Raw genomic sequence first — 57671 nt, 5'->3', positions numbered from 1 at the left:
CTCTTCCCTGACAGGATATAGATTCAACCAAATTTTATTCTGATGATGATTCCAGAGCGGAAGTAGTTGAAATCCTGTTAAAAATAAGAACAAGAGCACAAAAAGAATTTGTCCATTGCCAAAGGTAATAAAATACAGAACAAGCATACCAATGACGGTTAAGCGAATGAATAGGCCTAAAAAATCTCCCCCACGTATGAAGGTATGGACAAAGAGATGGGTGTATACCCCTTCTGTCCGATATTTCAAGAAAGAAGAAATCCAATCGAGCCACTTTCTTCTTTTTACCTGATCGCGAAGTTTTGGAACATCTGTAAACATGTTAGCTAGACGATAAAAGGACATCATCCTTCTCTCTTCCTGCTCAATGAGAAATTCCCACTTCAGGCCTCTCTGCTTTGTCTGCGAGTAGTATACCCCATATAGAACAATAAAAATGAGAACCACTGGAATGAAAAACCATACAGCCGCCTCAGAAAATAACAGATAAAGGAACACACCATTCACCAAATAGCGCACGACCGAATCAGACTTATGTACATTGGTGTCCACGTAAAATTGAACTCTCCAACGGATGATCAAGTTCATTATTTTTACGATAGCTAATACGAGTAAAAACGGCAGAAATTTGCTATAGCTCCCATTATGCACATGGGCATACAAAGGCATCAGGACAGCAAGTCCCATAATCAGCAAATACAATTGGACAATAAAGCTTACAACCATTGATCGCTGAAAGTATCCCCCGAGCCGCTCTTCTAAAGGAAGTAAAAAAATCCGATCCGCTTCCATTAGAAATGTGTAAATCGGAGTATATGTGAGCAACAACCCAATTAAAGCAGCCATTATAATTGAAACCGGAAAGCTTTGGCTTAATGTACTAATCCATTCTTGATAGTAAAAGGCTGCAGTTCCTAATAAAAAGACAAGAACAATGACGATATGGCCATTAAAGATATAGCGTAGGTATTTGCTAAGCTCCGTATTTGTTCTTCCAAATCGCTGCTTCCATAGAACCTTTTCATCAAACATAATCTTCTTCCTTTGTTAGCTGAATATACAAATCATCGAGCGTTGCATTCGGCATAGAAAATTGTTCGCGCAATTCATCCAACGTTCCTTTCGCGCGAACTTTTCCTTCGTGCAAGATGACGAAACGGTCACAGTATCGTTCTGCAGTAGCCAGAATATGCGTGGACATTAGAATACCTGCCCCATCTTCTTTCATTTTTTTCATTAAATCGAGGAGCGATTGAATACCAAGTGGGTCAAGACCAACAAACGGTTCATCAACTATGTATAGGTTCGGTTGCACAAGGAAAGCACACATAATCATAACCTTCTGCTTCATTCCTTTTGAAAAATGAGCCGGGAACCATTTCAAACGCTTATTCATCCGGAATTCCTTTAACAGAACTTCCTTTCTCTCTTCGAATGATTTCTTATCTAAACCGTAAGCCATAGCAGTCATAGATAAATGTTCGTCTAATGTTAATTCATCATATAAAATCGGCGTTTCTGGAACAAAGGTAAATTGCTTTCGATAAGCCTCCTTGTTCTCTTGGAACGTTTGTCCATTGATACTGATTTCGCCTTTATGAGGCTCCATTAAACCGATAATATGTTTAATCGTCGTACTTTTCCCAGCACCATTTAAACCGATTAGGCCCACGATTTCATTTTGTTTGACTTCAAATGATACGTCTTTCAAGACAGGATTACGGGTGTAGCCGCCTGTCACATCTTTTATTTGTAGCAAACTCATTCTTAACAACTCCCAACAGTAGTTAGTCCCATTTTAACAAATTGTTCCTTCAAAAAATAGCGATACATATTTCTCTCTTAACCGGACATCATAATATTCGAAGGGGAAACAACCTGATGATAAAAAATCATCTTAAAAATTGAGATGGGGTGTCTATCGCAGGCAATTTCCTTTCAATATAAGCTTCCAACGTTCCTACAAGGGGATGGTTGTTTTGGACTATCAGTTCATTTAACCTAAGATCTGAATCCATTTTAATAAAAAAATGGGGTGTTTACGAAAGACTATCTCACTGCTTTATACGTTGCTGATAACTTATAAAGAATTGGGGATGGTACGCTTGAACTATAGATCGCTTTCTCATTAGATAACATTCATATCAAATGAGGTGTTTATCAAAGAAAGTAACCCGAAAGAACAATGAAGCATTTCCCCTTCAAACGACGGGCGGGATTCCTAGCGGATCCTGCCCTTCTTATTTATATTATCTTTGTGGTAAAATGTAGGAAATAAATAATGAAAGGAGCATAAATATGAGCGATTGTATTTTTTGTAAAATCGTCAATGGAGAAATTCCTTCGGCAAAAGTTTTTGAAAACGAACATGTTGTAGCATTCCTTGATATCAGTCAGGTAACAAAAGGACATACACTCGTTATTCCGAAAATACATAAAGAAAATGTCTATGAATTAACACCTGATATTGCCAAAAATCTTTTTGAGGTCGTTCCAAAGATTGCAAATGCATTAAAAGCTACATACAATCCTGTTGGGCTTAACCTACTGAACAACAACGGAGAAAAAGCAGGACAATCTGTTTTTCATTACCATATGCACTTACTTCCACGCTATGGAGAAGGTGACGGGTTTGGAGCAGTTTGGAAATCCCATCAAAGCGAATACACTCCAGAAGATTATCAAAAAATGGCTAGTGAAATACAAGCGAATCTGTAAGCTAATGGCTGAGGCTGTCCCCTTTTTTTAGGTGGACAGTCTTTCTTTTATTTTGACACAGCTCCTCCGATTGCTCTTGTCGGTCAGATCTAGTTCCTTTTTACACAACTTGGCGAACAATTTTAATTTGTCCGTCAGCTCTGGCTCTTTCCTCTTCATCTTGGCGTACAAACCGAATTTGTCGGTCAGATCCAGCCATTTCTCGCTCACCTTGGCGTACAAACCCATTTTGTCCGTCAGCTCCAGCCATTTCTCGCTCATCTTGGCGTACAAACCCATTTTGGCAGTCAGCTCTAGCCATTTCTCGCTCATCTTGGCGTACAAACCCATTTTGGCGGTCAACTACGACCAATTCTTGCTCACCTTGGCGTACTAACCCATTTTGTCCGTCAGCTCCAGCCATTTCTCAGTCATCTTGGCATGCAAATCCATTTTGTCATTCAAATCGCACCCACCTCTTATTTAGATTTCTTAGACAATTATGAAATTTATCATTTACACTCATTTTGGAATTAAGTAAAATGAATCACATATAAAAAGCGAACTAGTGGAGGTTAGACCAATGACTCGAGCACTCAATTTTAATGCGGGACCAGCTGCACTCCCAGAAGAAGTACTTCTCCAAGCCCAAAAACAATTACTGAATTTTAACGACACAGGAATGTCTGTGATGGAGCTGAGCCACCGTAGCAAAGATTATGAAGAAGTTCATAACGGTGCACAAGCTCAATTACGAAATCTTCTTCAAATTTCCAACGAGTACGAAATCCTCTTTATTCAAGGCGGAGCGAGTCTCCAGTTTTCCATGGTGCCGATGAATCTTTTAACAGAAGGAAAAGTAGGCTCTTATGTACTAACAGGCTCTTGGTCAGAAAAAGCCTTGAAAGAAGCCAAAAAAGTTGGAGCCACTTCCATCCTAGCTTCTACAAAAGAAGAAAACTACAAATCAATTCCTCAATTGAATTTAGACAACTTAGAAGCGAATGCTGCCTATCTTCATGTAACAAGTAACAATACGATTTATGGTACCCAGTGGCAAAGCTATCCAGATGTATCTGTCCCACTAATTGCCGATATGTCTAGCGATATTTTAAGCAAATCATTGAATATCAACCAGTTTGGACTGATTTATGCGGGGGCTCAAAAGAATCTTGGACCATCGGGAGTAACCGTTGTAATCGTAAAAAAGGATCTCCTACACACAACTGTTGATCATTTACCGACTATGCTTAATTATCAGACCTATAGCCAAAATAACTCGCTTTATAATACGCCACCTACATTCGCTATTTATTTGCTTAAACTTACACTCGACTGGGTGGAAAGCCAGGGTGGTATTTCAGCTATTGAACAAAAGAATAATGAAAAAGCAAAAATTCTTTATGGCGTAATAGACGAAAGCAATGGCTTCTATTCTGGTCATGCGAATCAAAATAGTCGCTCCAATATGAATGTTACATTTACCTTACCTAACGAGGAATCTACAAAAGAATTCCTTACTCTTGCAAAAGAAAATGGGTTTGTCGGACTGAATGGTCACCGCTCAGTTGGGGGATGCCGAGCTTCTATTTATAATGCTGTGCCAGTGGAACATGTCATCCAATTAGCTGAGTTCATGAAAAAATATCGCCAAAAGGGTTAATATTCCAAATTCCGAATTTAACTGTACGCCTTTTGTAAATATGCTATAATAGTACCAAGCTTTTCGCCTTAGGCAACGAGTGCACTATGGGAGAAGCAATAGAATAGACAGAATAGTCGAGGAGAGATGAGAAATGAATACAAAAAATTTGGTGGCCTTAGCCCTTCTAGTTGGGATGGGTGCTGTACTACATTTGGCCATACCAGGATTCGCCTTTGGGATGAAGCCAGATATGATGTTAGCCATGATGTTTTTAGGAATTGTTTTATTCCCTGATAGTAAGAGTGTCTTACTAATAAGCTTAGTTACTGGTGTCATTTCAGGTTTAACAACAAGCTTCCCTGGAGGACTTATTCCAAATATCATTGATAAACCGATTACTGCATTTATATTCTTTGGATTATTTTTAGCACTTAAAAAGTTTCGTTCGAATATCATCAGCATCGCTGCGTTAACAGCACTAGGTACGATTATCTCTGGAACAGTGTTCCTAGGTTCAGCATATTTGATTGTCGGCTTGCCTGGATCATTTGCAGGATTATTCGGCCTTGCAGTGTTACCTGCAACAGCTGCTAATACACTGGTCATGATTGTCCTATATCCAATCGCCTTAACGATTGTAAAAAGAACAAAACTTACAAATAATACAACATTTTCTGGTTAAGTAAAGAACCCATTTGGGTTCTTTTTTGTTATCCAAAACCGATTGAGAAAATTTTTTATTTGAAAAAGGAAACAATCCATCCTAATAGAATACATACTACCGCAATGCTAGCTAACAAAACTGCCCTCTTTTTCAACACTCTCTTCGGAGGATAGAACCCTGGTTTTTTTAAAGACAAAAAGTTATATATGGCCCCAAACAGTAGCACAACGCTTGCTGCAAATAAGCCGAATATCATTCCATCCAAACTTGCCCACACTCCTTTATAAAAAAGGTATAATACATTTATATGCTGCGAATCATTTTCCTATGAGGCAAGCAGTGTCCCGAGAATTTGTATGATGAGGTGAAAGAATGAACGGAAAATCTTTATTAACAGGTTTTATCATTGGAGGAATTGCTGCGGGCATCGCAACGATACTGACAGCCCCTACTTCAGGAAAAGAAACAAGAAAATATTTAAGTGAAAATAAAGATACATGGATCGAACAGTTATCACAACTTAAACTTGATCTAGGTGAAATCACAAAATCCATTACAACTCTTTCAACAGAGGGCAGAGAAGGGCTGACTTCCTTTATACTTGATGTAAAGACGCTTATCGAAGGATGGCAAGCAGATATTAAACCACATCAAGAACAACTGAAGAGTGAAATAGATGCCATACAGGATACCCTCCAGGAGCTTGAGCGAAAAATAGAACTACATAACTGATGAACATTTTTAAATTAATAGTAAAATCCTTCTTTTTCCTAACAATTTTTATTTAGAAAAAGAAGGATTTTTTATTTAATAAGAAGAAAACTAATATACTATAAAAATGCTTGCGAACAGATTTATGATTTAAACTTATTCATTTTGCCGAATAAAACAAACTTAATGAAAAAATTTCTAAAAATTTAGTATATTTTTTCTTTATTTATTTTTGTTTTCTTGGCATAATGATAATAAAGAAAACTAAAGCGGGTGAATTAGGGGATGACAGAAAAACAATATTCAATGAAAGAAGCAATGATTTTCAGTCAAAGAATCGCACAATTAAGTAAAGCTTTATGGAAATCGATTGAAAAGGATTGGCAGCAATGGATTAAATCTGCTGACTTAAATATTAATGAACACCATATCCTTTGGATTGCTTATCACTTAAACGGCGCATCCATTTCAGATGTCGCAAAATTTGGCGTGATGCATGTTTCTACCGCCTTCAACTTCTCAAAGAAGTTAGAAGAAAGAGGTCTCCTTAACTTTTCTAAAAAGGAAAGCGATAAACGAAACACCTACATCAAATTAACTGAAAAAGGGGAAGCTGTTTTACTTGAGTTAATGGAAACATATGATCCAGACAAAAATGCTGTTTTTACCGGAGCAATGCCATTAAAAAGCTTGTATGGTAAATTTCCAGAGATCGTTGAAATGATGGCCATAGTTCGCAATATTTATGGTGATGACTTTATGGAGATTTTCGAAAGATCCTTTGAAAATATTGAGAGAGAATTCAAGGACGAGGATGGACACTTGAAAAAGAAGGATTCTTCTAAGGAGCTCGTGTAATCCTATATATATTTCTTAAACTCTATCATTAAAGGCAAAAATAATTTTTGGCGGAGACAAGCCAGTATGACTTCTTCTGCATCTAGGTTTGGGTGAAGCGATTCTTTGAATTTCTTTAATAGAGATTCAAAATACACAAATCCCTCCGCTTGCTGTTCTTCTAGTTCTATCATTAATTCATTGCATTCCTTATAAAAATTTTCCACATCTTGTTTGTTTAATGATCGTTCGACAATTAACTTATAAAAATGATCATCGCTTTTTGAAATCATCTTCAGTAAAATGGATTGATGGTATTCAAGGCGATTCATTTTTTCTATTAAAGAATCAAGGTTCATCAATAAAAACCTCTTTCGACTAATTTAATTAAATTCAGGCATTTTCCATTGCCTTCTCCGCTATTATTTTACAAAAAACAATCAAAAATTGAAATACGATTTCCTATTGATTTTTTTATTCTTTCATCGTAAAGTATCATAAGTAAGTTAGAGAATATCACATTTTATTCCTAAATACTCCTTTTGGAGGATGATACTTTTGAATTGCTGGAAAACAGTAAACTACACAAGACAATACGGCACACATAGACTGTTTGTTATCTCTTTGATTACGATGTTGCTAACTTTTATCATACTATATATTTCGTTATCATATTTGTTTGTACCAACTACATTTTATGATAATCATTTCTTTCTCTTTATATTCTGTTTGATATTAGTTTACCCAGTCCATAAATTGTTGCATTTATTACCCATTTCGCATCTTGGGCCAAAGATTAGAAAAAGAATTGAAAGGAAATTTATCTTCTTCCCTTCCATTCAAATTACAGCACATGAGCCTATCTCAAAGCATTTATTCTTACTCGCGTTATTATTACCATTTGTAACTTTAACGGCGATATTGGTGGCATTCTGTTTCATATTGCCACATTATGTACACTATATTACGATTTTACTAGCTTATCAGACTGGTATTTCCGTTCCAGACCTTGTCCGTACTGTAAACATTCTGAAGGCACCAAAACATGCATATATTGAAGAAAACGAAGATGGTTTTGAAATATTGGTAAGCAATCAACAATAGCCCATCTAAGACATCTGTGAAGATGTCTTTAGTGTGTAGACAATAAATTATTGATAGCAGTTACCCTCAGGCTGATTGAAAACGTTTGTCTTTCAAGGCGCGAAGCCTTGGGAGGAGCGGAGTTACCATAGTAGGTAATGAGCACCGGACAAGGCGAAGTAACGAAGAAAGCGAGCGTTTGTCAACAGTCTGAAGACATCTGTGAAGATGTCTTTTTCACAGCGATGCTTAAAGTGGTACTCCTATTAAAATTTTGTTATCGTAGTAAGAAAAGAACAGTACTCACCTATAGGGAGGGATTTGGTGATCATCTCCATTTTTATTATTTTCGCTATATTTATTTTGTTTAATATTAATAAGCTAACAACTTCCCTTTGCTTGCAAAAAGAAATTCCGGAAGAAAAACAACCAAAGGTTTTTAGAACGATTAACGTATTAGTGACGATTCTTCTGATTACCTCATACGTCGAAATCCTTTTCACATAAAAGATCTTTTCGCAACCGTTGGTATGTTTGAAAAATAAACGAACAAAAAGAACATGAGACCCATCTCATGTTCTTTTTGTTTTAACATTCATTAACTTAGAACCAAGCAGCTCCAACAATGATTAATAAAATAAACAGTACTACGATTAAGGCAAAACCGCCACCATATCCGCCTCCGTGACCCATCGTAACACCCCCTTCCAAATGTGCTTGTTATATACTATTCATGAATAACCCCCACCGATTAGGCGAGTAACAAGTTAATGATGATTTCCAAAGAACTATTTCCCTATATATTCTTTGGACGTAAGCAAGAAATGGAGGGAACTCCAAGTTTTTTGCTTACACTTTATCCTATGTATTAGTCCCAATTATGGTATAGGTAGGTTGCCTATTTTTATCCATCTCCATCTTTTACCCCATCCCATATTTCTTTTGTTCTTTTTCCAATTTGTGATATAGTATAATTTGTGATTAATACATGGAGCAATTTCATAAATCAAAACGACAGACGTGTAAAAATCAATGTCTAAAATTTGTGAAATTTAACTCTCATTCATTAATGAAATTAATTTTAGGAGTTGTTTTGATGAAAAAGTGGATTCTTTCCCTTCTTTTACTTGCGGGCATCGTCACTTTAGCTGCATGTAATAACGGGGACAATTCTGAGGCAGTTGCAGAAACAAAAGCTGGAAACATTACAAAGGACGAGCTATATGAAGAAATGAAGAAGACTTACGGTGAACAAGTTCTTCAACAGCTTGTTTATGAAAAAATTCTATCTGATAAATATAAGGTAACTGATGAAGAATTAGATGCTAAGTTAAACGAAGTAAAAGAACAACTTGGTTCAAACTTCGAAATGGCTCTAGCACAATACCAAATGACTGAAGAAACATTTAAACAAAGTCTAAAATTAGACTTATTAGTAGAAAAAGCTGCGACAGCAGATATTAAAGTTACAGATGAAGAAATCAAAGAATACTACGATAACTACAAGCCACAAATCAAAGCTCGTCACATTTTAGTAGCGGATGAAGCAAAAGCAAAAGAAGTAAAGGCGAAGCTTGATGAAGGTGGAGATTTTGCTGAATTAGCAAAAGAATACTCAACGGATACGGCTTCTGCTGAAGCAGGTGGGGATCTTGGCTGGTTCGGTACAGGACAAATGGTACCAGAATTTGAAGAGGCTTCATACGCTCTTGATGTGAACGAAATTAGTGATCCTGTGAAATCTGAGCATGGCTACCACATTATCCAAGTGACTGAAAAAGAAGAGAAGAAGAGCCTAGAGGATATGAAAGCTCAAATCGAGCAAGAAATTAAAGTATCCAAAATCGATAACACAAAAATGACTGAAACATTACAAAAAGAATTAAAAGATGCTAAGGTTAAAATTAGCGATAAAGACTTAAGTGGCTTTATGCAAACTGAGGAAGCTACTGAGACAGAAGAAAAGAAATAAGAATGGAAAATGGGTCCCCTTTATTCGAGGGAACCCATTTTTTATTGCCATCAACCGAAAGATCGTCCTTCAGAGCGCTCTTCCTTCTCTTTCTTGAGTCGCTCCATATAGACCTCTCCTTCTTTTTCTATTAATTCTCTTTCCTCTTCTTTTTCTTCTCTACCAACCTTTACAGCCATAAACGCACTAATGATAATTCCCCCAACGAGCAATAAGATCCAAACAGGAATATCCATTTCTCATCCTCCATACATCAAATGTACAAGCCTTGTTTGTTAAAAATGTATGCACGTTTGGGAAAAATATGATAAGTATAGCTCTCTTCTTCTTGAGTTGATAGACACAAAAAACAAACATAAACACAAAAAATGCCTCACAATGGAGGCATTTTTTAGCGTTACTTATGGAAAGTTGGTTTATAAAATGAGCGATTATCAAGAGCAAACACTCTTTCACTGAATTCGCCTGGTTTTACTCGTTCCAGAGCACGATCAAGCATATTCATCTTCGCGTCAATATTATCAATATAATGAAGAATTTCTGCCTCTTTGATAAGTGGAGGCTTCGGACTACCCCATTCTGCTTTTCCGTGATGGGATAGCACAAGATGTTGAAGCACCAACACTTCCTCACCCGTAATACCAAGCTCGTCTGCAGCTTTGACGATTTCTGAGACCATGATGTTAATATGGCCTAAAAGGTTTCCTTCTACTGTGTAAGTCGTAGAAATCGGTCCTGACAACTCTGTAAGCTTTCCTAAATCGTGGAGAAGAACTCCGGCATATAATAAATCCTTGTCCAAGCTTGGATATAACTCAGCGATAGCTTTCGCTAAATCAAGCATGCTTACAACATGATAAGCGAGCCCCGACACAAATTCATGATGATTTTTTGTCGCCGCTGGATACTCCAAAAATGCGTCCTGGTTCTTTTTTAAGAGATGACGCGTAATACGTTGGATATTCGGATTTTTCATTTCAAAAATATATTGCGTTATTTTGCTATGCATTTCTTCCTTACTCAAAGGAGCGGTAACAAGAAAGTCTGATAGATTAACTGCATCCGCCTGCGAGGAAGGACGTATTTGTCGAAGGCGCAATTGATTTCGACCTCGATAGTTTTGAATATCTCCTATTACCTTAACAATCTTTTCATTGCTATAGTTCTTCTCATCCTCATCAGAGACATCCCATAGCTTGGCCTCTATTTCCCCACTCTGGTCCTGCAAAACAAGTGATAAAAATGGCTTTCCATTGCTAGCAGTCCCTTTTGTTGAGCTTTTAATTAATAAGAATTTTTCTACTTGCTCTCCTACATCATGCTGGAGAATCCCTTTACTCATAAGACTCCTCGCCCCTTTCTTTCAATCTATTATATCATATTGGTCGTTATCCCTTCTCCCACTTCGATCACTTCAGCTTCATGAAAATATTTCAATAAATGCTGGTGACAGGTAAAAAAGAGAATTTGATTGTCTTTTAATGTCTTTAATAATTCAATGACCTTGCTTGTACGTTTATGGTCAAAATTAACAAAGCTATCATCGATAATAATCGGAAAGGCATATTTCTTATAAATTGTGGCTGCAAGGGCTAAACGAATGGAAACATATACCTGCTCAGTTGTTGCCTGACTTAGCTCATTCGCTTCAAAAAGAATATGGTCCTTCCGTTCAATCAGAAATCCATTACTCTCTTTTTTAGGCAGGATTCGTAGATAGTTTCCTTCGGTTAAAAAGGTCAGATATTCTTCTGCTTTTTGTAGCATGCTTGGAAGACGTTCCTCTTTAAAGCGATCCACTGTTTTCGTCAGCATTTCTTTTGCCATTGACAGCTTGGCCCATTCCCTTGCCTCTAAATCGAGTTCAGACTGAAGCTGTTTATACTTGTGTAAAAGGTCTCCATATAGCCCACCTTCCTCAAGTAAGCCAATCTGATACTTCACATCGGCTAAAGCTTGGTGAGCCTTCTGACTTGCCTCTAAGCTCTGAGTTAAGGCGGCTGTTATATTTTGAAACTCTACCTGTGGGTCGTCGATGCTATTAAGTTCCTGCATCGCCTTTTTGTCTAGAGAAGACAATTCGATTTGCCTTGATAACTCCTCCACCCTAGCGGCCATCTGCGCACGTTTTTCAGCTTGTTTCCCTACTAAGCGGTATTCCTCTTCAGTTTCCACCTCAGCTGCTTGAAAAAGCATTTCCTGTTCTTGGTGAAGATGACTATATTCCTTTTCCACAAGTTCCATTTGTTCAACGAGTTCTTTAAACTTCTCTACTCTTGCTTCATATTTCTGTTGTTTAGCAAGTTCCTTTTTAAGTGACTCCCTTAACAAATATCCTTGCTCACGAACAGGAATCGCTTCATCTTGGAAAAATAACTGGTACAAACTCACAATTTCTTTTTCAATACTATCTTTTATTTCTAATTTCTTCTGGAATTGTGTCTCCATAGATTGATACTCTCTGAATGCATCCTTTAATTTCACAATTAATAGAAATGCCTCATTGATTTTCGATTGGGCAATCTCTTTTGGAATGAAAAGTTGCTTCCCTAATTCACTCAACAGTTCTCTATGAGACACAGCCTCTCGCTCCCAGTCTTCAAATGCTTGAATGACCCTGTCGTATTGCAAATTCTGTTGTTCAAGCTTTATTTGTAAAACAGCTAGCTGTTCTTGTAAGGCTGTGTCTCTACGCAACTGTTCTTCAATTAAATTTAATTCTGCAAAGGAGAAATTATTGAACTGATGCTGCAAGTTTGATTCCTTCGCTTTAAGCTCTTGAATCTCTCTTTCCACATCTTGATTCCTATTACTCTTTCTTTGATAAAGCAGAAAGAGCATGAAACCGAAACCAATTCCTCCAACCACTGCAATTAACCATTGAGTTTGAAACAATCCCCAAACTGATAGCAATAGAAAAACAACACTCAAAATAAGTGATTGATACTGATTTTGCCTTGCCTGTTTTCTTTCGTTTTTCAAGTTCATTTGCAAAAGATAGATCTTATCCTGTGTATTTCGAAGTTCTTTTTCAATGGACTCCTGATTGCTTCGCTTTAATAATTGCTGCTTCTTTGCATCTCTTTCAGCTTGCGGAAGCATGTCTTCTTTTAAAAGCTCCTTCTGGACCTCAAGTCTCTCTAGCTCTTCTTTTTCTCTTGCAAACTGCTCATCTAGTTCCGCTTTGCGTTCTTTTAAGCGCATCTGCTTTTTCTCCGCTTCAGCGATTTTTTCCTTCATAAAAATACTCGTATCAATTTGGGCCAATCGCTCTTCGTGAATCGGAAAATGGAGTCTTTCTTTTAATTCCTCGATATTGGCAGAAAGATGACTTCTTTTAGCGAACCATTCATTCTCTTCTTCCTTTATCGTCTCGTAAAGCGGAAGCCTTTCTAAAGCACGCTGAATGGCATCCGCTTTCTCAATCAGCTGTTCATTTGGATGAATCTCACTCAATTCGGCTTGAAGCTTTTCTTTTTGCTCGATTAATGATTTTCTTTGAGCCTCTAATGGCTTTAAAAGCTGCTGTACCTGCTCTAAACGCGATAAACCATCAACTGGAAAGGTAATATCAATCTGTTCCAAATCGGCCTGCAGCAGGTCTCTTTCCTTCACAATAGGCGCAAGCTTTTCCCATTCCTCTAATTGCCGAATCTTTTTCTGCAATTCAGTTACTCTCAATTGATTGTGCTCAATCTCTTGCTCTAGTAATTCTTTTTCCTGTAAAAGCCTGCCATATTGTCCATTTTGCTGCTCAGCTTTTTTTAATTCTTCATAAACAGCCTTAACTTCCTGTAACTTTTCATTGATTAAAGGCTTCTTTCCATTAGGTTTAAAAAGAATGTCTATTTCCTTTTGCAGTTCACTTTCAACAACCAGTAGTCTATCGGAACCAATCGTTCCTGTCGAAAATAAGAACTTACCCAAATCCTCATTTTTAAGATTATGTACGTTTTGAAGGCCATGGAGATTGAAAGAAAAGATCGATTGATAGAGTGATTTATCTATTTTAGAAAGTAGTTCATTTAACAGCTCGTCTCCACCAGTTGAACCATCCTCTAATAAGACAGAGACATCCCCAACAGCTCTCCCTTTTACACGTTCGATGATGACTTTCCCTCTCGCCTCAGTTTGAATCACCAATTGCCCACCATATTTTGCACCCTTTTTCGGCTCATATCGCAGTTCAATTTGCTGCTTTGTTGGAAAACCAAAGAGAATGCTATGAATGAAGGACATTATGGTCGATTTGCCTGCTTCATTTTCTCCATAAAAAACACTGAGATCCTTTAAGTTTGTTAGCACTTTATTTTCTAGCTTTCCATACCCATAAATATGGATTTCCAAAATTCTCAAATCGGCCACCTCCTTATCCATTTCGTAATAGCTTTTCTATTAAAACAGCTTCTGCCTCTTTGCTGATTTCTTCGACTTCATCCGTTAGAAGTGGCGTCAGGAATTTTCTTGCAACTGGATTCCGGTAGAGGGTGGCCAATAGGTCGTCCCATCCTTCAGTCTGTTCGAGTACATCAAATAGTTCTCCATAAAAATCCGATTCCTTTGATAACTCCTCACGCTTCCACTCCAACTTTTCTTCAACACGTATAGAGGTTGGCCAAACAAAGGACTCTTCATCTTTCTCATCATCTTGCAGAGTTTCGAGTAGTTCCTCTAGCTCTTTCATATTCACTGATAGGTTTGAAATCTGGAATGCAGTTATATTTCCTTTTCCTTCTATTCTTATGCTCTCAAGGGTATCTTTACATAGCTGGTAAAATTGGTCGAAAGAAGAAATATCACTAGCATCGATCGCAACCTCAGACCAGATGACATCACTCGTTTCCACAAACTCGAGCTTGGAGTCCGATTCATCCAACTCAACCAAATAACAACCCTTTACACCTGTTTCTTTTCGATTCCTTCCCTGGGTATTCCCAGGATAAATAACGACAGGCTCCTCTTTTAAAATGGCTCTCTTATGAATATGACCTAGTGCCCAATAATGGAATTCTTTTTCGATAAGATCATTGAGTTGAAATGGAGCATAGTTGCCATGATCCGTACTTCCTTCCATATTCCCATGAAGGATACCTATATGAAAATCAGCTCCATCTTTTCTTTCGTACTCATTGATTTTCCTCTCATACACATGTCGCTCCGGATAACTAAATCCGTAGAGATGGACAATTGCATTGTTTTTCGTTGTAAATGATTTTACTGCTACCTGTTCCCCAAACACATGAACATTGCTCGGAAGCTCAATTTGACTCCAATTCCCGCTCATATGATCATGGTTCCCATGTATCAAGAACACATCAATTTCCTTTTCGGCAAGTCTCTCCATTTCTTTGCGAAGAAAAACTTGTGCTCTCACACTGCGATTTTCATTATCAAATAAATCACCTGCTAAAACAACAAAGTCTACATGACTACTAATCGCTGCATCAATCAAACTTCTAAATGCCTGGAAGGTACTTTCCTGAAGTCTTTTAAAGATACGAGGAGGCAATGATTTCAGGCCAACCATCGGACTATCTATATGTATATCTGCACCATGAATAAATTTCACTTTTTTCATATTGATTCCTCGCATATGCTTTTTCCTACATTTTACCACAAAAGCGAATGTATGTTCTAGTGTAAAATAGGCAAAATAAAAAGCAGACCCTATAAAAGGATCTGCTTGAAAGTTCGAAAGTTAATTAAGCTTTGTTAACGTTAGCTGCTTGAGGTCCACGTGCACCTTGCTCAACGTCAAAAGTTACTGCTTGACCTTCTTCAAGAGTTTTGAAACCTTCGCCTTGGATAGCTGAGAAATGAACGAATACATCTTCTCCGCCTTCGCGCTCGATAAATCCGAAGCCCTTTTCTGCGTTAAACCATTTTACTTTACCATTTTCCATGTATGTTGCCTCCTATGTGCGTATAGCGCACAAATGTATTACTATTCTTGCTCTTCCAGGCGAAATATATAATTCTTCCCTTAATTGTGAACAAAAATAATTCTTCCTAAGAATAACAGATACAAATGGAAAAGGCAAGCAAACTTAATTTTTTCCCAGTAAATTCTTTTTTTAATGCTCTTTTCTCAAACTTTGATGCTTTTGGAGCAAAAATAATACGAAGCAAGCAATTCTGTTAATATTCATTTTCTTATAATTATTTGAGAAAAGAGCAGGTTTTTTTCAGGAAAAAAACTTGTTAACAATATAGAAAGCACATCATATCTTTTTCTACGTTAAAATCGGCCTTAAGATTTTAACAACAGGTTTTTTTCGCAAGAAAATAAACAATATAAGAGAAAACAGTTTTTGTCATTTTTCGGATTTAGTTAATTGAAGTGCTTTTTTAATATCCTTAAAGGAATTCGATTTTCCATACATAAGAACTCCACCTCTGTATACTCTTGCCCCAAAGACAGCTAAGATGATAATAGAGACGAGTAAGATGACAATTCCTAGGATTGGTTCCCATGCTGGTAAAGTCAGCATTCCAACACGCATAAACATTAACATTGGTGTAAAAAATGGAATATAGCTCGTAACCGTAACAAATGGAGTATCCGGCTGTGAAAGACCAAACATCGCAATCATAAATCCAGCCACGACCATCATTGTCATTGGCGTAATCATCTGTTGGACATCTTCAATTCGACTAACAAGCGACCCTAAAAAGGCTGCTAATGTTGCGTATAAGAAATACCCTAATATAAAGAAGACAACTGCATAAATAATCGTGGATACAGGGACATCACCAAAACCAAAGACGCTAAAGAATCCACCTTCCATTGATTCCAGATTTCTTTTAATTGAAATATACCCTACACCTAACAAAACAGCCATTTGGGTTAAGCTTAATAAGCATATACCTAAAATCTTGGCAAACATCTGCTTAATTGGAGATACACTTGATATTAAAATTTCCATGACACGAGAAGATTTTTCAGTAGCAACCTCCATCGCAATCATATTGGCATACAAAATAACAGCAAAATAAATAACAAATAATAATACATAGACAAGACCTCTTGCCTGGTTTAGCTCTTCTGCCGTTTTAGCATTTTCCTCTAAAGCAATCTGCTCCATTTCCATTGGCTCATAAAGCTTTGCAAGTTGCTCTGATGTTAAATTGATTTTACCTGCAGCCATTTGAGTTTTGATTTGCTGTAAGCCTGTTTGAATAGCAGTAACTGAGGCAGAGTCAGATATACTCATCGCTTTATATGTGGCAACTGGAAGACCCTCACTGTCAAGGGACAACACTAAGAGACCTTTGTAATCTCCATCTTCGACAGCTTTTTCTGCTTTTTCTTCACCATCTTTATATGCTTCTAATTCAATTTCTGAATTACTTGCTTTTAATTGCTGTTGAAGTGGCTCAACTAACGTACTACTTTCATCGATAACCGCAATAGTATCCTTGCCTTCTCCCTTATCGAAAAAATTAATGATATTCGTCATATTCGCTAGTCCAACTACAATTAAAACAGTAATAATTGTTGTAATAATAAACGATTTTGTCTTTAATTTACTTAAATACGTATGAAAAAAGATAATCCAAAAGTTATTCATAGGAAGCACCTACTTTCTCGATAAAGATATCATTTAAGGAAGGCTCCTCTAACACAAAACGGCGAATAAAACCTTTTCCTACAATATCTTTTAATATCCGTTCAGCTACATATTCTCCTTCGATTTGTAGGTGAACTCCCTCTGGTGTTCTCTTTACCTTCGTCACACCCGGATAATTGTCAAAACCACTTAACTCAAAATCAGCATGAATGACTAAATTTTTCTTACCAAAGGAGCGTTTAATATCCTTTAAAGAACCATGGACAACAGGACTTCCATGATGCATGATACATAAATTTTCACACATTTCCTCTACGTGCTCCATGCGGTGGCTGGAAAAAACAATCGTCGTTCCTTGCTCTTTTAGCTCGATAACAGCAGATTTTAATAGCTCCACATTGACTGGATCCAATCCACTAAACGGCTCATCCAAAATTAACAATTTTGGCTTATGTAAAACAGCTGCAATAAATTGAATCTTTTGCTGATTACCTTTTGAAAGCTCTTCTACCCTTTTATCGAGATATTCAGGAACCTTAAAGCGTTCTAACCAAATCTTCAATTCCGCTAAAGCATCCTGCTTATTCATCCCTCTTAATCGCGCAAGATAGACTAGCTGATCCCTTACCTTCAGCTTTGGATACAATCCTCTTTCCTCTGGCAAATAGCCAATTACACCACTAGTCGAGTAATCTATCGGCTTTCCATCCCATGTGATCTTACCTTTACTTGCATCTAATAATCCAAGTATCATTCTGAAGGTCGTCGTTTTTCCAGCACCATTTGCTCCTAGAAAACCAAACATTTCTTTTTCAGGAATGGTTATCGACAAATCATTTACTGCAGTAAAACTTCCAAAACGCTTCGAAACATTCTCTATCTTTAGAACCACATTCATTCCTCCTCTTCCATCATTCTATACGATCAAGAACACAAAAAGGGTTCATTTTTCTCTATTATTATTTTGCATAATTTAGATAATTATGCAAAAATAGTAATATAAGAATCTGAATTTTACGAACAAAAGGGGATTTTTTGCGAATGAAAACATATAAACTGACTGTTTTCGAACCGAATGGGGAAAAAGTAATCGACGAGACTTTCGAAGCGACTGACGACAATCAAGCAAAAGAAATTGGAGAAAAGCTACTTGAGGAAAAAGGAGCTTTGAACAAAACACATCGATGCACATCTTCTAGCGGCAAATTGATCTTATTTCACATGTAAATGACAGGAAGTGGTTCAATGCATCCCTTGTTACAGGGTATTTTAGGTGCCGTAGGAGCATGGCTCGTTTTCGGTTTGATTTTTAAGGACTTTGGGACCGATTCACTGTTCCCGCTAATAATCGGCCTCATCATTGGTTTTAATGCTGGGAAACGGTATGAAAGGGACTGAAAAAATCAGTCCCTTAAATTTGTTCAAGCATTACTTCTTTTAATACAGATAAGCCTTCGTGCAACTGTTCATCCGTAATCACTAGCGGGCTTAATATTCGAATGATATTCCCATACAAGCCAGCACTCATTAAAACTAATCCTCGCTTATGACACTCCGCTAAAATTTTTCCTGTTAACTCTTTATCTGGTTCTTTCCCTGACTTCGTCTTTACTATTTCGATTGAGGTCATCGCTCCTAATGTGCGAACCTCGCCGATAAATGGAACCTTTTCTTGAAACTCTTTGAAAAAGTTTACAACAGTTTCACCAATATGATTGGCTCGCTCTGGTAATTTTTGTTCTTCCATTATTTTTATAACCTCTAACGCAGCCACACATCCAAGAGGACTTCCTCCATATGTTCCACCAATCTCGCCAACATTTGGTGCGTCCATAATTTCAGCTCTACCTGTAACAGCGCTAATCGGGAGACCTGCCGCAATCGACTTTGACATCGACATCAAATCGGGCACTACATCAAAATGCTCCATCGCAAACATTTTTCCAGTTCGTCCGAAGCCTGTTTGGACTTCGTCAGCAATAAAGAGAATGCCATTTTCCTCACAAATCCTTTTTACCTTTTGGACAAAGGTTTTCGAAGGAATCACAAATCCCCCCTCACCTTGTACAGGCTCCATTATGACAGCAGCTACTTCCTCTGCAGGTACCTCACTTAAGAAAAATGTTTGGAACTCCCTAATGATTTGCTCGTCAACATCTTCACGTGTCATTCCTTCCGGTGCACGATAATAATATGGATAAGGCATTTTATAAGTATCTGGCGCAAATGGGCCAAACCCGTATTTATAAGGCTTTACCTTGCTCGTCAATGACATCGCCATATACGTTCTACCATGAAATCCTCGCTCAAATGATATAATCGCTTTTCTTCCTGTATACTTACGTGCTATTTTAATCGCATTTTCAACCGCCTCTGCCCCACTACTAAGGAAAAATGTTTTCTTTTTATGGGTGCCAGGAGTAATCTCATTTAATTTTTCTGCTAGTTTAATATAAGGCTCATACATCAACACATGGAAAGACGGATGCAAGTATTTATCGATTTGCTCCTTTAGTGCTGCTACAACATTAGGCGGACAATGACCAGCATTTAACGAACCGATTGCACCCGCAAAATCGATCAATGTATTTCCATCTATATCCGTCACGAGTGCGCCTTCTGCTTTTTCTATAAAGGCAGGAACCGTGTTAAACGGACCACGCGGAACATGTTCCTCTCTTCTCTTCAGTAGCTCTACCGATTTTGGACCAGGAATTGCCGTCTTTAAGTCGATGGACTTCTGTTTAATCGTCATTAGGGAACCTCCTATTCTATTTCGCACCAATCTAGTAATGTAAGTGCAATTATCTCCGCTACGATAAACACTTTATCGAGCTCAATATATTCATTTGAAAAATGAGCCATTTCCGTCACTCCAGGACCAAAGACAACAGAAGGCGTATTCCCGACATTCGTTAATAATCCACCGTCTGTCCCCCAAGGCGAAGCTTCAATAATCGGTTCCTCTTTTAAAACATCTTTATAATTTGAACTGAGTGTTTGCATAAGCTCATGTTCGATATCGATTGCACCTGGTAGCCATCTCGCTCCAAACCACTCTAATATTGGAGGATGTGTTTCAAACCAAGGATCTATTTCTTTTAACCGATCTATCCATTTTTCCATCTCCTCTTTGGCTTCATCCAATGTCTCTTCCGGTGAAACGCCCATACGGCCCTCAATTTGAACTAAATCGGCAACAGAGGATGGCCAGTCTCCTCCCGAAATTTTGCCCATATTGATTGGAAAAGGAATCGGAATATTTTCATACAGCGGATCAGTCACTCGCTCATTCCGAACTTTTTCCAACTGCAAAATATGCTCAACCACAGTCATACTTTTTTCAATCGCACTCACACCTTCATAGCGAGTTCCACCGTGCGCAGATTGACCTTTCACATGAATTCGGAACCACATCGAGCCTTGTTGCTTCGGAAAAATCTTCATATTTGTTGGTTCAGGGATAAGTGCTGCATCAGCCTTGTATCCTCTTAAAATCGTCGCTAATGTGCCTGCTCCGCCACTTTCCTCTTCTATTACACTTTGAAAAATAATGTCACCTTTTAACTGAACTCCAAGTGCTTGAATGGCTTGGATTGCTAAGAGCAGAGAAACATTGCCACCCTTCATATCCGTCGTTCCTCGCCCATACATCTTTCCGTCGATGATTTTGCCACTGTAAGGATAGGCGTCCCATTTATCTAAATCCCCTTCTGGGACAACATCGATATGCCCATTGAGGATGATCGACCGTCCTTCTCCACTTCCTTTTAAGACACCAACTACATTCGGACTGCCTGTGAACTCACTTCTAGAAGAAGCAAAATATGGACTTCTCGCCAACTCCTTTCCATCTGGTTCCCACACATCTACTTCTAGCCCCATACGTTTAAGCTCAACAATTACAAGTTCTTGAACATTTCTCTCCATCCCTTGGGTACTTCTGGCCTGGACAAGATCTCGCAAGAGCTGAATTCCTCTCTCTCGATTTTCTGCAAGCCATTGGTTAATTTGTTCCTTAATCTCAGTCAAATGCGTTCCCCTCCATTCGAATCGTTAATGGAGCTCCTGTACTTTTGACCACTTCTTCTACCGTGTAAGGCTCCATCACTTCTCTTAAAATAAATCCGTCTCCTCCAACCTCAATCACTGCCATATCGGTAATAATCAAATCCACACAGTTTTTCGCAGTCAAAGGCAACGTACATTCCTTTAAAATTTTCGGTTCTCCATTTTTATTGACATGACTCATTAACACAATGACCTTTTTCGCTTTTTCCGCAAGCTCCATCCCACCGCCAATGCCAGGTACTCGTTTGCCTGGGATGACCCAATTGGCCAAGTCCCCTTTTTCACTCACCTCAAGACCACCAAGAATCGTAATATCTAGGTAACCACCACGAATCATGCCAAAGGCTGTAGAACTGTCAAAATAAGAGGCACCCGGAAGTATCGTGACTGGAAATCCTCCAGCATTACAAAGCATTGCATCTTCTTCTCCTTTTTCAGGTGACCCTCCCATCCCAAGAATGCCATTTTCAGCGTGAAACATGACGCGAATATCCGGAGAAAGATGATTGGAAACAAGAGAAGGAATACCAATACCTAAATTCACAATCATGCCATCCTTGATTTCTTTGGCAGCCCGACTTGCAATACGATTTCGAATATCTACTCCCATGCCCATTTCCAGTCCACCCCCTTGCTTTGAACAATGAAATCGACGTAAATTCCAGGTGTGATGATTGACTCTGGGTCGAGTTCTCCAACCTCTACAATTTCTTCCGCTTCAGCAATCGTAATTTTTCCAGCAGTTGCAACCACAGGGTTTGTATTTCGAGCACTTTTGTCATAAATGAGATTTCCATAGTTGTCGGCTTTTTTTGCATGAACAATGGCTACATCTGCTTGGAGAGGCGTTTCAACCAAGAACTCTTTTCCACCAACCAGCACCTTTTGCTTTCCTTTTTCAATCATGCTTCCTAACCCGATATCAGAAAGAATCCCTCCAAGGCCAGCTCCACCAGCGCGAATTCTTTCAGCTAGTATCCCTTGAGGGCAGAATTCAACCTCCAGCTTGCCTTCAACCATTAGCTTTCCAGCGATCGGATTAGAACCAATATGGGTCGTAATGAGCTTCTTCGCTCGTTCACGACTAACAATTTTTCCAATGCCGATTTCAGGAAAGCCTGCGTCATTTCCAATTAAGATGAGGTCCTTCACGCCTTTTTCCAGAATTCCATTTATTAATGTCGGGGGATTCCCAACACCGCCAAAACCACCATACATTAAGACACATTCATCTGTAATATAAGAAAGAACTTTTTCAAGTGAGGCTACCTTCGTCATGCTGCACCTCCTTGTTTTTTTGAATATCTGTTATCGTTTCTTTAAAAAGCTCGACTAACTGATCGATCTCTTCTTTTTTAATCGTTAATGGAGGAGCAATAATGACGGCATCTCCGTCTCCACCCTCCACTCCTGCTGAAGCCGGATAGATTAATAGACCTTTATCTCTTGCCGCCAATACAATCAAATTGGTTAAATCGAGGTTTTTAGGAAAAGGGGTTTTGCTCAAACGATCGGAAACAAATTCTACCCCAACCATCAAGCCCTTTCCGCGAACGTCGCCAATAATCGAAAAATACTCAGCCAATTTTTGAAGCTCAGCAAGTAAATAAGCCCCTTTTTCTTCTGCTTCATTTACTAAATTATGCTTTTCAATATACTCTAGAACAGCGAGGGAAACTGCAGCAGACTGAGGATTAGCGCTATAGGTGTGACCGCTCATAACAATCTTGGATCCTTGTAAAATAGGAGCCAGTACCTTCTCACTTGCAAGAGTAGCCGCAATCGGTGTATAGCCAGCACTCATCCCTTTTCCAAGGGCGATAATATCAGGCACGACACCCCAATGCTCCATAGCGAGGGTCTTTCCAGTTCTCCCAATTCCAGTCATAACCTCATCAGCTATAAAAAGGATTTCGTTCTCTTCACAAATCTCTTTGATTCGCTCATAATACCCGTCTGGTGGAACGATCACTGCTCCAGCTGCCCCAATAATTGGTTCAGCAATAAAAGCAGCGATATGATCGGAACCAATTCTTTGAATGGCAGCGTCCAGTTCTGACGCGCATTTGAGCTGACAGCTTGGATAGGTAAGATTAAATGGACATCGGTAGCAATAAGGTGCTGGAATGGTTGGTAGGTCATCTAATAAGGAAACAAAGCGACGTCTTCTTTCTGAATGGCCTGATAAGGATAGAGCCCCCATCGTAATGCCATGGTAACTAGTCCATCTGGAGATTACTTTATTTTTCGTTGGTCTGCCTTGCTCCTGCCAATGCTGAATCGCGATTTTCATTGCCGTTTCCGTCGCTTCAGAACCGCTATTTACGAAAAAAGAGCTGTAATGACCATCTTTAATAAAATCAATTTCGCTCAACTTTCGTGCCAGGTCCTCGGCTTCCTTTGTTGTAAATTGGGAACGGTAAACGAAGGAAATCCTTTCGGCCTGCTTAGTCATTGCTTCAATGATTTCAGGAACAGCATGACCAATACTGGCTGTTACAGCCCCTGAAGAACCATCAAGATAGGCTTTTCCGTTTTCATCATAAATATAGATACCCTTTCCGTATACAGCAGTTGGATAGTGACTTGCTAACATCGGCTTAATCAAATAGGAGTGTTCCACGCCGCTCCCCCCTGAATGTGTATTGTTATGTTTATCTTATGGGAGGGAAAAGATAATTTGAATACGACAAATCCATGTAAAATATCAATCTTTTATTATACAATGTGTATAAATAGCCCTTATTAGGAGGGAATACAATGAGCATTACAGTCCATGAAGCTATAAATTTACCAGTCATGAAATCTACCAAGCTCTTAGCAGGAACTACTGGACTTCATAATCAAATTAATTGGGTGACAATCGTCGAGGTGATCGAGGATATCAATCGTTTTCAGGATGGAGAGTTTTTGATCACCACAGGTTACGGGCTCAACGAAAACAGCTTACACTTTCAAAAACTTCTCACGCTGAAAAGGCTCTCTGGTATTGCCATTTATAGCGGTTTTTATTTAAAAGAAATCCCCCAAATCTTCTTAGAGCTTGCCAACAAACATCACTTACCTCTCATCGAGCTACCAACAGAACTTAACTTTTCAACAGTCACCAAAAGCATTCTTCAGGAAATTTTACATAAACAAATGGAGACGACGTTTCTAGAAGATCTAATCAACAACTACGTTCATTCCTCTGCCATTCTTCACGAACGAGGAAAAAAATTAGGAATTAATCTTTCACTAAATCAAGTAGTGCTGCAAATAAAACTAGATAATGAGTTTAGTCAGGAACATTTAGACCTTCTCTACCACCATTTTTTCCGAATGATGGAGCAAAAAGAGCGTCAATTTTTGCTTCGAACTGGATTAGATGGATTGACTCTTCTTACAGAAGTACATTCTGAAAAGAGAAAAAGTTTGAAACAGGACAGCCTAGATTTGGCGGAGGAATTTTTGCAAACATGGAAGGAAAAGCAGCCTCAAATTTCGATCTTAATTGGAGTGGGAAAATCATATGACACTCCTAACCAATTAAGTGAAAGTGCAAAAGAAGCGAAATACGCAGTTGATCTCGCAAGCCTTTTATCATCAAAAAAGGAAATTATCCACTATGATGATTTGGCCACCTTTCATTTATTACTTCAAATGAAGGAATTGGGCATTAGTCTCAAGCAGTTTTACGAGGAGCAAATTGGAGAACTACTCACGAATAATAAGGGCATTGATTACATTCAGACTTTAGAGGTTTATTTTCAGCAAAATCTAAATCTCCAAACGACTGCAGCGAAACTCTTTATTCATCGTCACACGCTAAAATATCGATTACAGCAAATCGAAAATCGTTTCGGCTTAAACATTCGCTCTGTAGACGAAAGATTGAAGTTACAATTGGCTATTGCCGCTTATAAGCTAGAGAAATATTTTAATAGTTAATACAAAAAGGTCCGTATTCTCCTCGAATACGGACCTTCTTAAACTTATTTCCCAATATATTTAGGCTTTCTCTTTTCTAAAAAGGCAGCGATGCCTTCTTTATGATCCTTCGTTTGTCTCATCGCAAACTGCCCATGCTTTTCAAGCTCAAGAAGTTTCAAAAGCTGTGGACGATTCTTTTCAGCATAAATCTTTTTTGTCTTTATCATTGCTTTCACTGGCTTCCCTAACCACTCTTCTATCTTCGCCTGGAGGGATTCCTTGTAATTCTCAGATACCTCATGAATCAACTTCATATTCACAGCCTCTTCGGCTGACAACACTTTACCTTCCCAGATAAGCTGCTTGGCACGGTCTTCTCCAAGCCGTTTTTCCAGGAAGAAGTGGGCTCCACCATCTGGAATCAGACCAATTCCGATAAAATTCATTGCTAGTTTACTATTTTTATCTGCAAGTATGTAGTCTGTTGCGAGCGCAATACTTAACCCCAATCCCGCTGCAGCACCTGAAATCGCACTAATCGTTAGCATTGGCAAGTTATGAAGTGTGACCATCAGCTCACTTATACTATCCATAACTACATAGAAATCGTTTTCATTTGCATTCTCACTCAGCATTGTCTTAATGTCTCCACCTGAAGAAAACGCACGCTCATTCCCTGTCAGGACAACAATATCAATTTCATCAGAATTGCTTATCTCCTTAAGACAACAACTTAGCTCTTTAATCATTTCTACATTAATCGAATTCAAGCTTTCTGGGCGATTCAATTGAATCGTGGCAACTCGTCCATCTACGTCGACTTTCACTGTATTTGTCAGGAATTCAATTGTCATATTCATTCCCCTCCCCTTTGTCTTCAACTCCATTATAAGGGTAATTATAAGAATGTATAAGCGTTTTCTCAAAAATTTTTAGAATTCATTTATTTTTCTAATAAAATCCCTGGTTATTCTTGAAAGAACCCACAGATTTTTTAGAATCTTATGATAGAATTCATATAAAGTTATTCTTTTTATAAGATTGAGAACTTTTTTTCAGAATTTCACAAAGACACTGCAATCTTTCACCTGGGCTTAGTCATTGTTAAGCTAAAGAAGAGTTGAATATTTATAACGTTGCTAAATGGGCAACAGAGGAGACCACATGAAATTAAGGGAACATACAAGCTTTGTTCGATTTTGGTTTGCATCAACAACTTCAAACTTTGGTACATATATTACGACTGTTGCGCTCCAAGTCATTGTGATAGTGAATATGGGGGGCAGTGCAATTGATGTTGGCTGGGTTTCAGCGTCTAGATGGCTCCCTTATGTACTGCTTGGATTAATTGCTGGGGTTATAATTGATCTTTTTCATCGGAAGGCGATCATGGTCATAACTGATATAGGTCGTGGAATTCTACTTTCTTTCATTTGTTTAATGGCTTACACAGAAGTACTCAGTATTGGTTGGCTAATGTTCCTACTTGTACTCTTTGGTACAATGTCTCTTTTCAATGATGCTGCTAGTCAGTCCTTTGTTCCGCAATTAGTTCCACGCACCTTATTAACACGCGCAAACGCAAGACTAGAGCAAAGCGCAGCTGTTGCAGAAACTAGCGGTCCGGCGATTGGAGGTGTCCTCACACAAATACTCAGTGCTCCATTTGCCCTTTTAGTAGATGCTGTTACGTATTTAATCTCAGGAATTTTCATTGCTTCAGTCAAACACCAACCCACAGAAAAAGTGAAAAATGGTCCACTTGGATATCAAATCAAGGAAGGTTTGCATTGGATATACAGACACCAACACCTAGGTACTCTTGCTTTAAACACTCATACTTGGTTTCTCTTCCACAGCATGACAACGACAGTGTTCGTATCCTTCGTTTTGACCGAAATTGGTTTTGATGCCGCACTTCTTGGAATTGTACTCGGAGCCGCTGGTGTAGGTGCCGTCGCTGGTACATCTCTATCGGTTCGAATTGGCGAACACTTTGGGGCTGGACGTGCGATATCTTTTTCCAGAAATCTCTATGGTCCAGCTGTTGTTCTGATTGCTCTAGCTCCAGCAGCAATCGACTCCAATCCGCAAAACATTGCTTTCCTTCTAGTGATTGTTGGGCAGTTCCTTTATGGCTTTGCAATGGGAATCGAAGGTCCTCTTGAAATGGCTTATCGGCAATTTGTCACTCCATCACATCTTCAAGGTCGAATGAATGCCACACTTCGTTCTATCAATCGTAGCTTTGTGGTAATTGGCGCTCCACTAGGTGGTTTAATAGCGGACCAGCTTGGTTCACGAACGGCATTATCGGTTTCGTTAATTGGGCTTACTTTATGCGGACTTTGGTTTAGCTTTTCACCGATGCGACATGCTCAAATAGCGGATTAAGAAAACTAAAAACAGACTCTGAATACAGGTAGTGGAAAGAATCTAATTTCACTTAATACAGTTAGAGTCTAGTTATCTTATAACCTTGCTGTTCCAATTGGTGAATAATCCCTCGTTCTCCAATTACATGTCCTGCCCCTACGGCAATAAAATAAGTATCTCCGCTGGCAATGTATTCTTTGGCTAATTCAGTCATCCTATCATTACGATCAAATAAAAACGCTTCATAATACCCTTGTTCTCTATTATTATCATTTTTTGGGTACGTGGCATCAATAATTGACTCTATATCACCCTCTAAGACAAATTGGGATGCTTTTTCATAACTAGAAACACTATCTTGAAGTGGTAATAAATTCTTAAGTAAAAATTCAGTATAAGATTTATTAAACTCTTGCATTAGATCAACATGAAATTTAGCTCCTTCCATTTCGACTATCTCTTTATTTTCATGTTTTGCCTTGTCTAGAAAATAATAATCGATTCCATACGTAAGGCTATGACCCAATTTGGATAGAGTTGCTGTTAACATCAACGATTGAATCGTATAGGCATTATAATTTATCAAATTATCATAGCTCATCGTAAGTCCACCAACGGTTTCAGGATAAGTATCACTTACTTTTTTTAAATAAGTTAATGCGTCTTCACTAACATTCAAATCTTTTATTGCATTAGCTTTCATATCCATTACAGCATTTTCTGTACTAGTAACATCGTATTCAACAGCTAAATAATCACTTTCATCAAAAGCAGATTCAATTTCTTCTCTAAATGGGTATCTTTCAACTTCACCAGCATGGATCGTACCTAATACATAAAGATGCTGCCCTCTTTCATTTTCAACTTTATAAGCGATTAGTTTATGATCTGATGGGGTGTTTCCATATTTGCTATTAATTGAGCAACCAGCAAGTAAGAAAAACAAGATTGATAGTAATAACAATTTTTTAAATGATCTAGACATTATTCTTCCTCTCCATTTTTAATGTTATTTTAAATAGCATTTTCCCACATTGATTTTGATAATTCGACTCCTGTAATAAGCTGTTTATATATGCTCATTAGATTCTAAGCCATGCATTATTTCATATAGTGTTTTTTCACTCATAATTGCTTGAGTAACTTTATTTTTATCTGTTACGGTTATTTTCTTTTTTTCAAAATAGGATATCGCTTGGGGTAAGTAAGGAAGAAGATTATCATATAAATTTAAATCTTTAATGGAACCATTTTTTTGACAGAGCCGAATATATAAGTAATCTGGATTAATATCCATTGGACCATTTCTAGATTTTTTTTCGTATATCACAGAGATCGAAAGAATCGCATTGAAGGGGATTGTTGTTTCGTAAGATATTTCCTTACCAAATAGAATCATAGATGAGTATTTGATTTTATCTATATATCTGGGAAATTGCTGATATACTATTCCCGTTTTTGTAATAATCCAATATGGCTCAATAAAAGTAGGTAACATTATGAATAAATAAATACTAATTGCTATTAAAAGGGACAAAAAAGGTGTTAGTAAATCAAGTGTGATAAGGATAAAACCATAAAAAATTGTCAAAAGGAAACCCATATAGAGCATAAATTTCTTAGTGATTTTCTTTCCCACTATAAAGGGTTTCGGGAAGTATACTGCTCCTCTAATTAACTCATCTAAAGAAATATCATACAAATCACTTAATGAAATCAAGTTATATACGTCTGGAATGCTGTTACCATTTTCCCACTTTGAAACAGCCTGTCGTGAGACGGTTAATTTCTTTGCTAGTTCTTCTTGTGTGAAATTATTTTTTTCACGGTATGACTTCAGCAATTCTTGTAGTGGCATTTTGATTTTCTCCCTTCTGCTTATTTGTTTAAAAATACCATATTTTTCATTTTTTTGTTAAGCAACTATTAGTTGCTATGTGTTTTATTTTCAAAAATTTGAATAAATATGGACTAATTAAAGGGAACTGAGGAACTTAATTAAGCTATTAGAAAATTGTCAGATTTAATGGTTGATTCTTATCCTCAATAAACAAAGTGCCTGGGTTAATCCAAGCACTTTGTTTTCGGTCTATTTTTTTGGTTAATTCTTTTGTAGCTCATCCTGCACCTGATCTCTCAACGCACGCTTCAAAAACTTCCCGACTGACGTTTTCGGAATTTCATCCATAAATAGAATGTCGTCTGGTAGCCACCATTTGGCAAATTGAGGTGCTAAAAATTCGAGCAATTCTTCTTTTGTCACCTGCTTATTCTCTTTTAACACAACACAAGCAATCGGGCGCTCCTGCCATTGTTCATGCGGTACAGCCACAACCGCTGCCTCAAAGACAGCTTCGTGTGCCATTAACGCGTTTTCAAGATCAATCGATGAAATCCATTCTCCACCACTCTTAATTAAATCCTTTGTTCGATCGACAATATTAAGAAATCCTTCTTTATCTATGGTGACAACATCCCCTGTGTACAACCAACCATCTTGGAAAGCATCTGCTGTTCTTTCATCCTTGTAATATTCGGAGGCAATCCATGGTCCACGGATAAGAAGCTCGCCCATTTCCTTTCCATCCCAAGCCACTTCTCCGTTTTGTCCAATAATCTTAATCTCTAGGCCTGGAACCAAAATTCCTTGCTTCGCTCGGAGATTAAGCCGTTCTTCATAGGACAACTCTTCCTGATAGCTTTTTAATGTAGAAACAACCACGAGTGGACTTGTCTCAGTCATGCCATAGCCATGCATAAACGGTATATTGTATTTCTGCTCAAATGCTCGAATAACAAATTTAGGAGCAGCTGAACCGCCGCAAAGAACTGCTCGCAAGCTACTAATATCGTATTCTTTTTCTTCTAGTTCCTTTAGTAGACCTAACCAAATCGTAGGAACGCCAGCGGAAAAAGTTACTTTCTCCTCTTCAATTAGCTCTGCCAATATTTTCGGGGTAAAATATGGTCCAGGCATAACAAGCGTAGTTCCGAACCACACACCTGCAAATGGCAGCCCCCATGCATTCGCATGGAACATCGGAACAATCGCCATCGCGATATCCTTCTCACTTAATCCAATACTATCCGCCATTCCAAGAGCCATACTGTGCAAAACATTACTTCTGTGCGTATAGACAACGCCCTTTGGATTTCCCGTAGTTGCTGAGGTATAGCACATTCCTGCCGGTTCATTTTCATCAATATCATCTGGATACTCATAGTCATTGCTTCCGCTCGCAATTAACTGTTCATAATGATAGACAGGTGAAAGGCTTGTTTCTGGAAGCTCGTCTTCATCCGTCATGATGACGAATGCTTTGACCGATGTTAGTTCATCTTTGCATCTTTCAATGAGTGGAATAAGATCTGCGTCAATAAGTAGAATTTTATCTTCTGCGTGATTAATAATGTAGGAGATATGCTGAGGTGCTAAACGAATGTTGATTGTGTGGATGACCGCGCCACTACAAGGGATGGCAAGATAGGCTTCGAGATGGCGATGGGTGTTCCAGGCAAGGGTTCCAACCTTGTCACCTCTTTCCACGCCGAGCTTTTGCAGGCTGTCTGCTAAACGTCGGGTTCTTTCTGCAATTTCTTTGTAGGTGAGCCGTACAATTCCTTTCGATGTCCGTGAAATCACTTGCTTCTTTGGAAAAAATTTCTCTGCTCGTTTAATCATTTGTGTCATAGTTAAAGGTGTTTGCATCATCATTTTTTTCGTCCTCCCTTCAATTAGAAACCGTTTTCATTTAGGTGCCTGTAAAATATTATGTATGACCTCTTAAAACATTCTACTTTCGTAGGGAAAATCCTTTCTATTTCAAAAATAAAACCCTTGCTTATTTTGCAAGGGCACTGTTCTTATAAATATCATTCAGGATGCTAATTTTTTTGTTTGTATACTCTTCAAAGCTGTCGTTATACGTTTTCGGATCCTTTGGATTAGCAAAGTGCATAATTTTTCCGTCTTGGTCGATAAACTTACTTGCAGCCCCACAACCAAGTCCAATAATCGTTTGCTGCTCCTCCATAATCATAATGTTGTAGATGCTTTCTTGATTCGGAAGAGAATAACCGACATTTTCAAGGTTTCCTAAAATATTCTTCTGTCTGTACAAGTAATACGGTGCATATCCGTGTTCCTTCGTCCACTTTTCCCCTAAGTCCATCATCTCGATGATTTCTTCTCTACTCGCAACCTTATAACGATCTTTATTTCTCGTCATTTCAGAAGCACGTTTAAAGGACAAGGTATGAATCGTTAGTGACTCAGGCATTAGCTTCTCAGTTTCATCAAGAGAATGCTGGAATTCTGCAACTCCCTCTCCAGGCAAACCAATGATTAAATCCATATTGATATTATTCATTTCCATCTGTCTTGCAAGATGGAATTTCTCAATTGTTTCCTCCACGGTATGATGACGCCCAATCGCCTTTAATGTTTCTTGTGTATATGATTGTGGGTTAACACTGATGCGGTCAATATTCCATTTCTTCAAAACTTCCAGCTTCTCTGGAGTAATCGTGTCTGGTCTTCCCGCTTCCACTGTTACTTCTCGTATATTTTTCACGTCTGGAAACGACGTGTACATTTCTTCATACAACATATCCATTTCTTCCGCTGTGATACTCGTCGGAGTCCCTCCACCATAGTAGACAGTTGTGATCTTCACATCATTTTCCTTCAGCCATTCCCCAATTTTTCTCATTTCAAAGTGAAGACCGCCAAGAAATGAATTGACCGAGCCCTGTCTACCATTGATGGCATAGGCTGGGAACGTACAATACGCACATTTTGTAGGACAAAAAGGAATCCCAATATAAATGCTTACTTCATTTTGAAGATCGTACAGGTCAGGAACAACAGCCAATTGGCGATCGACGATATCCTGCATTAATTGAATTTTTTCATCAGTAATTAAATAATCAGTCTTCAGCTTTTTATGAGCCTCTTCTTTTGTAAGTCCCTCTTGAAGAGACTTATGCAATAATTTTGTTGGGCGAATTCCTGTTAAAATCCCCCATTTTTGCACCATTTTTGTGTAATCTTGAAGCACAGATAAATACACATGGGCTACGGTATTTTTGATGACTTTAAACTGTTCTTTTTCCGTTGCCTCTCGGGGCATTTCTTTATCATATTGAGCTTGAAAGGTTTGACCATCCGCATGTTGTAAAGTAGCCTGTACCTCTACCTGGTGTCCAACCTTTAATTCAAAATCAATAACGAAATCAGGTTCGCCTGATACTTTTTCCAAAGAGACGCTCGTCTCTTCAAAGAATAAATTGGCGATTAACTGTAGTGGCCTAGCAAAGCGCTCATCTTTGAGGCCCTTTATATGAATATACAACGTATTGCTCTCTCCTTTTTACGTACGCAAAATTACTTTAAGTGTACAATTCGAAGCAGATAAGGTCAATTCGGAAAAACTCACCAAAAAAGCAAGCTAAGGGGACTGGCCCCCAAGCTTGCTTTTATCTAATAATATTCATCTTCTTCAAAAACTCAATCGGCTGTTGCTTACGAAAATGTTCTTTCACCATGTAGCCTACACCCTTTTGATTATTGGAGCGAGTAATCCAATCGGCTGCCTTCTTCACCTCTACGGGTGCATTTCCCATGGCCACTCCAAGGCCGACTGCCTCAATCATCTCAATGTCGTCAATCGCGTCACCGATTGCAACCATTTCACTACGCTTAATCCCTAACTGCTGCCCTAAATAAAGCAGCCCTGTTAGTTTCGAAACTCCTCGTGGGACGATTTCCAAGCGGAAATCAGATAGCTTTAACGTTTCCACCTCTGAAAACATCCCTTGAATCGCCTTCTCTGCATCTTGTAAGTCACTTTTTTCTTCGAAATACACTTCTATTTTAGGCGGAGCACTCGGGTCATCCATAATCGTATCGCTAATAGAATCTACAAATTGATGTGGATAAAACAGTGGGTCTCCTGAATTCACAACTGTCTTTGCCAGTAAATTGTTATTCATTTTTAGTTTATTCGCAAGTGAGTAGTTTTCATGAACTAATCTAATTTGGCAATGAAAGCCCTCTAGAAGTCTAACGATTTCAAAGGTTATATCTTCATGAATCCTTTTTGCTAAGAGCGGTTCTTCTTGTTCTTGTGCAATGTAACCTCCACGATGTGTGACAAGGACAGAGTCTAGTTTCAATGCTTTTGCAACCTTTTTGGCAGATGGAAAGCTTCTTGATGTTACTAGTGTTACATAGATTCCTTTTTCCCTTACATAATCAACTGCTTCTTTCGTTGATTTATGGAGCCTGCCATTCGATTGCAGCAAGGTTCCATCGATATTTATAGCTAGTAGCTTATATATCACCCTTAATGCCCCCATTCTTTGTTGTCCTAAAAGGTCCTATTCGAAAAAGAAAAGACCATCTAATACACTTTTATGAGAAAAAAAACCTAATTAGAACAAGCAACTAGGACATTTTTTACACGTAGGAAATGACTTTGTAAAAATTACCATACTCCATCTATGAATAAGAAATAAAATATGATACATAACTAGAAATGTAGCACCAAACAAATACACCAAGGAGATGATTTACATGGCAAGAAGCAGCAGTTCAAACCAGCTAGTCGTTCCAGGAGTACAGCAAGCAATTGATCAAATGAAATTTGAAATTGCATCAGAATTCGGCGTTAAGCTTGGCCCAGATACATCTTCTAGAGCAAATGGTTCAGTTGGTGGAGAAATTACAAAGCGTCTTGTACAAATGGCTGAGCAACAACTTGGCGGAAAGTTTTAAAATAGAAAATCTTATATAAAAAGACCCCGCTAAATCAGCGGGGTCTTCCTATCCTAATTATTCAGCAGCACCATAAAGCTCTTCAAGAGGCTTCATGATGATTTGATTTAATTCAGTGATAATAACGCTCATACGTTGTTCTGCTTCCATAAGCTTTCCAATCATTTCGTGTTGCTGAACTAAAGCAACAGATTTTTGCGCTTGTTCCACTTCTTCTTGCGTAATTTCTTCACCCATCATTTGCTTTTGTTGAAGCTGCATTTGGATGTTACGAAAGTTCTCAAACATCGTGCGCGCTGTATCATCAGCATTCACTGCATCATACATTTTTTTTAATTCATTTAGCTCATTGCTATTGCGAATCGCTTTTTCTAATTCATAAGCTGCATCGTGTAAATTCACTGCCATTTTATATCCAACTCCTTATTCATAAACAATCCATACCACTATAACAAACTATGAAGTAAAATGCACATCGTGACATACTCTCTACCCAACGAACAGCATCACGATACCCTGGAACAGTCCGATCAGTCCACCAAGTAAAGCCCCTAAATAAGTAATCATTTTAAGCTCGCGACTCGTAATCATTAAAACCATTTCCTCAATGCGTTGAACAGAGAAGGACTCTACCTGTTCGCGCACAACATCAGCTAAATGGAGTCGTTTCATCAAATCCTCAATACGATTAGATAACCACCCTCCAAACATCTGTACAGCAGTCGGCGCTACGTTTTCAATGATTCTTTCCTTATAGATTTCTGTTAAACTCGAAATCGGAGTGGATAACACTTGCTCCACACGAATGATCTTGTGTAAATATTGCTTTACGGTTTTGACTAACTGCTCTTTACCAAATTGCTCTTCAACCTTCTCAGCCTGCCAATCCAAAACCTTATCCCATTCTTTTCTTAAAAGGGTTGTGACTAGATCCTTTGTCCCCTCACTATTTAAGAATTTAATGATCTCTTTTTGAATTCTCTCGGTTAAATTGACATTTCCTAAAAACATTTGTAGCATGTTTCCAAGCATCCCGCTCCGCTCTTTTACAAAATCATTGACCATTCGATCAATCCGAAGCTCACCTTCAACACTAGCAAAATAATCTCGACCTTTTACTAAAATGTAGCCACTGATTTGCGGAATTTTTGAATCAATTTTTTCTAAAATTTCGTCTGATAAGACTGTTTTAAGGGGACGAGCTCTATATTTATCCATGAGTTGATCATACTTTTTCTCCAAAAAGGCATCTAACTCTTCTTTCAGCTTAACCTGACTATCCGTATAACCAATACGTTCCATCAGTTGTTCGAGGCTTTCCTCACTCGTAAGGAATTTCTCTAGTTCCTTTTGTACAACCTTTGTCATTTCCTGTTGGAAACTCTCATTCAAAAACTTTTTCTGAATACTTTCTGGTGTTAGTAAATGCTTGACTACCATTTCCCCTAGTTGGTTAGCCAGTTCATCTCTCCGTTTTGGGATAATCCCTGGTGTAAATGGCACTCTCCATTTGCCAATATAAACTGGATTATACGGGCGAAATAACATTTTTATCGCGAGGTGATTTGTAAATCCCCCAATAACTGCACCGATAATCACCATAAATAAAATCGTATAAACAATACTCATACCCATCTACCTTCCATCTTCATATAAGGAGCCACCTAGGCACCAAACATCCGCATATATCATACATTACTTTATACCGACTCTTGCCTATATTCACTCTACCCTTGCTATTATATATGGAGCTACAAAGACGAGCAAATGAGGAATGCTTATGACGTCAGCTTCTTATTTACCTATTACGATTGTACCCTCGAAAACGTTTCAAGATCATCAAAATACTGTTTATTTAAGCAGTTCTTTACTAAATCATTGGGGATTAAATCCTTCCGACGAGCTAAAGCTCTGTATCGGAACAAGGCTTCTTCACGTTCAAGTAGAAGTAAGAGCCTTAGAAAAGGATTTACTCCTTGTAAGTGAAGCATTCATGAGCAATCTTCCGTTGCCCATTAAAGAAATTCGTTTCATGAGTCAATATGACAGGAGCCATAGAACCCTTTATCTCGGACCTGTTTTTGCTTTAATTACAGAAATCCAAGAACAAGAAAATGGACCTAACTTTCGTTCTATTCATTCCTTTTGTGAGGAACTCCATTTTACCTCCAATATTGGCGGTGGATTTTTCTATGTTTTTCATATAAAAGATTTTGCGAATAATGCGATTGAGGGGTATTACTACGACAACGAGGAATGGAAAAAGGGGAGCTTTCTTCTGCCAAATGTCATTTACAACCGAATTCACTCTCGGACAATAGAAGCTAGTTCGTTTTTTAAAAAGAAAGTGAATGAAATAGCTTTACATCAAATCCCCTTATTTAATGACCGATTTCTATCAAAATGGGAAGTCCACAATCTTTTGTTTGCCGAAGAACATTTGCACCCATTTTTACCAGATACACAATTATTCAGCCCCGAAGTTTTACATCTCTTTCTTGAAAAATACGATTCTGTCTTCATGAAGCCAATCAACGGTAGTCAAGGACGCAATATTTTTCGTGTTACCCAAATTGGCAGAGAAATCATTGTTCAATCCTCTTCTGCAAGTGAACAAGATAAGCGAAAAACTTTTGATGACTTAGAAGATTTTATCGAATGGTTTGAAAAACGGAAGCAAACGATTTTCCTTGTACAAAAAACGATTCCATTAGCAACCTTCGAGGGACGCCAGCTTGATTTCCGTGTCCTTTGCCATAAAAACTTTCAGGATACTTGGAAGGTAACATCAATTATTGCCAGAGTTTCCTCCAAAACACAATTTGTCTCAAACCTTGCCCAAGGTGGAGAAATGATGAAGCCAGTTATTCCTTTGACGGAACTTTTTGACTACAAAACTGCCCGTTCACAAGCCACCTTCATGAAAGAGTTATCTCTCGAGGTTGCAAATGTCATCAGTCAATCCGCTGAAGGAATTGTTGGAGAATTGGGTATCGACATTGGTATAGATGAGAATGGAAGACTGTTTATTATTGAAGTGAATTCAAAGCCCTCAAAAAATGCAGAAGAGCAAAAAGCGAAAATACGTCCGTCAGCCAAGGCGATTTTCGAATACGGAACAACCCTAGCTTTTAGTCAGATGAAAAAGGAATGAAATGAGGGAGTAAAATGCTTACGCTTGGATTTATGACCTTACTATTAGAGAATGAGCACACCTATTTTACGGAAATAGCAAAACGTGCACATAAATATAACATTGAATGCTTTCGCTTCATCCCCTCAAGCATGGATCCAACCACCGAAATGTTTGAAGGCGAATATTTTTCCCATCAACAGGACCGTTGGGTGAAAAAGAGGTTCCCTCTCCCAGATGTCTTGTATGATCGCTGTTTTTACGGAGAAGACTTTCACTCACGCCAATGCAAAGGCATCGTAAGCTGGCTCAAGAGTAAGGATAATGTTCGTTTCCTTGGATACGGGCTGCCAAATAAGCTTGAACTATATGAGGTACTATCTAACTCAAACCTTTCTGCCTATCTTCCGAAGACGGTTAAGGTAACATCGCCACAGATGATTCACAGTCTTCTACAAACATTTCAGCGAATCATCCTTAAGCCAAGCAACGGCTCTCAAGGAAACGGTGTTTATTATATCGAAAGACATAATAAGCATTTCATTGTGAAAACGGATAAGTTGGATCAGCAAGTCTCCCGTGTATTTGCTGATGAAACTTTGCTGCTGAATTGGCTTGAGCGACTCCTTAAGAAAAAGGAGTTCATGCTCCAGCCTTATTTATCCTTAACAAATGAACATCACGAACCATTCGATATCCGCTCTCTTCTCCAAAAGAATCGAAACGGGCATTGGATAACCGTTGGAAAAGGCATACGCCAAGGAAAAGAAGAACGGATTGTTTCAAATTTAAGTGCTGGTGCAACTGTCATCGATTATGAAAAATGGATACAATCTATCCCCCAGCAAAAACGGAATTTTATCAAAGACGAAATAAAGTTTATTTTAGAAAGCCTTCCCCGTTTATTAGAAGAGAAATTTCATCCACTCTTTGAGTTAGGGGTAGACATCGGGGTAGCAAAGGATTATTCCATTTGGATCTTAGACGTTAACTCGAAGCCTGGACGTAAGGTATTACTCACAAGTCAGCCTGATTTGCAGGATTATTTATACGAAAGTCCCCTACTCTATGCTAAAGCAATTATGGAAAGGAGCATTCTAGATCATGAAGAAACCGTATTTGATTGAATTTATCGATGACATGAAGAATACCGTTTATTATCCTCCAGAGCTGCCATTAGGGGAGATAAAAAGAATCGCTTACGGAACGTTTTCGGCTAATGCGATTTGTGTTCCCCATCCAACAGGAAGAAATACAGTTGCCATCAGCCATGATATCGCGAAACGAATAAAGATGCCGAATCTTCAAGTCGCACTACATTTATTTTCCCATGATCAAACATTGCACCTTGGTCCCCTTGTCGGGATTTTCACATCTGGCTTCACCCCCTTCCCGCTGAGACCGATTGGCGAAAGGTCCCTATTCTTTTCAAAGCTCCTTTCCGTTGAAAAATTGGTTGGGGCTCATGCATTTGTATTTGGAGAAGAACATATTAATTGGGAAAATGGAACGGTGCTTGGCTACTTCTTTTTAGAAAACGGTTGGGAAACAATTGAGGTTCCGTTACCTAATGTCATTTATGACCGACTTCCTAATCGGCGCAGTGAAAAGAAAGCACAGCTCTCAAACATAAAAGAACGATTGCAAAAGGAATATTTAATCCCATGGTACAATCCTGGATTCTTTAATAAGATGGACGTTTTTGAACGTCTTCATCAAGATGAGTTAAGTTCGAATTATTTACCTGAAACACACCCTTTCACCTCTTTTTCAATGGTTGAACGAATGCTGGCTGATTACGGTCATGTGTTTATTAAACCGATGAATGGGAGTTTGGGACTTGGTATTCACCAAATCATTTATGATCGGGAAAACGATGCTTATTATTGTCGCTACCGTGAAAAAGATGGTTCAAATAAGCTGAGGAAATATCCAACGCTTGAGGGTCTATTCAAGCATGTATTCAAAAACCGCAAGCTTTCCACCATGCTTGTTCAGCAAGGCATCCATTCCATTCGGGTAAACAATTGTACAGTCGATTTTCGCATTCATACGAACAAAGATATGAAAGGCAATTGGCGAATTACCGCTCTTGCTGGGAAAGTAGCAGGTCCTGGTAGTGTTACAACCCACATTAATAATGGCGGCGTAATAAAAACCATCGATGAGATTTTTGAAACAAAGGAAGAACAAACGGCAGCTTTAAACAAATTAAAGGAAGCATCTCTTGCTCTTAGCCAATCATTGGATACTCAAATGGAAGGGTTGATTGGAGAAATCGGCTTTGATTTGGGGATTGACCGGAAAGGAAACGTCTGGTTACTCGAGGCAAACTCTAAACCTGGAAGATCGATTTTTAAGCATCCTCAATTAAAGGATTTCGACCTTTTAACAAGAAAGTTATCTTTAGCTTTTTCTGTTTTCCTCACAGAGAAATCTATTTTATCACCAGAGGAAATTATCACATGATCCTTTATTACGACCCCGATAAACAAAGCTGGTTTCACACTGAAGCTGAGCAGGAATATACATTTGGAGTGGATGAAATTCCTGTTCCATACAGGAATAAACCTAGTTCATCATCCATTCCTTTTCATTTAGGATATAGGAAAAAAAATAATCTTGGACCCTTTCTGGGCATTTTAGCTGGTCGTAAAAATGAACGAAACATTATCGGGAACGGTCCCCTTTTTAAAAAGCTGCAGGAAGAAATTCTTGATTATGGTGGGCTCTCATTTGTATTCACATTAGAGCATATGAGGGAACAACAAGTAGATGGTTATCTTTACTTACCGTATAAGGAGCAGTGGTTACTAGTAAAGCTTCCCATTCCTCATCTCGTTTATAATCGACTTCCTTTTCGGAAAATGGAACAAACGGAGCAATTTCAATCTGCAATCAGACTCTTTCAAAAAAAGGATGTCTGTTTTTTTAACCCTTCGTTTCTGGATAAATACCAGCTCTACAAGATTTTCAAGGAGGATGCGCATTTAAGCCGATACTTCCCTGAAACCATTCTCATACAAGATCGGCTTTCTCTTGAATCCTTTTTGGACCAACATAAGGACATCTATGTGAAGCCCTCTAATGCAGCAAAAGGAAGAGGAATTTATAGAATAATGAAGAATGAAAAGATTCTCGTCCAGGGTTTAAAAAAGAATCAAACCTTTACCGATTTCGATGAGCTTTGGAAAGAATATAGAGCTAAATTAACTAAGGTTCCTTATATCGCTCAAAAATCCATTTCTCCCCTTTTACACGAAGGGAATCGTTATGATTTTCGAGTTCTTGCCCACTTTGATGGGGAAAAATATATTGTTACTGGAATAGGGATTCGGCAATCGGTCGAACAAAGTGTTACTACTCATATTCCAAACGGGGGCAGATTGATTCCACAACAAGAAGTATTGAAAGAAAAAGATAAGCAATTTATTCAGGCAGTTGTTCAGCGTTGTGGGGAGATTTTAACAAAAGAAATTGGATTCTTCGGGGAATTTTCCATGGATGTTGGTCTAACCGAAAACGAAGATTACGTTATTTATGAGATCAATTCAAAGCCGATGAGCTTTGATGAAAAAGATATTGAAGAAGCTCGAGTTCGTCAATTGGTTCAGCTGTTTGGTCATAGTTTTTATACCGATGGAAAGGGATTTAGGTATCTCTTCTAGCGAACAATGATGGAAGTGCAGCTTTATACTGATGTAGGAGAAAATATGATAATTAAAAATGACAAGCCTAAACAAAGACTCGTTAATGCGAAAGAGACAGAATAGGATTTTATGCTATTCTGTCTTTTATTTTTTATCCACTCATTTAGAGTCTAGTATTTTTCATTGCCATCAATTCTACCAAGATATAGAATTTAGGTATCGAAATGTAAAGGGGATAGGTCAATGAGTAAATATACTATTGTTTCTTTAAATGTCGAGGTGAAAAATAACTAAATTAGGAGATTATTAAAAATGAATCTTAATTATTCAAGCTTTTTCAACGGTAACCTAGTTCGATTAACAGCACCTAAACAAGGCGATGTTGATATCATGGCACTATGGCACGAGGATGCTGAGTACTTACGAAATGTTGATACTGACATAGCTAAGGTGAAATCAATTATCCAAATTGAGCAAGAAGAAGATCGTAATTCAAGTAGTTTCTATTTTCGAGTTAGGACAATTGAATCTGACGAACTAATTGGCTTTGTTGTCATTCATAGTGTTGAATGGAATAATCGTGCTGGAATGCTGGCAATTGGGATAGGAGATTCAAAATTCCGTGGAAAGGGATACGGAACAGATACATTACAATTAATTCTTCGTTACGCTTTCCATGAATTAAATTTAAACCGTGTGGGTTTAGACGTAATTGAATATAATGAAAGAGGTATTCGTGCCTACGAAAAAGTGGGCTTTAAACTAGAGGGCCGATTACGAGAAGCTGTACAGAGAGATGGAAAGACCTTTGATCGTATTGTAATGGGAATTCTTCGCTCTGAATGGGAAGAACTAAACAATATTTAAAAGAGACTCGTTCTGCCATTTGGCAATTTTTCTAAATAATCTTTTCTTTTCTCCTACTCAAGGTACAATAGCATTAGGGGAGGGAAATTATGATTACACATTTTCAGTACAAGCCTTTATATGAGAATAAAGAGATGCCCGGCTGGCGTTTTTCATTTTACTATCAGAAGCAAAAGTACAACGGTATCTATTTTCCAGATGGGAAAATTGAATGGTCTTCAGACGAAGTTCCAAATGACGAAGAGAAAATTATTAAACAAATTCATGAAATCATGCTGTTTCATGTCTATGATAAATAAGGAAGAGGGAGTTCAATATAGGCTCCCCCTTATTCATTTATAAAGACAATTTCATCATATCCGCACTGAGGACATTTTAATAAGTGCGGGCATTGGTGGTTTTCATAATCATTCGGATAACCATCCTCCAGCTTCATTAAATCAATTGGCATGTAGGGACTGTAATCATCATAATAGTCCATCACTCTCCCACTATCCTCTAAAGATGTTCCGCACGTCTGACATTCCTTGTGCAATTCTTGAAATCCATTACATATCGGACATATTCCCATCCATTACCCCTCAATTTCTTATAATATCGAGTAGTTATAGTTTGCATCTATTTAGAGCAAGTATGAATTTTTCAGATTGATGATTTGTAAGGAAAATATTCCCGAGTCTCTTTTTTGAATAAATCATTCCAAGCTTTCCATACTAATGAGTACAGACAGCAAAACAATTTCTTACACCGATGGGTTAAACCAAGTATAGGTGGCAAGTAATTACTGACTCGCTCAAGTAACGCTTGCTCGCTGGTGCAAATCCAGCTAACCCAACCAATAGACAAAAATTTCTGAAGGAGAGTGTTCAGCAATGGCAAACAACAGTTCTTCAAACCAATTAGTAGTACCTGGAGCACAACAAGCTCTAGACCAAATGAAGTATGAAATCGCAAGTGAATTTGGCGTAAAATTAGGAGCAGACACAACTTCTCGTGCTAACGGTTCAGTTGGTGGAGAAATCACTAAGCGCTTAGTTTCTCTTGCTCAAGGACAACTTAGCGGCGGACAATTCTAATTAATATAATTTGCAAAGTGACAATTTAATATGAGAAATGGCTATAGCCCCCTTCTTTATCGAAGGGGGCTTCATGCTGTACTTTTTATGTTCTTATTTTTCCATATTTGAAAGCAGTGAATTGACAATGAAATAGCCTAGAACCATTATGCTAGCAATTGCTAATGTAATGCTTAATTCTTCCATCACTAATGCCCCCTTTAGTCATTTCTCTGTTAAAAATATCACAGCTAAATAGGGGGCTTCAGTGATAAAACGCAAACCTTTGTGACTAGAATATGAATTTTTTTTGAACAAGTTACCCTGCCATGGACTGGCCTTGTTGGAGTTGATACATTTGATAGTATTTGCCTTTTAACTCCATCAGTTCATCATGGGAGCCTCTCTCAACGATTTTTCCTTTATCCAGAACAATAATTTGGTCAGCATTTCGAATCGTCGATAAACGGTGAGCAATAACAAAAGTCGTTCTCCCCTTTTTCAACACATCCATCGCTTCCTGAATAATGACCTCAGTTTCTGTATCAATACTTGAAGTCGCTTCATCCAGAATCAAAATAGCTGGATCATAAGCAAGAGCCCGCGCAAAGGAAATCAATTGTCGTTGTCCACTTGATAAGGTACTGCCCTTTTCAATTACAGGCTCATCAAAGCCTTTTTCGAGATTCATTAGAACCTTATCTGCACCAACATCTTTCAATGCCTTCTCCACTTTTTCACGGGAAATCGATGGATCATTTAAGCTCACATTGGAAGCAATCGTTCCTGTGAAAAGGTATGGATCCTGTAGTACAATCCCCATATGCTTTCGTAGAGTTTGATGAGAAATGTCTTGAATATTCACTCCGTCAATTGAAATCGTCCCTTTTTGACTATCGTAAAAACGGAACAAGAGATTGATAATCGAGCTCTTCCCTGAGCCAGTATGACCGACAAGCGCAACAGTCTCCCCTTGTTTGGCCTCAAAGGTAATATCCTTTAATACATATTCATTTTCCTTATAGCCAAAATGAATATGATCGAACTTTACATTTCCCTTATATCTAGGAATAATTTCATCACATACATCGATTCCATCCTCATCCAAAAGCTTAAAGACCCGTTCCCCAGCAACCAAAGCTTGCTCTAAGTTTGCTAATTGGTTAACTACTCCTGTGACTGGTTGGAAAAGGCGATTAATGTAATCGACGAAAGCATAAAGCATTCCCAGTGATATAACCGTAGTAGCATTTAAGGCAGCTCCACCGAAATACCAAATAAATGCGACAAAGATGATATTCCTCAGAACACCCACTAAATTATGAGATGTTAAGGAATTCAAGCTTAACAATTTATTTTGATAGGTAAAATGCTCGTTATTCAATTTTTCAAATTCATCTTTAATCTGTTTTTCTCGGTTGAAGGCTTGAATCACATTCATGCCTTGAATCGATTCATTGACCATCGCATTAATGTCACTGTTGCGTGACCGTATTTGATGGTTATACTTCGAAGCGTATTTTCGATAAATAATAGTCCATACATAAAGAATCGGTAATAAAAGCAAACAGATTGCTGCAAGCTTTGCGTTCAAAATGAACAATGCGATGTAAATCCCTGTTATATAAATTGCACTTGTAAAAAACGTCGCAAGCACCGTTACATACAGTTCACGAATGGCTTCTGTATCGTTCGTAATCCGCGCAACTACTTTCCCGGCCGGTAGATTATCAAAATATTTGATTGGAAGCTTTTGAATTTGCCCGAATACATCCTCACGCATTTTCTGAATAATTCTATGAGCCGATTTCTGTAAGAAAAAGCGCTGGCCGAATTGAAAGAATGCTGCAACAATCAACACACCGAAATAGATCGCTAGCAATTGTATCATTCTAGGAACTTCTGGCTGATAAAATCGCAAAAGCTCTTCACCTTCTAGAACAGTCCCCGAATAGGTAGCCGTCTCTTTTCCAGATGTTATCGTCACAGTCCCGTTCTCAAATTTCCTATCTCCATCTAAAGTGACTTCGTCTTCAACAAAGATAAAGTCTCTGTTAATTTGGAGAATGCTTACCGGATCCATTTTTACATCATCTGGTTCCAGATATTTTTCTCTTTTGTAAAAATGCCCCTGATATTCAACGGCATCCTTGCTATTTTCCGTTTCATACCAATTCGATTCAATTCCGAGTAGATGGTGATCAATTAATCGTTTAGCAATAAACGGCCCCGATAAATCCGCAGCAACCGAAACTGTAAGCATGAGTAAAGCTGCAATAATCAATTTTTTATAAAGTAGTGCATAATCCACTAATCTTCTGCCCGTGGATTTCGTTCCGAAAGATTTCATAATGAAAACACCTCCTCTTCAGCAGCGGTTTGTACTTGCTGGCGCTCAAATTGTTCCTTGTACCAACCTTTTTTCGCCATCAGTTCGTCATGTGTTCCTTCTTCTACAACAAGCCCGTTGTCTAGAACAACAATTAGATCCGCATGCTGCACAGCTGACATTCGATGGGTTGAGATAATGGTTGTTTTTCCACTACGCTCTGTACGAATGTTGTCGATGATTTTTTTCTCCGTTTTTGCATCGACTGCAGAAAGAGAATCATCAAGAATTAAAATTTCTGGGTCTTTAATAAGTGCCCGAGCGATCGAAATTCTTTGCTTTTGACCTCCAGACAACGCCACGCCTTTTTCACCAACAAGTGTTTCTAACCCTTCTGGAAGCATTTCTAAATCTTTTTGGAAATCAGCAATCCGCATTGCCTTTTGAAGTTCGTCCTCGGCTGCCCCTGGTTTCGCAAACAGAATATTTTCCTTTACGGTTTTCGAAAAAAGAAAATGATCCTGTGGGACATATCCTAACCAATCCTTTGTATCCTCCAAATTTTGCAGATGCAGAGGGATATCCGATATTGCTAGGACACCTTCCCCATTTGGGTATTCCCGTAAGAGTTGCTTAATTAAAGTCGTTTTTCCGCTACCTGTTTTACCCACCACTCCAAGAGTTTCACCTCTTGCAACATGGACCTTAATATTGTTTAAATTATCTACCTTCGAGGATGGGTAGCGGAAAGTTACCTCTTTAAAATCAATTGAGTTTGGTTCTTCCACTTTAGTTGGCTCATCCGGATTCTTTACATCCGCTTCATAAGCCAAAATTTCTTGAACCCGATCTAATGATGCATTCCCTCGTTGCATAATATTGATGAGTTCTCCGATGGCAAACATCGGCCAGATCAACATTCCTAAATACACATTGAAGGACACGAGTTCCCCAAGAGTAATGGTTTGATGGAATACAAGATAGGCTCCATATCCTAATCCAATAATGTAGCTTAATCCAACTAGGACGTGAATGGTCGGGTCAATAAACGAATCAATTTTAGCCACTTTCACGTTCTTTTCATATACATCTTCAGTAAGTTGATGGAATAATTGCTCATCCGCTCTTTCTTGCACATACGCTCGAATGACCCGAACGCCCGCGACTGATTCAAGAACCCTGTCGTTGAGTTCGCCAAATGCATCCTGTGCTTCTGTAAAACGTGTGTGGATTCGATCCCCATATATTTTCATTAGCCAAGCCATTATCGGCAATGGCAATATTGCCGCAAGTGTTAGCTTCCAGCTTACGAATACAGCCATTGTCGTTAAAATCGTCAGCATAAAAGCTGTTGAATCGACTAATGTTAAAATTCCAAATCCAGCTGTTATAGAAATAGCTTTTAAATCATTCGTTGCTCTTGCCATTAAATCTCCCGTTCGATTTTTCTCAAAAAACGTCGGTGTCATTTTGAGCAAGTGTTTCATAAATCTTGAACGAAGCTTCCTTTCCACAAGATATGCTCCACCAAAAAGTTTATAATGCCATACGTACGTTATCCCGTAAGATACAATACTAATCAACATAAAGATCCCAATAAACCAAAGTACTCTATCCCATGTCATTGTTCCTACATGGATATCATCAATCGCCATTCCTACAAGTCTAGGTGGCATAACATCTAATATTCCAACCAATATAAGTAATCCAATTGCTACTGTGTAGCGTTTCCAGTATTCCTTAAAAAACCAACTAAGCTTTCCTAATATCGAAAACAAAGAAGTCATCTCCTTTCATCTGTCTGAACTTCACTAACCGCCTTCTAGCTCCACTTTTGTTACTTCCTTTCTAATTTTGACCAACATCGTCATTACCTCCTTATCAATTTTTCAATCTATAGAAAACGAGTTGTAACTCGTATTTCCCGAATTTACGGATCAAAAAAAGACATATCGAATTGCGATATGCCTTCCTTCATATAGACAGCACACGCTACGGAATAAACGTAGACCTGTGCCAAGAATTTAATTAGATAATGTTCTTATCCAAGGATGCTAGGTATGGTTACGTTGTGATCATATTTAGTTGTCTTAAGTTTATGCTTTCTTACAATCATGTTCGTAACCTCCTATCTCATTTCATATTTTTTCCACTTTGTTAGCTTATCATCGTTAGAATTGAAAGTCAATTCCTATTTTTCAAACAAGAATCAATCTACAACCACTGCCGTCCCATAAGCGATGATCTCCGATGCCCCCTGCATCACGGCTGAACTTGCCAGTCTCATCCCGATAATCGCATTGGCTCCTTTTGACTTAGCATCTTCCACCATTCGACCGATTGCTTGCTGTCGAGCTTCTTCCATCATTTCTGTGTACTCTTTTATCTCACCGCCAACAATCGTTTTTAGCCCTGCGAGAATATCTTTCCCAATATGCTTTGAATGGATGGTGCTTCCTCTTACAAAGCCCATTAATTCTTTTACTTCTTTTCCCGGTACATAATCAGTAGTCACGATAATCATGTTCATCATCCTCCTGTTTTTCCTTCCTTCGCTCCACTATTAATAATATGAAGAGTGTAGCACAGGCTAATCCATAAATAATGAAGCTGACGATAGCTGCTTTCATGTGAACAAAAAGGAAAATGATCCCTTATATTTGCCCTAAGACAGCAATTAAAATTAGAAACTGCTTCCATTTCCCCATTGGATTCATGTCTTCTTCCAAATTTTTCGGGCAAAAAGAAGATAAAAAAGAGTTGGCATCGGCGCTTGAATTAGCCCTATAGTTCCCCAAAACCAATAATTATGTCCATACTTTCTGGCATTTATAAACAGAAAAATACTTTGGCTAATCAATATAACTCCTATCACAAAAACGAGAGGCAAGGAAATTTGTTCATTCATCCTTTATCCACCTTCTTCACATAAGATTTCATACAATAGCCAATAACAAAAAAGAGCGATATTCCTTGTAAAGTCCAAAACATAACCGGCCGCTGATGAAGTGAATATAGAACCAGACTAATAATACCAAGAGCAAGAATTAAGAAAATGGCCAACTCTTTATAAAGCTTTCTACGTATGTTCACCTTCTGGTCTACTATAAATTGTTCAAACCACTCTACACTAGGTGTATCAATGTCAATTCCTTCGTCCAAGCGTTCCATGCCCTTTCTAATTAATTGACTGTCCTTATTCAAAGTTTCTTTATCATGAGGCATCATGTATTCAACTCCTTTCTCACTGCTAAAATTCCGTTATGAATTCTTGACTTTACTGTTCCCGATGAAATTTTCATAATATTTCCAATATCATCATAGGAATAGCCATAATAGTGCTTTAAGACAATTGGGATTCGAACATCATCACGAAGATGACTTAACGCTGTTAAAACATCATTCCATTCTTCATTCCGGTTCTCCATCTGCCATTTCAAATGACGAATTCCCTGTTCTTTCTCCCAATTATTTTCCCGTTTATTTTTTCTAAGCTGATCCATATATAAATTAGTCGCGATCGCAATCAGCCATGAAGAAAATTTGGACTTTTCATCATATTGATGGATTTTTTCCAAACACTTGGCGAACGTCTCTTGAGCAAGGTCTTCAGCCATTGCCTTATTCATCGTGGCTTTGATTAAGTATTTCAGCAGAAAGGTGTAGTTTTGCTGAAAAAGCTTTGCTAAAGCTTGAGAATTGCCAAGCCTTGCAGCCTTTATAATATCTTTTTCGTTCATCAGCAATTCCTCACTTTCTCCGCCACTTCTAGTTTTCGATTATATGACGCTTAACTAAGAACAATCGTTCATTTAAATTTTAAAATATCTTTTTCCAAATAAAAAACCCCAATTGTTCGTTGTCTTGAACAATTGGAGTACTATATTTTTCTAACGAGCTACACTCGTTTCTTGAAGTTTTGAGTTCTTTATTTGTTCCTCATTATTCGTAAGTTTTGGAAGAGTAATCATATAAAAGATTCCTACAAGAACCAGGCATCCACCAACGAGCCAAAAAATCATTTCGATTGATAAAATGGATGGGAAACTTAGCGTAATAAATCCAAGTGTTAGAGATTGAGCTAGCATCATTAGTGGATTCATTAGGCCCTGTACCCTCCCCATCATTTTCGGATCAATAATACTCGGCAACCAGCCCCCAATTCCCACATTCACAAATGGAAGACCTAGTGCTGCAAAAAACAACACTGTCATAAAGACCACAATGTTATTTGGCAAAGAGGCTGCAATGATAATGCTACCTGTTAATATAAGTCCAATATTAATTAAATGATATAGTTTCATTTTTTGACTTAGCAAGGATGCAACAAAGCTTCCAATTAATACTCCGACTCCAAAAACGATACCAATGACAATTGATAACTCTTCGTAAGTCTCAGGAGCAAGCTTATATTTCAGAATAAAGACAGGCATGACCGAGAATCCACCATTTACTATGCCAAAAACACAGAATCCAATCATTAGGTTTTTTAAAAGTTTATGCTTCATCATATACAAGAAGCCTATTTTAAAGTCATCGAGGATCATCTTGACCTTCAGATCCTTCAAGCGATGCTCTCCATTTGGAAGCCTTACTTCCTGATTTATTTTACATCCTCTTATTAAAAGAGCACTTCCAATAAAGGAAAGTAAATCAACAATCAGCGCTCCATAAATCCCGACAGACCAATAAGCAAAAATCCCCAACCCATTTCCAAAAAGCATAAACAGGCTTCCTACTAACTGATTTAGTCCAGCAGCAGTCGTATAGTCACCCTCTTTAAGAATCCCTTGAACAATTCCATTCTCTGCTGGAAAAAAGAATTTCAGTACCGCGCTTCGCAAAAATAAAACTGTGAAAATTAAAGGCATCCATCCTATATAAATGGTTATTATCAAGGTCAAGGATAATAGTGCACTTATCCAGTCACAATAATAAGCTATTTTTTGTCGGTCCATTCGATCAGCCAATACACCGACAATAAAAAAGACCGCTAACGTAGGTAATGAAAACATGAGCTCCGTAATCGTTGCATAGGCAGGTTGGTCAGTAAAGCGATCCAGTAAATAAAACATAAAAGCTGTTAGCCCAATAGTACTTCCTAATTGAGAAGTGAAATTCGCTAAAAATAACTTCGTAAAATTTCGGTTCTGAAATATTTCTTTAAATTTTCCCATTCGATATTCTCCCATCTCTCTATGTTAGCTATATCTTACGGGAGATTTTTCCAACCATGAAGAGACTGATGTTGGTTTCCATCTCAGTCTCAGGTCTGATCGTCTATAGGTTCTTTTCACTAACTAATTCATGAAATCTTTCAAGAGATGCTTCCTCATCTGTACTACTAAAAATCCGAAAATACTCATCATCCAAAATCCGATAATGCTGGCTAAGAATATTTTGCTGAAGAATAAAGCCTTCCTGTTTTTGGACTTCTCTCCACCAAAGTTTTCCGCCCATCGTCTTTTCTTTCCGATAATCAATTCCGTCCCTAGCAACTGTTTCAAGTACTTCTAGCGGTTCATTTCCAAATAAAAATTGCACCGTTTCTGTCTCACGAAAAAGAGCGCAGATCGTAACCACTGTTGGCCAATTGGCGTACATTCGACCCTTTTCAATTTGTACCAGTGTCTTTTTAGATACACCGATAATCTCGGACATTTTATCTTGTGTATATCCTGCTTCCGTTCGAATAAGACGTAGTTTTTCTGAAACCTTTAATATAATCTCCTCACGAGTCAATCCAGCGTCACCCTTTATATGTAGATTCGGTGTAAATTTACACTTTATACCATCATTATACAAGCAATCGCAAAAAACTACTACCCTCAAGGAAATTTCCTATTTGTCCCCCTATCCTTTTTCAAAAAAACCAAACATATATATAAGGACTAAAGGGGGGTTGGGCGATGATTAATATAAAGGTAGATAATGAGATCGAACTTCAATTGTTTCAACCTTATCACGCAGAGGAATATTTTCAATTAGTGGAAAGAAACAGATATTATTTACGCGAGTGGCTGCCTTGGATTGATGAAGTACGGTCACCAACAGACACTTATTTACTTATCCAAATGGGACTAAATCGATTTCATGAAAACAATGAGCCCAATTTTGGCATACGTTTTAGAGGAGTATTAGTTGGAAATATCGATTTTCATGATATCAATTGGTATAATCGGCAAACTCAATTGGGGTACTTCCTTTCTCAACACGCTCAAGGCTATGGAATAATGACACGGTCCATCCAGGCTATACTTCATTATGCATTTAGAGAATTAGATCTCCACCGAATAGAGATCCGTTGCGGAGAAAAGAATCGAAAAAGTCGGGCCATTCCTGAACGTCTTGGTTTTACATATGAGGGTTGCCTTCGTGATGGTGAGTATTTGCATGGGCGCTTTCATCATATCTTCGTTTACAGTATGCTAGCGCATGAATGGAAGAGAAAATAATAGGCTAGTAGATGATATGGTGGCTTCTAAGAAAAAGAATCTTGGTTTTTATGGCCGTTTCATAAAGACAATATCTCTTATAGGTGCTTCATCTATGTCCGAATTAATCGTTCATAGAGACAACTATTGCTAAAATACTACGAACTATGTCCGCATGAGCCGTTCATAAAGACAACTATTGTAAGAACCAAACGAACTATGTCCGCATGAACTGTTCATAAAGACAACGATTGTAAGAACCAAACGAACTATGTCCGCATGAGCTGTTCATAAAGACAACGATTGTAAGAATCTAGTAAACTTTGTCCTAATGACCGCTCCAAGAAGCATTCGTCCCATTTTGTTTGTAAGAATGCCTCACCATCAGCCCTTGTTTCACTTAATTTTCTAGGCATTTACTTCTAAAAACAGCAAATTTGTTCATATTACTCTCAGTTTATAATAAACTATAGGTAACATCTTTTTCACAACCGCAACGTTTGACTGTATGGTTTTGTTTCCTTATAATCTTAATTATAAGTTTAGGATTGAGGTGATATGATGGGGCTGTCTATCGTATTGGCGAACTAGCAAACTTAGCGAATTTATCAAAGAGAACCATTGACTACTACACAAGTATTGGTCTTTTGAAGGCACAACGCTCAAAATCAAATTATCGTATATACACACAACAGGATCTAGAGGATTTGAAGTTTATTGAAGAATGCAAGAATCTCCATATTCCTTTAGAAGAGATTAAAAGAAAACTAGAAATAAAGAAGTTAAAAGAAGTACACGAAGGGGAATTGAAAAAACATATCCAATCAGTAACGCAGCAAATGAAGCAGCTACAGACCGATCTAAATGTTCTGATTCCTTTGTTTGAGAATCTTGAATCTAGCCAAGTCGAAAGCTATTCCAAACTGCTCAATACTGAAAGTGAAGTGTTGCTGAAATCCCTTTCCGAATTAACAAGTTAAGCGAATTACAAAACATTTTTTTAATTATCGGGAGGTGACTCCTTACTCGTGTCTTACGAGATAAGGAAACTTATTTGGACATATTTAACTTGGTTTTGTTAGCCATTTTGATTGCTTTTACGGCATTCTTTGTCGCTTCAGAATTTGCGATCATTAGGATAAGAAGTTCAAGAGTTGATCAATTGATTGAAGAAGGCAGCAAAAGTGCAATTGCTGCGAAAAGAATCATTACTCATCTTGACGAATACTTATCGGCTTGTCAGCTCGGGATTACAGTTACAGCGTTAGGTATTGGTTGGTTAGGAGAACCAACTATTGCAGAAATGCTTGAACCTCTATTAGAAGGTTTAGCCTTCGCACCAGCACTGTCCCATGTAATTTCTGGCGTTATTGCGTTTGTGTTAATCACATTTCTCCATGTTGTTGTTGGTGAGCTTGCTCCTAAAACGGTTGCTATTCGCAAGGCTGAAAAAGTAACCCTGTTTGTTGCAAGAGCACTGATTTGGTTTTATCGTTTGTTCTATCCATTTATCTGGGCATTAAATGGTTCTGCCAGAGTAATTGTTGGATGGTTCGGATTAAAACCTGCAAAGGAAAGTGAAGAAGCACATTCTGAAGAAGAACTTCGACTCATTTTGTCCGAAAGTTATAAAAGTGGTGAAATTAACCAATCAGAGTTTAAGTATGTAAATAAAATTTTTGAATTTGACGATAGAATCGCAAAGGAAATCATGGTTCCTCGAACAGAAATCGTTTCATTATCAAAAGATGATACGATCAAAACGTTTATCGAAGTCATGTATGTTGAAAAATTCACACGTTATCCTGTTATTGATGGCGATAAGGACCACATTATTGGTCTAATCAACTTAAAAGAAGTGATGACGGATTTATTAAATAATCCAGAAATCGCTACGCAATCATTAGCATCCTATATCCGTCCAATCATTCGCGTAATTGATACTGTTCCAATTGGTGATCTTTTAATCAAGATGCAGAAGGAACGTATTCATATGGCGATTTTAATGGATGAATATGGTGGTACGTCAGGTCTTGTAACCGTTGAGGACATTATCGAAGAAATCGTCGGTGAAATCCGAGATGAATTCGATATGGATGAGGTTTCTGAGGTCAGAAAAATTAGTGAAGACCACTATATTTTCGACTCCAAAGTATTAGTCAGTGAAGTAAATGACTTGCTAGGACTTGAAATTAATGATGAAGACGTTGATACGATTGGTGGTTGGATTTTAACAGAGAATTTCGAAGCCCAAGAGGGAGATTCTATCATTAATGATTCCTATGTATTTACAATCCTTGAAATGGAAGAGCACCATATAAAATATATCGATGTGACTAAGCTCGAAAAAGAAATTGTAGAGGATTTTAAAGAAATACCCTTAACCAATTCTTCGGTCGTCTCATAACGATCATCCCCCATTCGTTTGGGGGATGATTTTTTTTACCCTTTTAACACGTGAATAAAACATACCCCAGCAATTAATTTCAATTCCTCCTCATAATTTAGCAAATTATGGTTAACCTATATTCGTATTAGACTATGAACAAAAGGAGAGAACACGTTTTGAAGAGACTAAGTATATTAATGATGAGTCTGATGGTTGGGTTGACCTGGTATCCAGCTCAATTCGCACAGGCTGCCCCTGTAAAACATGATCATGAACATAAAATGGATCATCATCATAAACATCACCACAAATTACTTGAACGTGAACAAGTAAAAGAATTGGAAGACAAAGGCTACACGAAAGCAGATATTTTTAGAGCAGCTATGCTTAGTAAGAAGTCAGATAAGAAAATTGATGAAGTACTAGATATACATAAAGAAACGAAATCTTGGGAGAAAACAGCCGAGAAGCTCGGCGTTGATAAAGAAGAATTAAAGCGAATTGAATCGATGATTGAGTGGAAGGAATTTGTAACGAAGAATGAGCCGGCAGTAAAAGAATACTTAGCTAGCTATTCGAACAAAACCATAGAAGAAATTGATGCTTATATTGAGGACGGTTTACATTTGCGCTTTCTGATTGGGGCAGCAGCCCTTGCAAAAGTAAGTGGCAAATCACTGGATGAGATCGTTGCCCTAAAAAAAGACGGAAAATCCTTTCATGACGTTCTCGATACTTTAAAGGTTGATATGGAGGATCTTCATAAGGAATTAGACAAATTTAAAGCAGGGGCGCAACAGAGCGTAAACGAAAATAGCAGTAGTTAAATGGGAAAGGCTGTTTCCAAAAGGAACAGCCTTTATTTCTTTATGAATTTCTTGAAGATGTTCAGCTCGTAGGAATATTGCTAGTCAACTTAACCTTCACCGTCTTCTCTTCACTGCCACTATAGATTTTCAACTCTACCTCATCACCTACATTAAGTTCCGTGTAAAGATATTTTCGAAGATCATTCGTCGTTGTAACCTCTTGATCATTAATGGCGACAATTACATCTTGAACCTTAATTCCAGCCTGACCAGCAGCTGAATTGGGATCCACATATGTGACCACAGCCCCACCTTTTACGTTCTGAGGAAGGTTTTGTAAATACTGTTGTGGAATCTCCTCTAGACTTGCTAGACTAACTCCCAAATACGGTCGACTGATTTTCCCTGTCTTAATGATTTCATTGACAATTGGAACAACATCATTGCTTGGGATTGCGAACCCTAACCCTTCTACTCCACTTTCTGAAATCTTCAAGCTGTTAATTCCAATAACCTGACCTTGTGCATTCATGAGAGCTCCACCACTATTCCCCGGATTAATCGCTGCATCAGTCTGAAGAACATTTAATTCCCATTCCCCAGCTGAGGTTGAAACAGCAATGTCGCGATCGACAGCACTGATAATTCCCTGAGTAACCGTACGTGAGAATTCAAGTCCTAGAGGATTTCCGATGGCTAGTACCTGTTCCCCTGCCCTTAAAGTAGACGAATCACCAAATTCCAGAACAGTATCCGCATATTTTGCATCAATCTTCAAGACCGCCAAATCCGTTAATGCGTCTGCTCCAATTAATGCAGCAGTCGTTTTTTCACCAGTATGAAAGGAAATCTCAATTTCAGAAGCACCTTCAATCACGTGATTATTTGTCACAATATAGGCCTCATTCCCAGATTTCTTAAAAATAACCCCTGAACCTGAGCCACTCTCAACTGCCTCAGTAGACCTTGAAAATGGACTGCTTTGCTGTTGCATATTAACAATCCCAACAATAGCGGCGGATGATTTTTCCACGATATCCGCAACTGAATTGCTACTATTTGATGTAGATGTTGGAACGATATTAACAGGGTTTTCTTCGGTCGTTGCGACTTCCTCCTGTGCTTTCACTGGTTCATAAAGATTTTGAAATGCATCAGTATGAGGGACAATTGTCATCGTTAAAACGGAACCAACTACTCCAGCTGCCACCATACCGGAAAAACTTTTCATAAAATTTCTAGGCTTGGATTTTTTTATATACACTTCTTCGTGAACTTGAACTTGTTCCTGAGCTTGTTCTTCTACTTTTTCTAAATCTGTCATTTTAAATTCCTCCTCCGTGTTCCTTATGCTCTAATCCTATCCAACAGATATGAACAAAAAATGACAAAACCTTTAAGAAGGTTAGAACAATTTTAGAAAAATTATTAAATAATTGTTCAATTGAATATGGCAATATAAAAGCTCTCTAGTTTTATCCAGAGAGCTTTTCATATTTCTGAAGTTATTCACTTTTTTTAAGAATTATATTTTCCTTACTCTAATATTCTCAACCTGATGATTGATTCCTTTTTCGATAATAATGTCAGCTCGAAACTTAGTTGGTAGGATGTTATTTTCTAGATTTACTTTATTTATCCGATTCCAAATATCTGTTGCAACTGCCTCCGCTTCGGTATCGGAAAGTGCTGCATATCGATGAAAGTATGATTCAGGTTGGGCAAATGCCGTTTCTTTTAAAACTTTAAATCTTTCTAAATACCAATTTAAAATATGATTCTCTTCTGCATCCACATATATCGAAATATCAAAGAAATCCGATACAAAGCGACTTGGAATAGAATCTCCAACTTGCTTTGGCGTTTGCAAAACATTTATTCCCTCAACAATGATAATATCAGGCTGACAAACATCAATGTATTCGTTTGGAATAATGTCATAGTGGAGATGGGAATAGACAGGTGCTTGGACGCGCGGATTCCCCGACTTAATTTCCGTTAAGAATTCGATTAAGACCTTCAAATCATAACTCTCAGGAAAGCCTTTTTTATCAGATAGTCCTTTTTCCTTTAATACAGCATTGGAAAATAAAAATCCATCTGTTGTAACGATTTCTACTTTCGGTTTTTCAGGTAAATTGGAAAGCAAGGATTGAAGAATCCGTGATGTTGTACTTTTTCCAACAGCTACACTTCCTGCAACACCTATTATAAATGGCAAGTTCTTTGTATCCTTTTGTAAAAACTCATTTCTTACACGATGCAATTGTTTCATTGCTTGGATATTGAAAGACAAGTATTGGATTAATGGTACATAAATCTGATTTATTTCCTCATTCGTCAGGTTTCCGATTGTCCCCTGCAGTGTCTTAATTTCTAATTCTGATAACTGAAAAGCTGGACTTGAATGCAAAGTAGCCCATTCTTCTCTTGATAAGGATATGTATGTAGAATGTTGTTCAGTGGTCATAATTAAACTCCTGACGGCATGATTTGATCTAGCTTCTTCAAAAATTATGCACTTTCAAATCAAAAATATCCAGTATTAATATTTCATTCAACAATTAAAGAGGCTGGGACAAAACCCCACCTCTAAGATGAAAAAGCCGGTGAAATTTTACGACAAGTAAAATTTCACCGGCTTTGATTATTTTTAGAATAAAAATAAGGACCACTTCTGATAAAATA

General features: G+C 38.1%; 61 protein-coding genes (1 of these 61 running past the window's edge). 24 read left to right on the top strand and 37 right to left on the bottom strand.

The window, feature by feature from the left end; all coding sequences use genetic code 11:
• Both FAR12_RS11165 and FAR12_RS11160 read right to left on the bottom strand, forming a co-directional pair.
• On the bottom strand, nt 1-1032 hold the 5' portion of the coding sequence (locus FAR12_RS11165; protein WP_126408748.1) for an ABC transporter permease. 180 nt of this gene lie to the left of the window's left edge; 1032 of the gene's 1212 nt are visible here — the first part of the coding sequence; the start codon lies at nt 1030-1032; the stop codon falls past the left edge of the window.
• The gene (locus FAR12_RS11160; protein ID WP_126408747.1) at nt 1025-1765 is read right to left on the bottom strand and encodes an ABC transporter ATP-binding protein; all 741 of its coding nucleotides are present in this window, start codon (nt 1763-1765) and stop codon (nt 1025-1027) included. The genes FAR12_RS11165 and FAR12_RS11160 overlap by 8 nt, the downstream gene beginning before the upstream one ends.
• 533 nt (nt 1766-2298) lie before the next feature.
• On the opposite strand from FAR12_RS11160, the gene FAR12_RS11155 reads away from it, so the two are divergent.
• Nucleotides 2299-2718, top strand: coding sequence for an HIT family protein (locus tag FAR12_RS11155; protein WP_126408746.1), 420 nt, complete (start codon nt 2299-2301; stop codon nt 2716-2718).
• Nucleotides 2719-2818: 100 nt separating this feature from the next.
• Here the strand turns inward: FAR12_RS11155 and FAR12_RS11150 are convergent, their stop codons facing one another.
• Nucleotides 2819-3121, bottom strand: a complete 303-nt coding sequence (locus FAR12_RS11150; RefSeq protein WP_126408745.1) for a hypothetical protein — start codon at nt 3119-3121, stop codon at nt 2819-2821.
• 159 nt (nt 3122-3280) lie between these two features.
• Between FAR12_RS11150 and serC the strand changes: the two genes are divergently transcribed.
• Together serC and FAR12_RS11140 are read left to right on the top strand one after the other, a co-directional pair.
• Nucleotides 3281-4360, top strand: a complete 1080-nt coding sequence (gene serC, locus FAR12_RS11145; RefSeq protein WP_126408744.1) for a 3-phosphoserine/phosphohydroxythreonine transaminase — start codon at nt 3281-3283, stop codon at nt 4358-4360.
• Nucleotides 4361-4493: 133 nt separating this feature from the next.
• Entirely contained in the window at nt 4494-5024 is a 531-nt protein-coding gene (locus tag FAR12_RS11140) for a tryptophan transporter (protein ID WP_126408743.1), read from the top strand.
• Nucleotides 5025-5079: 55 nt separating this feature from the next.
• On the opposite strand, the gene yhzF is transcribed toward FAR12_RS11140, so the two are convergent.
• Nucleotides 5080-5262: a membrane protein YhzF gene (gene yhzF / locus FAR12_RS24230; protein ID WP_126408865.1), complete on the bottom strand. Its 183-nt coding sequence runs from the start codon at nt 5260-5262 to the stop codon at nt 5080-5082.
• Nucleotides 5263-5378: 116 nt separating this feature from the next.
• Between yhzF and FAR12_RS11130 the strand changes: the two genes are divergently transcribed.
• Complete coding sequence (locus tag FAR12_RS11130; protein WP_126408742.1) at nt 5379-5738, top strand: YtxH domain-containing protein; 360 nt, start codon at nt 5379-5381, stop codon at nt 5736-5738.
• Between the two features lie 264 nt (nt 5739-6002).
• A complete protein-coding gene (locus tag FAR12_RS11125; protein WP_126408741.1) occupies nt 6003-6575 on the top strand; it encodes an HTH-type transcriptional regulator Hpr in 573 nt (190 codons plus the stop codon).
• Nucleotides 6576-6577: 2 nt separating this feature from the next.
• Here FAR12_RS11125 and FAR12_RS11120 read toward each other — a convergent pair whose 3' ends face one another.
• The gene (locus tag FAR12_RS11120; protein ID WP_126408740.1) at nt 6578-6913 is read right to left on the bottom strand and encodes a DUF1878 family protein; all 336 of its coding nucleotides are present in this window, start codon (nt 6911-6913) and stop codon (nt 6578-6580) included.
• A 190-nt stretch (nt 6914-7103) separates the two neighbouring features.
• Between FAR12_RS11120 and FAR12_RS11115 the strand changes: the two genes are divergently transcribed.
• Together FAR12_RS11115 and FAR12_RS11110 are read left to right on the top strand one after the other, a co-directional pair.
• Nucleotides 7104-7658, top strand: a complete 555-nt coding sequence (locus FAR12_RS11115; RefSeq protein WP_126408739.1) for a DUF3267 domain-containing protein — start codon at nt 7104-7106, stop codon at nt 7656-7658.
• A gap of 306 nt (nt 7659-7964) precedes the next feature.
• Nucleotides 7965-8144 carry a hypothetical protein gene (locus tag FAR12_RS11110; protein ID WP_126408864.1) on the top strand — a complete coding sequence of 60 codons (180 nt, stop codon included), beginning with the start codon at nt 7965-7967 and terminating at the stop codon, nt 8142-8144.
• A 96-nt stretch (nt 8145-8240) separates the two neighbouring features.
• Here the strand turns inward: FAR12_RS11110 and FAR12_RS11105 are convergent, their stop codons facing one another.
• A complete protein-coding gene (locus tag FAR12_RS11105; protein WP_126408738.1) occupies nt 8241-8330 on the bottom strand; it encodes a YjcZ family sporulation protein in 90 nt (29 codons plus the stop codon).
• Nucleotides 8331-8733: 403 nt separating this feature from the next.
• On the opposite strand from FAR12_RS11105, the gene FAR12_RS11100 reads away from it, so the two are divergent.
• A complete protein-coding gene (locus FAR12_RS11100) occupies nt 8734-9609 on the top strand; it encodes a peptidylprolyl isomerase (RefSeq protein ID WP_126408737.1) in 876 nt (291 codons plus the stop codon).
• Between the two features lie 50 nt (nt 9610-9659).
• Here FAR12_RS11100 and FAR12_RS11095 read toward each other — a convergent pair whose 3' ends face one another.
• From FAR12_RS11095 to FAR12_RS11065, 7 genes are all read right to left on the bottom strand, one after another.
• The gene (locus tag FAR12_RS11095; RefSeq protein ID WP_126408736.1) at nt 9660-9845 is read right to left on the bottom strand and encodes a sporulation YhaL family protein; all 186 of its coding nucleotides are present in this window, start codon (nt 9843-9845) and stop codon (nt 9660-9662) included.
• Nucleotides 9846-10006: 161 nt separating this feature from the next.
• Entirely contained in the window at nt 10007-10951 is a 945-nt protein-coding gene (yhaM, locus tag FAR12_RS11090; RefSeq protein WP_126408735.1) for a 3'-5' exoribonuclease YhaM, read from the bottom strand.
• Nucleotides 10952-10980: 29 nt separating this feature from the next.
• Nucleotides 10981-13986: an ATP-binding protein gene (locus FAR12_RS11085; RefSeq protein ID WP_126408734.1), complete on the bottom strand. Its 3006-nt coding sequence runs from the start codon at nt 13984-13986 to the stop codon at nt 10981-10983.
• Nucleotides 13979-15187, bottom strand: a complete 1209-nt coding sequence (locus FAR12_RS11080; protein WP_126408733.1) for a metallophosphoesterase family protein — start codon at nt 15185-15187, stop codon at nt 13979-13981. The genes FAR12_RS11085 and FAR12_RS11080 overlap by 8 nt, the downstream gene beginning before the upstream one ends.
• 124 nt (nt 15188-15311) lie before the next feature.
• Nucleotides 15312-15512, bottom strand: a complete 201-nt coding sequence (locus tag FAR12_RS11075; RefSeq protein WP_019153363.1) for a cold-shock protein — start codon at nt 15510-15512, stop codon at nt 15312-15314.
• A gap of 411 nt (nt 15513-15923) precedes the next feature.
• The gene (locus tag FAR12_RS11070; protein WP_126408732.1) at nt 15924-17180 is read right to left on the bottom strand and encodes an ABC transporter permease; all 1257 of its coding nucleotides are present in this window, start codon (nt 17178-17180) and stop codon (nt 15924-15926) included.
• Entirely contained in the window at nt 17173-18078 is a 906-nt protein-coding gene (locus FAR12_RS11065; protein ID WP_425456159.1) for an ABC transporter ATP-binding protein, read from the bottom strand. The genes FAR12_RS11070 and FAR12_RS11065 overlap by 8 nt, the downstream gene beginning before the upstream one ends.
• 143 nt (nt 18079-18221) lie before the next feature.
• Here FAR12_RS11065 and FAR12_RS11060 point away from each other — a divergent pair, with 143 nt between their 5' ends.
• Entirely contained in the window at nt 18222-18407 is a 186-nt protein-coding gene (locus FAR12_RS11060; protein WP_126408730.1) for a YhzD family protein, read from the top strand.
• Nucleotides 18408-18425: 18 nt separating this feature from the next.
• A complete protein-coding gene (locus tag FAR12_RS23425; RefSeq protein WP_170972173.1) occupies nt 18426-18578 on the top strand; it encodes a hypothetical protein in 153 nt (50 codons plus the stop codon).
• Nucleotides 18579-18591: 13 nt separating this feature from the next.
• Here the strand turns inward: FAR12_RS23425 and gabT are convergent, their stop codons facing one another.
• The 5 genes from gabT to FAR12_RS11035 are packed head-to-tail and all read right to left on the bottom strand — an operon-like array spanning nt 18592 to nt 23874.
• Entirely contained in the window at nt 18592-19935 is a 1344-nt protein-coding gene (gene gabT / locus FAR12_RS11055; protein ID WP_126408729.1) for a 4-aminobutyrate--2-oxoglutarate transaminase, read from the bottom strand.
• An 11-nt stretch (nt 19936-19946) separates the two neighbouring features.
• The gene (locus FAR12_RS11050; protein WP_126408728.1) at nt 19947-21212 is read right to left on the bottom strand and encodes a peptidase; all 1266 of its coding nucleotides are present in this window, start codon (nt 21210-21212) and stop codon (nt 19947-19949) included.
• Nucleotides 21205-21867 carry a 3-oxoacid CoA-transferase subunit B gene (locus FAR12_RS11045; protein WP_126408727.1) on the bottom strand — a complete coding sequence of 221 codons (663 nt, stop codon included), beginning with the start codon at nt 21865-21867 and terminating at the stop codon, nt 21205-21207. Before FAR12_RS11045 ends, FAR12_RS11050 begins: the two co-directional genes overlap by 8 nt.
• Nucleotides 21852-22529, bottom strand: a complete 678-nt coding sequence (locus FAR12_RS11040) for a CoA transferase subunit A (RefSeq protein ID WP_126408726.1) — start codon at nt 22527-22529, stop codon at nt 21852-21854. The genes FAR12_RS11045 and FAR12_RS11040 overlap by 16 nt, the downstream gene beginning before the upstream one ends.
• Nucleotides 22507-23874 carry an aspartate aminotransferase family protein gene (locus FAR12_RS11035; protein ID WP_126408725.1) on the bottom strand — a complete coding sequence of 456 codons (1368 nt, stop codon included), beginning with the start codon at nt 23872-23874 and terminating at the stop codon, nt 22507-22509. Before FAR12_RS11035 ends, FAR12_RS11040 begins: the two co-directional genes overlap by 23 nt.
• A gap of 137 nt (nt 23875-24011) precedes the next feature.
• On the opposite strand from FAR12_RS11035, the gene FAR12_RS11030 reads away from it, so the two are divergent.
• Nucleotides 24012-25181 (top strand): PucR family transcriptional regulator, encoded by a 1170-nt coding sequence (locus FAR12_RS11030; RefSeq protein ID WP_126408724.1) that lies wholly within the window; start codon nt 24012-24014, stop codon nt 25179-25181.
• A 44-nt stretch (nt 25182-25225) separates the two neighbouring features.
• Here FAR12_RS11030 and FAR12_RS11025 read toward each other — a convergent pair whose 3' ends face one another.
• A complete protein-coding gene (locus FAR12_RS11025) occupies nt 25226-26017 on the bottom strand; it encodes an enoyl-CoA hydratase (RefSeq protein WP_126408723.1) in 792 nt (263 codons plus the stop codon).
• Between the two features lie 310 nt (nt 26018-26327).
• Between FAR12_RS11025 and FAR12_RS11020 the strand changes: the two genes are divergently transcribed.
• Entirely contained in the window at nt 26328-27557 is a 1230-nt protein-coding gene (locus FAR12_RS11020; RefSeq protein ID WP_126408722.1) for an MFS transporter, read from the top strand.
• Between the two features lie 61 nt (nt 27558-27618).
• Here the strand turns inward: FAR12_RS11020 and FAR12_RS11015 are convergent, their stop codons facing one another.
• The 5 genes from FAR12_RS11015 to FAR12_RS10995 form a co-directional block, all read right to left on the bottom strand.
• Complete coding sequence (locus FAR12_RS11015) at nt 27619-28524, bottom strand: TraB/GumN family protein (RefSeq protein WP_126408721.1); 906 nt, start codon at nt 28522-28524, stop codon at nt 27619-27621.
• 84 nt (nt 28525-28608) lie between these two features.
• Nucleotides 28609-29397, bottom strand: a complete 789-nt coding sequence (locus tag FAR12_RS11010; protein WP_126408720.1) for a helix-turn-helix domain-containing protein — start codon at nt 29395-29397, stop codon at nt 28609-28611.
• A gap of 243 nt (nt 29398-29640) precedes the next feature.
• Nucleotides 29641-31251 carry a long-chain fatty acid--CoA ligase gene (locus FAR12_RS11005; RefSeq protein WP_170972178.1) on the bottom strand — a complete coding sequence of 537 codons (1611 nt, stop codon included), beginning with the start codon at nt 31249-31251 and terminating at the stop codon, nt 29641-29643.
• A 130-nt stretch (nt 31252-31381) separates the two neighbouring features.
• Nucleotides 31382-32893, bottom strand: coding sequence for a coproporphyrinogen III oxidase (locus tag FAR12_RS11000; RefSeq protein WP_126408718.1), 1512 nt, complete (start codon nt 32891-32893; stop codon nt 31382-31384).
• A gap of 124 nt (nt 32894-33017) precedes the next feature.
• Nucleotides 33018-33884: a Cof-type HAD-IIB family hydrolase gene (locus tag FAR12_RS10995; protein WP_126408717.1), complete on the bottom strand. Its 867-nt coding sequence runs from the start codon at nt 33882-33884 to the stop codon at nt 33018-33020.
• A 232-nt stretch (nt 33885-34116) separates the two neighbouring features.
• Between FAR12_RS10995 and FAR12_RS10990 the strand changes: the two genes are divergently transcribed.
• On the top strand, nt 34117-34317 hold the full coding sequence (locus FAR12_RS10990; protein WP_126408716.1) for an alpha/beta-type small acid-soluble spore protein: 201 nt from the start codon (nt 34117-34119) through the stop codon (nt 34315-34317).
• A gap of 57 nt (nt 34318-34374) precedes the next feature.
• Here FAR12_RS10990 and FAR12_RS10985 read toward each other — a convergent pair whose 3' ends face one another.
• The gene (locus FAR12_RS10985) at nt 34375-34725 is read right to left on the bottom strand and encodes a YlbF/YmcA family competence regulator (protein WP_126408715.1); all 351 of its coding nucleotides are present in this window, start codon (nt 34723-34725) and stop codon (nt 34375-34377) included.
• 81 nt (nt 34726-34806) lie between these two features.
• Nucleotides 34807-35946 carry a DUF445 domain-containing protein gene (locus FAR12_RS10980; RefSeq protein ID WP_342772311.1) on the bottom strand — a complete coding sequence of 380 codons (1140 nt, stop codon included), beginning with the start codon at nt 35944-35946 and terminating at the stop codon, nt 34807-34809.
• A 151-nt stretch (nt 35947-36097) separates the two neighbouring features.
• On the opposite strand from FAR12_RS10980, the gene FAR12_RS10975 reads away from it, so the two are divergent.
• The 6 genes from FAR12_RS10975 (at nt 36098) to FAR12_RS10950 (ending at nt 42266) form a co-directional block, all read left to right on the top strand.
• The gene (locus FAR12_RS10975; protein WP_170972172.1) at nt 36098-37471 is read left to right on the top strand and encodes a YheC/YheD family endospore coat-associated protein; all 1374 of its coding nucleotides are present in this window, start codon (nt 36098-36100) and stop codon (nt 37469-37471) included.
• 14 nt (nt 37472-37485) lie between these two features.
• Nucleotides 37486-38577 carry a YheC/YheD family endospore coat-associated protein gene (locus FAR12_RS10970; protein ID WP_126408712.1) on the top strand — a complete coding sequence of 364 codons (1092 nt, stop codon included), beginning with the start codon at nt 37486-37488 and terminating at the stop codon, nt 38575-38577.
• Nucleotides 38555-39919: a YheC/YheD family endospore coat-associated protein gene (locus tag FAR12_RS10965; RefSeq protein ID WP_126408711.1), complete on the top strand. Its 1365-nt coding sequence runs from the start codon at nt 38555-38557 to the stop codon at nt 39917-39919. The genes FAR12_RS10970 and FAR12_RS10965 overlap by 23 nt, the downstream gene beginning before the upstream one ends.
• Nucleotides 39916-41118 (top strand): YheC/YheD family endospore coat-associated protein, encoded by a 1203-nt coding sequence (locus FAR12_RS10960; RefSeq protein WP_126408710.1) that lies wholly within the window; start codon nt 39916-39918, stop codon nt 41116-41118. The genes FAR12_RS10965 and FAR12_RS10960 overlap by 4 nt, the downstream gene beginning before the upstream one ends.
• A gap of 294 nt (nt 41119-41412) precedes the next feature.
• Nucleotides 41413-41967, top strand: coding sequence for a GNAT family N-acetyltransferase (locus FAR12_RS10955; RefSeq protein ID WP_126408709.1), 555 nt, complete (start codon nt 41413-41415; stop codon nt 41965-41967).
• Between the two features lie 89 nt (nt 41968-42056).
• Nucleotides 42057-42266: a YheE family protein gene (locus FAR12_RS10950; protein ID WP_126408708.1), complete on the top strand. Its 210-nt coding sequence runs from the start codon at nt 42057-42059 to the stop codon at nt 42264-42266.
• Nucleotides 42267-42295: 29 nt separating this feature from the next.
• Here FAR12_RS10950 and FAR12_RS10945 read toward each other — a convergent pair whose 3' ends face one another.
• Entirely contained in the window at nt 42296-42538 is a 243-nt protein-coding gene (locus FAR12_RS10945; protein ID WP_126408707.1) for a hypothetical protein, read from the bottom strand.
• A gap of 301 nt (nt 42539-42839) precedes the next feature.
• On the opposite strand from FAR12_RS10945, the gene FAR12_RS10940 reads away from it, so the two are divergent.
• Complete coding sequence (locus FAR12_RS10940) at nt 42840-43043, top strand: alpha/beta-type small acid-soluble spore protein (RefSeq protein WP_126408706.1); 204 nt, start codon at nt 42840-42842, stop codon at nt 43041-43043.
• Nucleotides 43044-43341: 298 nt separating this feature from the next.
• Here the strand turns inward: FAR12_RS10940 and FAR12_RS10935 are convergent, their stop codons facing one another.
• From FAR12_RS10935 to FAR12_RS10895, 8 genes are all read right to left on the bottom strand, one after another.
• Entirely contained in the window at nt 43342-45372 is a 2031-nt protein-coding gene (locus FAR12_RS10935) for an ABC transporter ATP-binding protein (protein WP_126408705.1), read from the bottom strand.
• Nucleotides 45369-47129, bottom strand: a complete 1761-nt coding sequence (locus tag FAR12_RS10930; protein ID WP_126408704.1) for an ABC transporter ATP-binding protein — start codon at nt 47127-47129, stop codon at nt 45369-45371. Before FAR12_RS10930 ends, FAR12_RS10935 begins: the two co-directional genes overlap by 4 nt.
• A gap of 431 nt (nt 47130-47560) precedes the next feature.
• Nucleotides 47561-47875: a YbjQ family protein gene (locus FAR12_RS10925; RefSeq protein ID WP_126408703.1), complete on the bottom strand. Its 315-nt coding sequence runs from the start codon at nt 47873-47875 to the stop codon at nt 47561-47563.
• 189 nt (nt 47876-48064) lie between these two features.
• Entirely contained in the window at nt 48065-48259 is a 195-nt protein-coding gene (locus tag FAR12_RS10915; protein WP_126408702.1) for a sigma-Y antisigma factor component, read from the bottom strand.
• On the bottom strand, nt 48256-48579 hold the full coding sequence (locus tag FAR12_RS10910; protein ID WP_126408701.1) for a YxlC family protein: 324 nt from the start codon (nt 48577-48579) through the stop codon (nt 48256-48258). Before FAR12_RS10910 ends, FAR12_RS10915 begins: the two co-directional genes overlap by 4 nt.
• Nucleotides 48576-49091, bottom strand: a complete 516-nt coding sequence (gene sigY, locus FAR12_RS10905) for an RNA polymerase sigma factor SigY (protein WP_126408700.1) — start codon at nt 49089-49091, stop codon at nt 48576-48578. The genes FAR12_RS10910 and sigY overlap by 4 nt, the downstream gene beginning before the upstream one ends.
• A 150-nt stretch (nt 49092-49241) precedes the next feature.
• Nucleotides 49242-50528, bottom strand: coding sequence for an MFS transporter (locus FAR12_RS10900; protein WP_126408699.1), 1287 nt, complete (start codon nt 50526-50528; stop codon nt 49242-49244).
• A gap of 103 nt (nt 50529-50631) precedes the next feature.
• On the bottom strand, nt 50632-51093 hold the full coding sequence (locus FAR12_RS10895; protein WP_126408698.1) for a helix-turn-helix transcriptional regulator: 462 nt from the start codon (nt 51091-51093) through the stop codon (nt 50632-50634).
• A 167-nt stretch (nt 51094-51260) separates the two neighbouring features.
• Between FAR12_RS10895 and FAR12_RS10890 the strand changes: the two genes are divergently transcribed.
• From FAR12_RS10890 to FAR12_RS10875, 4 genes are all read left to right on the top strand, one after another.
• Nucleotides 51261-51806, top strand: a complete 546-nt coding sequence (locus FAR12_RS10890; RefSeq protein WP_126408697.1) for a GNAT family N-acetyltransferase — start codon at nt 51261-51263, stop codon at nt 51804-51806.
• A 557-nt stretch (nt 51807-52363) separates the two neighbouring features.
• Nucleotides 52364-52765 carry a MerR family transcriptional regulator gene (locus FAR12_RS10885; protein ID WP_126408696.1) on the top strand — a complete coding sequence of 134 codons (402 nt, stop codon included), beginning with the start codon at nt 52364-52366 and terminating at the stop codon, nt 52763-52765.
• Between the two features lie 74 nt (nt 52766-52839).
• Nucleotides 52840-54192 carry a hemolysin family protein gene (locus FAR12_RS10880; protein ID WP_126408695.1) on the top strand — a complete coding sequence of 451 codons (1353 nt, stop codon included), beginning with the start codon at nt 52840-52842 and terminating at the stop codon, nt 54190-54192.
• Nucleotides 54193-54350: 158 nt separating this feature from the next.
• Nucleotides 54351-55001 carry a hypothetical protein gene (locus tag FAR12_RS10875; RefSeq protein WP_126408694.1) on the top strand — a complete coding sequence of 217 codons (651 nt, stop codon included), beginning with the start codon at nt 54351-54353 and terminating at the stop codon, nt 54999-55001.
• A 61-nt stretch (nt 55002-55062) separates the two neighbouring features.
• On the opposite strand, the gene FAR12_RS10870 is transcribed toward FAR12_RS10875, so the two are convergent.
• On the bottom strand, nt 55063-56307 hold the full coding sequence (locus FAR12_RS10870) for a S1C family serine protease (RefSeq protein ID WP_126408693.1): 1245 nt from the start codon (nt 56305-56307) through the stop codon (nt 55063-55065).
• Nucleotides 56308-56508: 201 nt separating this feature from the next.
• Entirely contained in the window at nt 56509-57453 is a 945-nt protein-coding gene (gene coaA / locus FAR12_RS10865; protein ID WP_126408692.1) for a type I pantothenate kinase, read from the bottom strand.
• Nucleotides 57454-57671 lie beyond the last annotated feature (218 nt).

Origin of the sequence: Bacillus yapensis (genome assembly GCF_005280205.1) — a bacterium.
GTDB classification, from domain to species: domain Bacteria; phylum Bacillota; class Bacilli; order Bacillales; family Cytobacillaceae; genus Robertmurraya; species Robertmurraya yapensis.
The sequence above is the reverse complement of the archived record's forward strand: the minus strand, read 5'-3'. Positions and strand labels throughout refer to the sequence as shown.

What these genes read in the sequence shown, in the direction of transcription:
- FAR12_RS10965 (WP_126408711.1), top strand. Translation starts at nt 38,555, where the DNA reads ATGAAGAAACCGTATTTGATTGAATTTATCGATGACATGAAGAATACC.
- FAR12_RS11105 (WP_126408738.1), bottom strand. Translation starts at nt 8,330, where the DNA reads ATGGGTCACGGAGGCGGATATGGTGGCGGTTTTGCCTTAATCGTAGTA.
- FAR12_RS11160 (WP_126408747.1), bottom strand. Translation starts at nt 1,765, where the DNA reads ATGAGTTTGCTACAAATAAAAGATGTGACAGGCGGCTACACCCGTAAT.
- FAR12_RS10955 (WP_126408709.1), top strand. Translation starts at nt 41,413, where the DNA reads ATGAATCTTAATTATTCAAGCTTTTTCAACGGTAACCTAGTTCGATTA.
- FAR12_RS11020 (WP_126408722.1), top strand. Translation starts at nt 26,328, where the DNA reads ATGAAATTAAGGGAACATACAAGCTTTGTTCGATTTTGGTTTGCATCA.
- FAR12_RS11100 (WP_126408737.1), top strand. Translation starts at nt 8,734, where the DNA reads ATGAAAAAGTGGATTCTTTCCCTTCTTTTACTTGCGGGCATCGTCACT.
- FAR12_RS11115 (WP_126408739.1), top strand. Translation starts at nt 7,104, where the DNA reads ATGATACTTTTGAATTGCTGGAAAACAGTAAACTACACAAGACAATAC.
- FAR12_RS11080 (WP_126408733.1), bottom strand. Translation starts at nt 15,187, where the DNA reads ATGAAAAAAGTGAAATTTATTCATGGTGCAGATATACATATAGATAGT.
- FAR12_RS11130 (WP_126408742.1), top strand. Translation starts at nt 5,379, where the DNA reads ATGAACGGAAAATCTTTATTAACAGGTTTTATCATTGGAGGAATTGCT.
- FAR12_RS11070 (WP_126408732.1), bottom strand. Translation starts at nt 17,180, where the DNA reads ATGAATAACTTTTGGATTATCTTTTTTCATACGTATTTAAGTAAATTA.
- FAR12_RS10960 (WP_126408710.1), top strand. Translation starts at nt 39,916, where the DNA reads ATGATCCTTTATTACGACCCCGATAAACAAAGCTGGTTTCACACTGAA.
- FAR12_RS10945 (WP_126408707.1), bottom strand. Translation starts at nt 42,538, where the DNA reads ATGGGAATATGTCCGATATGTAATGGATTTCAAGAATTGCACAAGGAA.
- FAR12_RS11065 (WP_425456159.1), bottom strand. Translation starts at nt 18,078, where the DNA reads ATGAATGTGGTTCTAAAGATAGAGAATGTTTCGAAGCGTTTTGGAAGT.
- FAR12_RS10890 (WP_126408697.1), top strand. Translation starts at nt 51,261, where the DNA reads ATGATTAATATAAAGGTAGATAATGAGATCGAACTTCAATTGTTTCAA.
- FAR12_RS11150 (WP_126408745.1), bottom strand. Translation starts at nt 3,121, where the DNA reads ATGGCTGGAGCTGACGGACAAAATGGGTTAGTACGCCAAGGTGAGCAA.
- FAR12_RS10985 (WP_126408715.1), bottom strand. Translation starts at nt 34,725, where the DNA reads ATGGCAGTGAATTTACACGATGCAGCTTATGAATTAGAAAAAGCGATT.
- FAR12_RS11045 (WP_126408727.1), bottom strand. Translation starts at nt 21,867, where the DNA reads ATGGGCATGGGAGTAGATATTCGAAATCGTATTGCAAGTCGGGCTGCC.
- FAR12_RS11030 (WP_126408724.1), top strand. Translation starts at nt 24,012, where the DNA reads ATGAGCATTACAGTCCATGAAGCTATAAATTTACCAGTCATGAAATCT.
- FAR12_RS11060 (WP_126408730.1), top strand. Translation starts at nt 18,222, where the DNA reads ATGAAAACATATAAACTGACTGTTTTCGAACCGAATGGGGAAAAAGTA.
- FAR12_RS11075 (WP_019153363.1), bottom strand. Translation starts at nt 15,512, where the DNA reads ATGGAAAATGGTAAAGTAAAATGGTTTAACGCAGAAAAGGGCTTCGGA.
- sigY (WP_126408700.1), bottom strand. Translation starts at nt 49,091, where the DNA reads ATGAACGAAAAAGATATTATAAAGGCTGCAAGGCTTGGCAATTCTCAA.
- yhaM (WP_126408735.1), bottom strand. Translation starts at nt 10,951, where the DNA reads ATGAGTAAAGGGATTCTCCAGCATGATGTAGGAGAGCAAGTAGAAAAA.
- FAR12_RS10940 (WP_126408706.1), top strand. Translation starts at nt 42,840, where the DNA reads ATGGCAAACAACAGTTCTTCAAACCAATTAGTAGTACCTGGAGCACAA.
- yhzF (WP_126408865.1), bottom strand. Translation starts at nt 5,262, where the DNA reads ATGATATTCGGCTTATTTGCAGCAAGCGTTGTGCTACTGTTTGGGGCC.
- FAR12_RS23425 (WP_170972173.1), top strand. Translation starts at nt 18,426, where the DNA reads ATGCATCCCTTGTTACAGGGTATTTTAGGTGCCGTAGGAGCATGGCTC.
- FAR12_RS11095 (WP_126408736.1), bottom strand. Translation starts at nt 9,845, where the DNA reads ATGGATATTCCTGTTTGGATCTTATTGCTCGTTGGGGGAATTATCATT.
- FAR12_RS10870 (WP_126408693.1), bottom strand. Translation starts at nt 56,307, where the DNA reads ATGACAGATTTAGAAAAAGTAGAAGAACAAGCTCAGGAACAAGTTCAA.
- FAR12_RS10910 (WP_126408701.1), bottom strand. Translation starts at nt 48,579, where the DNA reads ATGATGCCTCATGATAAAGAAACTTTGAATAAGGACAGTCAATTAATT.
- FAR12_RS11005 (WP_170972178.1), bottom strand. Translation starts at nt 31,251, where the DNA reads ATGATGCAAACACCTTTAACTATGACACAAATGATTAAACGAGCAGAG.
- FAR12_RS11025 (WP_126408723.1), bottom strand. Translation starts at nt 26,017, where the DNA reads ATGACAATTGAATTCCTGACAAATACAGTGAAAGTCGACGTAGATGGA.
- FAR12_RS11155 (WP_126408746.1), top strand. Translation starts at nt 2,299, where the DNA reads ATGAGCGATTGTATTTTTTGTAAAATCGTCAATGGAGAAATTCCTTCG.
- FAR12_RS10975 (WP_170972172.1), top strand. Translation starts at nt 36,098, where the DNA reads ATGACGTCAGCTTCTTATTTACCTATTACGATTGTACCCTCGAAAACG.
- FAR12_RS10935 (WP_126408705.1), bottom strand. Translation starts at nt 45,372, where the DNA reads ATGAAATCTTTCGGAACGAAATCCACGGGCAGAAGATTAGTGGATTAT.
- FAR12_RS11085 (WP_126408734.1), bottom strand. Translation starts at nt 13,986, where the DNA reads ATGGATAAGGAGGTGGCCGATTTGAGAATTTTGGAAATCCATATTTAT.
- FAR12_RS10990 (WP_126408716.1), top strand. Translation starts at nt 34,117, where the DNA reads ATGGCAAGAAGCAGCAGTTCAAACCAGCTAGTCGTTCCAGGAGTACAG.
- FAR12_RS10980 (WP_342772311.1), bottom strand. Translation starts at nt 35,946, where the DNA reads ATGAGTATTGTTTATACGATTTTATTTATGGTGATTATCGGTGCAGTT.
- FAR12_RS11015 (WP_126408721.1), bottom strand. Translation starts at nt 28,524, where the DNA reads ATGTCTAGATCATTTAAAAAATTGTTATTACTATCAATCTTGTTTTTC.
- FAR12_RS11140 (WP_126408743.1), top strand. Translation starts at nt 4,494, where the DNA reads ATGAATACAAAAAATTTGGTGGCCTTAGCCCTTCTAGTTGGGATGGGT.
- FAR12_RS11040 (WP_126408726.1), bottom strand. Translation starts at nt 22,529, where the DNA reads ATGACGAAGGTAGCCTCACTTGAAAAAGTTCTTTCTTATATTACAGAT.
- FAR12_RS11010 (WP_126408720.1), bottom strand. Translation starts at nt 29,397, where the DNA reads ATGCCACTACAAGAATTGCTGAAGTCATACCGTGAAAAAAATAATTTC.
- gabT (WP_126408729.1), bottom strand. Translation starts at nt 19,935, where the DNA reads ATGACGATTAAACAGAAGTCCATCGACTTAAAGACGGCAATTCCTGGT.
- FAR12_RS10915 (WP_126408702.1), bottom strand. Translation starts at nt 48,259, where the DNA reads ATGAATGAACAAATTTCCTTGCCTCTCGTTTTTGTGATAGGAGTTATA.
- FAR12_RS10970 (WP_126408712.1), top strand. Translation starts at nt 37,486, where the DNA reads ATGCTTACGCTTGGATTTATGACCTTACTATTAGAGAATGAGCACACC.
- FAR12_RS11120 (WP_126408740.1), bottom strand. Translation starts at nt 6,913, where the DNA reads ATGAACCTTGATTCTTTAATAGAAAAAATGAATCGCCTTGAATACCAT.
- FAR12_RS10925 (WP_126408703.1), bottom strand. Translation starts at nt 47,875, where the DNA reads ATGATTATCGTGACTACTGATTATGTACCGGGAAAAGAAGTAAAAGAA.
- serC (WP_126408744.1), top strand. Translation starts at nt 3,281, where the DNA reads ATGACTCGAGCACTCAATTTTAATGCGGGACCAGCTGCACTCCCAGAA.
- FAR12_RS10900 (WP_126408699.1), bottom strand. Translation starts at nt 50,528, where the DNA reads ATGGGAAAATTTAAAGAAATATTTCAGAACCGAAATTTTACGAAGTTA.
- coaA (WP_126408692.1), bottom strand. Translation starts at nt 57,453, where the DNA reads ATGACCACTGAACAACATTCTACATACATATCCTTATCAAGAGAAGAA.
- FAR12_RS10950 (WP_126408708.1), top strand. Translation starts at nt 42,057, where the DNA reads ATGATTACACATTTTCAGTACAAGCCTTTATATGAGAATAAAGAGATG.
- FAR12_RS11125 (WP_126408741.1), top strand. Translation starts at nt 6,003, where the DNA reads ATGACAGAAAAACAATATTCAATGAAAGAAGCAATGATTTTCAGTCAA.